This is a genomic window from Ruegeria sp. HKCCE3926 (assembly GCF_017872515.1).
Classification (GTDB): domain Bacteria; phylum Pseudomonadota; class Alphaproteobacteria; order Rhodobacterales; family Rhodobacteraceae; genus Ruegeria.
In genome coordinates this window covers 230,687-285,425 of record NZ_JAEDOU010000005.1, presented here as the reverse complement: position 1 = coordinate 285,425, position 54,739 = coordinate 230,687, and the positions used below count along the sequence as shown (strand labels likewise).

The window sequence follows — 54,739 nt, the reverse complement described above, 5'->3', positions numbered from 1 at the left end:
GATATGCGTAACCATGCCTACAGCGCGTGGGACGCTTGTCATGACTATCCCCATCTGGCGCAGGATATCGCCGAGGTCATCGAACGGATCGGCGGGACGGCGGACGTACTTGGGCATTCAATGGGCGGCAAGGCCGCGATGACACTTGCGCTGCAACACGGCGCGCTGGTGAACAAACTGGTGGTCGCAGATATTGCGCCGGTGAAATACACGCACAGCCAAATTCAGTTCATCGAGGCCATGCGTGCCGTGGACTTCTCGCGCATTGCACGCCGCTCGGATGCCGAGCAACAATTGGCCGAGCAAGGCGTTGAAAAAGCATTGCAGAGCTTCTTCACCCAATCGCTGGACATCAAGGGAAAGCGTTGGTTGCTGAACCTGGATGTGTTGGCGGACCAAATGCCAGATATCATGGGCTTTCCCGAGTTGGACACCCAGTGGCAAGGCTCCGCGCTGTTCCTGTCGGGGGGCGAGTCAGATTACGTCTTGCCGGAACATCGGGCCAAGATCCGCGCTCTGTTTCCCGGCGCGCGATTTGCCAAGATCCCCGGCGCCGGGCACTGGCTGCACGCCGAAAAACCGCGCGAGTTCGAAGCTGCCGTCAGGACCTTCCTGAACGCCTGATCAAGCGCCTTGATACAGCCGCCTGGCCACCATCCAGGATGCCGGAGCCGCGATTACGGCCCCAGCGGCCGCGGCGCCCACAATTGCGCTGACGGATACCATTCCAGCTGAAAGCACGGCAATTACGGCCGAACCAGACAGAGCAGTTGCAATCAGGGAATACAGCATAGCGGCAAGGCGAAACATGACCGGGTTTTCCTTTTGATGGCTTCCGGCCAAATATTTCACGATTCGAATGTGTTGCGCTTTGATTTGTGTCAGATGCAGACGGTTCCGAAACTAGGATTTGGCGATTTCACCGCCCCCATTCACCCAGTCCGTCAATCCACCAAGATTGTACACCCTCTGGTATCCCATATCCTTCAGGAGTTTTCCGGCCAAAGCCGCGCGCCCGCCTGATGCGCAGTACAACACGATGGGGCGATCCTTGCGCAGTGCAGGGTCATGTGATTGCAATGCATCGTCTGCTCGAAACTCCAGCATGCTCCGGGGTATATGATGCGCCCCAACGGCGCGGCCCGTGTGTTCCAGCTCATTCGCATCGCGTATGTCCAACAGCAGCGCCCCCTGTTCGGTCATCGCCTTTGCCTTGGCCGCATCGATACGCTCGACCACCGCGTTGGCCGCCTCCATCATCTCTTTCACCGTCACCGGCATGTGAGTTCTCCTTTACGTCACCGCGCAGAGGTTAACATGCGAATTTTGGAAGGTGTAGACATGGAAGGAAACGCGCGTGTTACTGCTCGCGAAACGCCCGCGACATGCTGTCTGATACCGGTTTGGCGATATAGGCCGCAAAGGTGCGCTCCTCGGTCTGGATCATGATTTCAGCGGGCATCCCCGGTGTCGGAACAAAGCCGCGCACGCGCTGCAACTCATCCGGGGTCAGTGAGACTCGTGCCAGATAGACTTCCTGCGGAACACCGGTCGAATCCTCAAGCAGCGCATCGGCCGAGATATAGAAGACCTCGCCATACAAAACAGGCGTTGTGCGTTGGTTCAATGCGATCAGGCGGACTGTGGCGGTCTGCCCCGTGACGACACTGTCAATCTCGGTACGCGGAATCTGTGCCTCGATGATCAGGGGCGCATCTGCGGGCAGGATCTCGGCTATCGGTTCCCCGGTCTCAATCACACCGCCCGGCGTGTGATAATGCAATCTCACCACCGTTCCGGTTACCGGCGCACGCACCACGGCCCGGTCAAGAACGCTGCGCGCCTGTCGGGATTTTTCACGCACGCTTTCCAGATCAGCTTCGATCACGCCCAGTTCATCCAGTGCGGCCTCACGATAGGCGGACCGCGTACGCGCGATCTGTTCGTCATATTTCAGCAGCATCTGGTTGATTTCAGCGGCTTCCGCCTGCAACCGGGCCTGCTGACCTTCGGCTTCGGCCTGCACACGACGGATGGTGTTCAGCTCTCCTTTGCGGACAAGGCCCTTTTCGAACAGTTGGCTCTTGGCCTCGAACTCCTCCTGCAAGATCTCGGCGCGCCGTGCCATGCTGTCCAGCTGCGCCTCAAATCCGCTTGATCGGATTTTCAGTGCTTCCATGTTGCGCTCCAGCAGGGCCAAGTCATTCAGCAGCGTCTTGCGCGACACATCGAAGCTGAGCTTTTGCCCATCCAGAATGGCCATTACTTCAGGATCGTCGGATGCTTTGACAAGCGCCTGCGAAAACACGAGGCGGTCGCGCTCCCCGTACTCGGCCAGCAACCGCTCGGTCATGGCCTGAAGGCGCAGCTTGCGAATATGCAATTCACGTTCATTGGCCTGGGCCGAGGTCTGGTCCAGGGTCATCAGAACCTGACCTGCCTGAACCGCCTGACCTTCCACAACCTTGATGTCTTCGATGATGCCGCCTTCAAGATGTTGGACAATCTTGTTGCGGCCCGTGGCCACAAAGCTGCCTTGCGCGATGACCGCTGCGGCCAGCGGGGCACTGAAGGACCATACCCCGAAACCGCCGAAGCACACGACAAGCAAGACCACCCCGATCACTATCAACCTGTTGATCGAGCGCGGAACCTCGGCATACCAGACTTCTGGTTCATTGGCTGAGTTGTTCACAGGTACGAGGTTATTCATGGTCAGCCCCCCTGCTGGCCTTCAATTCCAGTCTGCTTGCGCGGCCCGTTGATCTGCTGAAGAACCTGATCACGTTGACCAAACAGGGCCACACGCCCGTCCGTCAGCAGCATGATCTTGTCGACAACATTCAACAACGTTGGCTTCTGCGTAATGACGACAACGGTGATCTTGCTTTGACGCGCCTGTTCGATCGCACATGCCAGCGCCTTGTCGCCCGCGACGTCGAGATTTGAATTCGGTTCATCCAGCACAACCATTCTGGGGTTGCCGAAGAACGCCCGCGCCAGTGCGATACGCTGCTTCTGACCACCGGACAAAGGCGAGCCATCAGCGGCCACCACGGTCTCATATCCCTGCGGCAGCGTTGCAATCATGTTGTGAACATCGGCCAGAACGGCGGCATCGTGGATCTGTTCGTCAGTGGCATCCGCCCGCATCCGGCCGATATTGTCCTTGATCGTGCCCGGGAACAGCTGAACATCCTGCGGCAGGTAGCCGATGCTTTCGCCAAACTGGCGCGGGTCCCAGTTTCGGATGTCCATCAGGTCAAGCCTTACGCTGCCCGATGTGGGCAGAATGGATCCCACCAGAGTTTTCCCAAGCGTGGTTTTCCCGGCACCGGAATTACCGATGATGGCCAAAGTTTCACCGGGAACCAGCGAGAACGTGATGCCGTTCAGAACCACGCGTTTGGTTCCGCCCGGTACATAGAGCAGGCGTTCGACATCCAGCCTACCTTCGGGGCGTGGCAGACGCAGTTTTTCGTATTGCAGGGCCGAGGTCGACAACAGCGCCTTGATCCGGCCGTAAGCTCCGCGAGTCAGCAGATAGCTGTTCCACCCTTCAATCGAACCTTCGATTGGCGCAAAGGCACGTCCGGCAATGATCGAGGCCGCAATCACCATACCGCCTGTGATCTCTCCTTGCAGCGCCAGAAACGCGCCCCAACCCAGAATTCCGATCTGCGTCAAAAGGCGAACGGCGCGCGAGATTGAAGCAAAGATCACGTTGCGGTCCTGCGCCCGCACCTGCCAGGTCAGCGATTGGGCAGTGTCCCGCCCCCAGATCCGCACGGCTTCGGGGATCATTGCCAAGGCGTTGATGATCTGGCTGTTGCGAGACATCGAATCCAGATGCAGGTTCGCCATGGACTGTGCCTTGTTGGCCTCGGCAAACGGCTTGGCAGTCATTTTCTGGTTGATCAGCGCAATCGTCATCAGGATCAGCGCAGTAACCACCACGATCATGCCCAGTTGCGGATGCACCAGGAAAATCATCAGGATGAACAGCGGCGCAAACGGCACGTCCAGAAATGAAAGCAGCGTGCCCGAGACCAGAAAACCGCGAAGCTGTTGCAGATCGCCCAATGTCTGATACTCGCGCCCGTTTCCGTGCAGCGACGCATGGGCCGCCGCGCTCAGAACCGGTGCGCCCAGCCGGGCCGCCACTTCGACCCCGGTCCGCATGAGCATGAACCGCCGCACCGCATCAAAAGCAGACTGGAAGATCACCGCCCCTGCCACGATGGCCGTCAGCATGATCAGCGTATCCAGCGACCGGCTGGTCAGAACACGGTCACTGATCTGGAACAGATAGATCGGGATCGCCAGGATCAGGATGTTCGTGGCGCAGGTCAGGACCAGAACAAACGCAAGATTGCGCCGGATCGCCCGCATCGAAACGCGCAACGTGCGCTGGAAATCTTCGGGCGGGGTGCGTTTGTGGAAGGTTTGGGGTGGCCCGTTCCCATCACCGCCGCCGGAATTCGTTTGCAACAGTGGCTGGTTTGCCTTGGCCTCGATCGTGGTGCCTATGCCGTTCCCACCGGATGAGCGTGCAGAGGGGGTCTTGCGCGCAGTCGAGTCCCCGGCGGATGCCGGATCCGGGCCGTCGGCGTCGGCCACCCCATTGCCGCCACCCGCCGTTTCTTCATCCTGCGCGGGTTGCGGCTGCGCACGCTGATGGGGAGGATCAGCGCGCCGTCGTTCGCGTGAGTGTTTTTGGTCTTCGGATTGCTGTGGCGCTTCGGTTTCAACCGTCGAATCTGGATCTGACTCAGACACGCGCATCTCCTGCGTCAGGTGCAACCGGGCTTTGACCCGTTGTGTCGCTGGATCTGCCCCACCGTCTGCGCGCTGGCGCTTCGGGCCCAAACCGCCCTGCCTGTCCAGTGGACTGGATAAGAGTGGACGGCGCGACGAAAAAACAATCGACATATACAAACCTTCTGGTCACTCGATAAAAACTTGGGGAGTCAGGCCAGCATGGATTGCAGGCCGTCATCTGGTGTCGTTGTGTCAGTGGATTGTGCGTCCAGTGCCAGGGCGGCATCCGGTTGCGGCACAGACATGTCCGCCATGATTGCGGCGATCGCCTCGTTGGTCATATCTGTGATTTCTTGGTTGTCTGGCACGTCAATCAGGCTGGCCTGATGAAGCAGCAGGTCAGAATAAGATCCGTCAGCGGCCATAACCGTCGAATCCACACCCATTTTGGACAGATTGACAGAGTTCAACAGGGCGTTGCTGCCTGCGACGACATCGGTATCGGCGGCACTTGGACCGGACAGGTCAATTTGATCCTGATCCAGCATCATGGTGACCTGTTCAACAATGTTCACCTGCAACAAGTCTCCGTCGATCTTGAGCACGCGCAACTGTTCCATTCCTGCGAACAAGGGATCGTTGAGCAGCGCGTTCTCCAAGGCATCGATGTCCGTTTGATCAAGCGCCATGGCGTCGGACAGGTTCTGCTGCAGATCCTGATGTGTATCTGCGCCTATCGTTTTGACCGACGCGTCATTCATGATCACGTTTTCATCATCTCCGGCCATTGCGCCGGGCATACCGCCGTTGATGATATCGTCATCCATCAGGGCGTTGGTCTGGTACAACATGTCCACGGAAATCATATTCCCGTCGATCATGATCAGGTCGTAAAAGCTGCCCAGCTGCACGATGTCGGTGACATTGAACATTTCGTTGTCGCCCAGCGCGTACAAGGTCGATGCGGCCGAAATCTCGGTCTGTATGTTGTCTATATCCGTGGCGTCGATAGCTTGCTTGACGAAGTTGGCCACAACCAGATCACCGTGGACCCAATCCACAACGATGAACTCGGGCTGTCCGGTTGTTCCGGTGCCATTGTCCAGCCAGGGGGCCTCTCGGCCTTCGACTTCGATCTTCGAGGACTGAATCACATTGGTGCCGCTGCCCGTTCCCGGCGCCCCCACATCCCAATCTGACACAAGCGCGACCTGGCTGATGGCGGTCAGGCTGATCGCCTGCCCTCCGACGGCGATATAGGGGGCATCAACCCAACCTATAGATGCCGAGACAGCATTGATCGCAAGGTTCCCTCCGGTCACGACCAGGTGTCCGTCGTCAAAGTCTGGATCTTTCGACTGATCCCACTCGGCCGGAAGTATGGCCTCTGTCTCATCCTCTCCGGCTTCATCCGGCTGATGGAACGCAGGCAGGATGTCTGTCCATACCGGAGCTTCGTCAACGTACTTGCCGTTTACGATCACCCCCAACGCATCATCGCCATGAAACTGATGTACCGTGACCCCGTCTATATTCGCGTTTGCCGGGGCCAACATCTGTTCGGCCAGCGCCTCGAGCATTTCGGTCGACTTGTAATCCGCGAGCGAAAGCGTAGGGGCCGCCATGGCATGAAGCGACAGCGCCATGTCCATCATCTCTTCGCCCTGGGCGATCAGCGCTTCGGTATCGCGAAAGTCCCCTTCTCCCACCGTGTCGTTGTCGCGCATGACCACCTTTTGCACGGTGAATGTCAGTGCCGAACCCAATGGCACCGTATCCGGTCGCAGAATAATCAGTTCCGGTGCAGAAGACGGGCCGGATATGCTGTCTGGAACAAATCGCGTGGATTCCGCGCTGTCACCGTTAAGGATGATGACCGACTCATGCACCGGCCCGACAGGAGCTTTTGGCAACGGAAGTTCTGGTTGAGAGGGAAGAAAATTGAAAGGTAGGGCTTTGTATTCGCCCGCTGGGATATCCAGATCCGCTTTGATGTTGATCGAGGTAGGCTCGTCAAGCCCGTCTATTTCGGCTTTACGCCTCAGGGCGCTGAATTCCTCGTACTGATCCCTCAGGCGGGCTTGTTCTATCGTAAGCTCAAAAGTTCCAACAAAATGCGCTATCGTTTCCGTAATACCGTCAAGTGCCATGTCGGTTATCCTTTTTGCCCGCGGCGGCTCGTAATTTCCGCTTTGGGTTCAGTTGGGCCGGGGCCGCGTTTTGCGGCCCCGGCATTTTCGAAAGGTAGCAAGGCCCGAAAATGCGAGCCCCGCCTTTTGACTTAAACGTCCGTGTCGTCGCTGGCGTGGGACATGGTCATCGAACCACCCACCATGGTCGTATCGACCGTGTTGCCCAGGACGTTGGCGCCCATGATGATCGACTGGTTGAACGCAGACGTATCAACGACAGCTGCCGCCGATGCATAGGACTCGCCGGTCACGATGCCATCGCCACCATTGTTCGCGCCCCAGGCACCACCATTGCCGCCGGCACCACCGTCACCTGAATAGGCGCCGCCACCGTTACCACCGGTGATCATGCCACCCATGGTATCGCCTGACGTTGCAGTGCCCATCGAAGCTCCGCTGGTTCCGCCGTTCGCGGCGGATGCGCCACCGGCACCACCGTTGCCCGAGTCGGCCGCACCAGCTGCGTCGCCCGACCCAGTCGATGTGGCGTCATTGTCGGAACTGCCTTCGCCACCGTATCCGGCAATTGCTTCGGCCAAGCTGTCAGCCGCACCGTTTGTGTCGGCGTCTCCGAAGATGTCGGCAGCTCCGCCGTTGCCTGCGGTATTGGCCGCGTCGGCAGACCCGGCTCCGTTGCCGGTAGACGTCGATGTTGGCGTTGTGCTACCGCCCGCGCCGCCGTCGCCGTCGGCAGCCGATGTTCCGGTACCGGCCGCATCCGCTGCGCCATCTGCTGCGTTCGACCCGCCGTTACCGCCGCTGCCGTCGGTGTCCTGCGAGTTGCTGGCCGCGCCGTTCACGTCGCCGGGGCTCTGGTCGATATCCGGCCCGCTTGCCGACTGATCGCCAACACCCTGCGCATCGGAATCCGCATCAGCGGTCCCACCGGAGCCGTCGCCGCCCGAGCCGTCGCCACCTGAACCGTCGCCGGCCGTGCCGTCGCCACCGGTGCCGTCACCGCCGGTACCGTCGCCGCCTTCGCCTGCTTCGGCGTCAATCATGCCCAGCTCTTCCTGCAAAGCCATGATTGCAGCTTCGACCATCGCGCCGAATCCACCTTCGCCGTCGCCGCCGGTACCGTCGCCACCGGTGCCGTCACCGCCAGTGCCGTCACCGCCGGATCCGTCACCACCGGTTCCCGTTCCGCCAGAGCCGTCAGCCGAGCTGTCCGCGCCGCTGTCAGCAGAGCCGTCAGCAGTGTTGTCACCCGCAGTGGCGTCATTCGCATCGGTGTTGCTGTCGCTGGTGTTCGAAGCCGAACCATCTGCCGCAGCATTACCATCGCCACCATCCGCGCCGGACGCATCCGCAGCGTTGTCCGCCGTTCCGGTCCCGGTTCCTGTCGAGTCGGAATCGCTGTCGCCGCCGTTTGCGTTACCGGCTGCGTTCGAACCGGACAGACCCAGGCCCAGACCCAGACCAAACGAATCCGCGCTGCCGCCGGCTCCGCCGGTTCCGCTGCCATCGGCACTTGTGCTGCCATCATTGTCGGACGAAGCCGAACTATCCGCGGCACCGCCATCTCCACCGGCGCTGTCACCGTCGGATCCTGCGCCCGCCATACCAACACCATTGCTGGCATTGCTTGCGTCACCGGTCGATCCGCCCCGGCCGGCGCTGGAATCGGCATCTGCACTGCCGGTATCACCACCGTCAGCCCACGCGTGGCTGCCCAAGGTTGATGAATCGGCCGCTCCACCGTAACTGGTTCCACCGTCGCCCGATTTTCCACCGTTGGCATCCGAGCTGATACCTTCAGCCGCAGTTGCCGTGCCGCCATTGGCATCGCCGTTCTGGGTGAAGTCGGCGTTGTTGGATACGGTCGGTGAATCAAGCGTGTCGTCGTCGCTCAGGCTGGCGACCTGGCTGTTCACGGATGACATTGCCGTTCCGGCGTCGTCCATCGAGATATCCAGATTCATGTCATCGCCTGGATCATAGGTCAGATCGCGGCCAGCAGTGATCACGTCACCCACTGTCGCCGAGTCACCAAGATCCAGATCAACCTGATCATCGTCGCGCGGAATCCACTCACCGCCGCCGAAATCGATGTTGATTGAGTTGCTGTTGGAGTTGTCGTTGGTGTTGTCGCCGGCATTAAGCGTCTGGTCTTGATCCTGACCCTGGTCCTGATCCTGACCCTGGTCCTGATCCTGACCCTGGTCCTGACCTTGGTCTTGGCCCTGGCCCTGATCCTGGCCCTGCTCGTTGGCGTTTTCTACATTTTGGTCCTGCTGCTGTTGCTGCGCAGTTACATCGGCTTCGACAAGAGCCTCATCAACCTGAATTTCAACATCAACCGGAGCTTCCAGGTTTTCGACAACAATTTCGTCAACGGTCGTTACGTTTGTATTGTTTACATTACGTCTCATAACAAATTCCCATTTCTGGAACGCCTGACCGCCATTCATCTACAAAGCGGCAACGGGCGTGATTGAAACTAAAATACCCGCACAGCGTTCAAACACGCTGAATGCGGTCCACCGTCGTTTTCTTAAGGCCACCTCCTTTCCCGGCTAAGCCGAATACGCGACCGTTCACAATCGATGCTGAAATACGCAAGGAACGGGCGCGGCAGGGACAGACGCTTTCACAATTAAAGCCTGACCATGTTCGCAGTGACGCACGCTTGCGACTAGCTAACTGAAAGTTCTGGTGAGAATAACATATTGTTTTTATTGTTTATTTTGAGAATGCAGTGGAACTTTAGCCGAACTGGATCAAGAAGTTCTAAATTAAGAAAGCAATAAAAAATAATGCAATTGTTTCCGCTGGTTACACAATGCCACACCGAAAAACCTAAACAATAGTTCTATATCTAAGGCACTTGAACTATACCGTCTGGTTGTAGAAAATCACGTTTTCAGCTACAATAAACCTCACGTAATTCTTTGATTAGTTAACTACTTTTTCACCGGCAATTCCATTTCGATAAAGCCATTTCCGGTTAACCCCGTTTTGTGAGGGAATATAATGAGTGAGTCTTTGAACAATGAAACTGGCAATCAGAGTTTTTATTCAGAAGATTTTTCGATTGTCTTCCTCGGGAAAGAACTATTCTATTCAAATCAAACTCTAAGAAGCGTTCAAACTGAATTTGGCGTCCGCGCTTTTCGCTTCGAAACACTCGAGGCAATGCACACACATGTTCCGGACAGCGGCAAGATCGTCGTTGTGGATCAGATGTTGATCGAGGACCTTTTGACGCGCGCCGATGCATACACCAAAAGTGCAGGTTCCGGCTGTCTTGCTTTCGCCTATCGCAAAGAGGAATCCGCCCGACACCTGTTCGAAGGCTGGAACCGCGCGCAGTTTGGAGATGTCGGCTTTTTACCGATGAACGTGGCACCGGACGCGTGGCGCGCCATCCTCAGACTGCTGATGCACGAGGAACTTTATCTTCCCAGCTTTCTGGCTGACTGTGTTTCACCCCCCTGTCAGCGCGCGCCCGAGAGACCACGGCAACGGGAGGCCATTACATCCAACGGCGCAGATCGGCACGTACAGTATTCCAAGCTGACACGCCGCGAAAAACAGGTTTTGCAACTGGTTTCAGAAGGCAAAAGCAACAAATTGATTGCGGCCAAGCTGGGCATCACGGAACACACGGTCAAGCTGCACATGCATAACGTTGTCGGAAAGATTGGCGTCAGCAACCGGACGGCGGCTGCTCATTTCTATTTCGAGGTTGCGCCTCATGAGGCGCAGCAGACCGCCCTTGACTGATCCGTTCGAAGCCCGGTTCGACCGCCTGATCCTTTTGGTCGGCAGGCTGAACTATATGTGGACAAACACCGAGAGCCTGCTGATCCATCTGATCGCTGGCCTAACCGGAACGTCCAAGGACGTGGCCGTAATCATCTTTCTGACTTTGAACACCACCCGCGCGCGAATAGATCTGGTTGAAAGACTTGCAAAAATGGAAGGGCGTCCTGCCCAGGTCCGAGATCCGATCCTTGAACATACGCAAAGGCTGGCCAAACTTTCTGGCATCCGCAACAAGTACAACCATTGCATCTATTCCTTCGACCCTGAAAGCGGAAACCCGAAAACGATCCTTATGCGGATCGCTGACCGCAAAACCGACATAAAACTAGGCCGCGAAGATACCGTCGACGACAATGCCCTGCTCCAAATCGAAGCAGTCGTTGATCAGCTGTCAGCCGCGAACAGGGACATTTGGAAACTGATCCGACAATTGGGGTTTCCGGTTTAGGCTCGGTCGCACAGCAGAGTTGAGTGGGCCCCTCGCAGCACCCGCGCGTCCCCCACGGCGCCACCTGCCACGCACGCATAAGTCACCGAGATTTTTTGGTGCGGGCGGTGGGACTCGAACCCACACGGGCATACGCCCTTCAGATTTTAAGTCTGATATGTCTACCATTCCATCACGCCCGCACGGCGCAGCCCCTGGGGCCGTGCAATTTCCTTACAAGCACAGCGGGATGAGAACAATGCGCTTTGACGCAGATGGACCGGGATTTTTCGGTGGAAAGCTGTGTCTGCCATCGCCGTCGTTCTTCGGCTGGGTCCCTTCCCTGTTTCGAGGTCACGTGACAATCGCCTTTCCGACATCATCCCTTCCTCGGCAATCCATCTTCGCGCGGATTGCGCTGTGCGTTCACTTTGCGCATGACCTTGGTGTCGCGTCCATTTGCCACCGCTGAGAACCGTTCTTCGCCCAATCGCAAAGAAGACCTGGCCGGTTTTTCAGCGTCTTGGAATGATCCTTTGTTGGTGCTTCCATCGTTTACAAATAAAAATATTCATTTTAATGATTGCGTATGAGTGAAATTCCTTTGTCCCGACGCAGCTTCCTGTTCAATGCCACGTGTCTTGCGGCACTTGGAGCTCAAGCCAGGATCGTTCAGGCAGAGCTGCGGCTCGGTCCTTCAGCCCGAATTACGACCGTGTCAGACGGATACCTGTCATTGCCACCTGATGTTGTTTTCGGAGCCATGCCCAAAGAGGCGGTCGAGCAATTCCTGACCCGCAATCAAGCGGACGCGACCAAGTACGAGCCAGAGTGCAACGTCACGCTTTATCGGGATGACGAAAACACCGTGCTGTTCGATGCTGGAGCGGGGCCGGACTTCATGCCCACATCGGGCAAACTTATGGAAACTTTTGAAGCAATTGGCTTGTCGCCCGAAAGTGTCACGCATGTGGTTTTCACCCACGCGCACCCGGATCATATCTGGGGTGTTCTGGATGATTTCGACGACCTGCTTTTCCCTAATGCGACGCACCTCATTGGACGCAAAGAATGGGATTACTGGTGGAACCCCTCAACGGTGGACACGATAGGTGACGATCGCACCGCGTTCGCGGCCGGTGCCAAGCGGCGTTTGGAAGCAATTGAGGATCAGGTCGCGTTCTTCGAGGATGGGCAAGAGATACTTCCGGGCATTGCGGCACGGGCAAGCTTTGGGCACACGCCCGGTCACATGGCTTTTGAGCTTCGAAATGGGAATGAGGCCGTGATGGTCGTCGGCGACGCGCTGGGAAATCCGCACGTGGCCTTTGAACACCCCGATTGGCACAGTGGAACGGATCAGGATCCCCAGGTCGCCGCAGCTGCGCGTTGCTCACTTCTGGATCAGGTTTCCGAAGAGGAAATGAGAATAATCGGCTTCCACCTGCCGAACGGTGGAATTGGCCGCGTCGAAAAGACCGGTCCTGCCTACAGATTCATTGGAGAGGCGTCATGATACGATCACTCATGATTGCGGTTGCTTTCGTCACACCGGCCTGGGCAAGCGAGGATATTGCAGACCAGTATCCGCAAAGCGTTCTGTATTCCAAGCCGGTCGAATTCATCCCTGGCGTCTATTCCGCCATTGGCGCAACCGCTCCGCCGACCTACGAAAACTCTGGTCACAACAACAACCTGAGCTTCATCGTAACAGGTGAGGGCGTGGTCGTTGTCAACGGCGGAGCCGCCTATGTCCTTGCCCAAGCGCTTCACAAGGAAATTCAGGCGATTACGGATCAGCCGGTCACGCTTGTCTTCAACGAGAACGGTCAGGGGCACGCGATGCTTGGCAATGCCTACTGGTCGGAAATCGGGGTTCCAATCGTCGCCCATTCGGATGCAGCAGCTGAGTTCGAGGAATATGGCCCTCAGATTCTGGAGGGAATGAAACGATACAATCAGGACAAGGCAGAGGGCACGTTTCTGGCAGGCCCAACCGAGACATTCGATGATGAATACGTGATCGAGATGGGCGACTTCCGGATCGAGGCCAAATACCTCGGACCGGCCCACAGCCCCGGCGATATCTCGATCTGGTTGCCGAACCAAAGCCTTGTCATCGCAGGTGACATGGCATTCCACGAGCGCATGCTGCCGATCTTTCAGGATACCTATACCGCGGATTGGCTGGAAACCTGGGACAACGAGTTCGAGGCTTTGAATGCCACATATGTCATACCCGGGCACGGTCATCCCACGAATATGGATCAGGTGCGCCGTTATACGCGCGATTACCTGGTGTATCTGCGAACCAGGATTCAAGAACATATGGATGCGGGCGGCGATCTGACCGAAGCCTATTATGTCGATCAGTCCCCCTATGCCCATCTGGACGCGTTCGAGGAACTGGCAACCAAGAACGCCGGGCGCGTTTTCGAACAGATGGAGTTCGAGTAAGTCAGGAATGCTGCAATACCGGCAGCCGCATCAAAAACCTGTGCGTGCCTATCGCCCCAACCCACATGAAGAAAACTGCAAGCCAGGCTGTCAATGACAGGGCGGACCCGCCTGAAAGTCCCGCGCCCACGGCGCAACCTCCGGCCAGCATCGCCCCGAATCCCATGAGGACAGCTCCGACGAGGTACCGTTCCATCGGAGTGTCCGAGCCAAAACGCTCGATCCTCCACTCGCCGGAAATGATGGCAGATCCTGCTGCGCCTATGGCCACGCCCGGCACAAGACCGATACCGAAAGACAGCACCACATTTCGCTCTGCAACCAACGCCATCAGCGTGTCTGTGGCCGGGCCGGTAAACGTCACCGAAGACACGGGGACGACCTCAAAAGATGCCTGCGCGATGGAAAACGTCATGAACCAGCCAAGCGCCACTGCCCCGCCAACTCCGGCGGCTGTCACGATCTTTGCAGGCGCGACTTTCCTGTGAAGGGCAAACACGATCGACAAGACAAATCCAATTGCGGCGACGGCCGAATAGACCGATGGGGGGAACCCGATTATTTCTGCAAGATCGCGCTCTGCACCTCCTGAGATAGTCCACAGACCGGAAATCGCTTCACGGGCCGGGCTGAGAACGCCTGTGTAGGCGGCCTGAGCCACCAAGGTCAAAATCAACCCTGTCACAAGTGCTCGTAGATTGCCGCACGAGGCCAATACTAGCAGGCGAGATGCGCATCCGCGCGCAAGAACCATGCCGATGCCAAACATCGCCCCACCAATAACCGCACCGCTAAGGCTGCCGGTGGACGCGATGGCGCGTGCCTCGGAAAGGTCCAGCAATTCAAGCGAGACAAGCGCCTGTACAAGCGTCAGTGCCGCGGTAAAGGCGATCAGCCAAACCGCCAAGCGGGGGCCAAACTTACCTTCGGCGACTTCCACCGTCGATGCGCGCAAACAAAAATGGGACTTCTGAGCCGTCACGCCGAACAAGATACCGACCAGCACTCCGGCAAACGCCAGGGTGCCCGGGTCTCCTAGCAAATCGATGAGCCTCTCCATGGACAGAAACTCTCACTTCGTTGCGTGTGTGTCTTTGTCTTTGGTCAATTCGTCAGCGTCATTGCGCAGCCATTGGCCTGCGTGCCAATTGGCATTGCGTCCATAACTCACCCAATGCAGATACCAGCCGGTCCACGTCTTCACAGGTGTGCACCGGCGACGGCGTAATCCGCAGACGTTCCGTTCCTTTGGGGACAGTTGGATAGTTGATGGGCTGGATGTAGATCCCATAATCACGCATCAGCACATCCGAAATGAATCGACACTTGACCGGATCGCCGACCATGACCGGAATGATATGACTTGGGTTCGGTGTATGAGGAATACCCAGATCGTCCAGCCTGTCCCGGACTTCGCGCACGCGCTTTTTGTGCTGTTGCCGCTCTGCATTGCTTTGCTTCAGGTGCTTCACCGAAGCCGCAGCTCCTGCCGCCACGGCCGGAGGCAAAGCAGTGGTGAAAATAAATCCGCTGGCAAAGGACCTGACAAAGTCGACAAGCTCCTTCGACGCCGCAATGTACCCGCCGACCACGCCGAACGCCTTGCCCAAAGTCCCTTCAATCACGGTCAGGCGGTCCATCAGGCCCTCGCGCTCGGCGATGCCCCCGCCGCGCGGACCGTACAGCCCGACCGCGTGAACCTCATCCAGATAGGTCATCGCGCCATACCGGTCCGCCAGATCACAGATCCCGGCAATCGGTGCAATATCGCCGTCCATGGAATAGACGCTTTCAAACGCGATCAGCTTGGGCGCATTTGCAGGCAGGTCCGCAAGTTGCCTTTCAAGGTCTTCAAGATCGTTGTGCTTCCAGATCCGCTTTTGACAACGGCTGTGACGAATCCCCTCGATCATCGAGGCATGGTTCAATTCGTCAGACAGTACCGTGATTCCGGGGATGCCGGACGCCAAGGTTCCCAAGGCCGCCCAATTGGATACGTAGCCGGACGTGAACAGCAATGCTGCGTCCTTGCCGTGAAGGTCCGCAAGCTCCTGCTCCAGAAGCACATGTTCGTGCGTGGTCCCCGAGATATTCCGCGTCCCACCGGCACCTGCACCGCATCTGTCGATCGCCTCGTGCATGGCCGCAAGAACCTTGGGATGCTGTCCCATTCCAAGATAGTCGTTCGAGCACCAGACAGTGACTTGTTCGGGACCACCCCCTGCGTAACTGCGCGCCGTTGGAAACGCGCCGCATTGACGTTCGAGGTCTGCAAAAACCCGGTAGTTTCCTTCCTGTTTCAGTAGATCAAGTTGATCTCGAAAATACTGCCGGTAGTTCATTTCAATCCCCAACGGCCTCTTCAACGATTCCAGACAACAGGGTCTGGACCTTTTGCATTGGGCCGTCCGGATAGCTTCGGTATCCGACCTTCACCCCGTCATCGTCCTCGGCCACGAAAATCCCGTATGGGCAATAGCCGATATTCATCGGATCAGCTTCCATCACCTCACGCGAAATCTTTGCCGAGCAAAAAATAAAGATGTCCGCCGCCGCGAATATCTGTTTGTCGCTGCCGACATCATCGCCCGTTCGGTTCAACATTTCGCCAACGTGGCTCACATAGTCGATGACCAGCCCCTGCCCGACAATGACGGACTCGACCGCAAAGGTGGCATCATCAAAACTTCCGTCAAAGGGGGTCGTGATGATATCCTCGGCAAGCCCTTGACTGGCAGAGACTGCAAAGAACGCGGCCGTGATGATTGAGTGTTTCATGATCTTGATCCTCCTCCTGAGCCGCAGTTTCTCAGATTGAGCTTCGGGGGCTTTGACCCGTGTCAAACCCCCCGAGAACTTCTATCCAAACATGTCCGAGGTGATACCGGCGTACCAACCCAGCGACTCTTCGTAAGTTGCTTTTCTCAGATCGGCATCTTCGCCGGTCTGGCTGATGAAGCCGTCCACCTTGGCGATTTTTTCCGGCGTCGCCTCGTAGGTTGCGCCAACCTTCACGCCATCATCCGTGTCGATCAGCGACCAGCATGTGTTGGAGAACTTGGCCGGGAACACCTTGGATCCGGTCAACGCGCCCCGCACGGCATTCGCGCACACTTTCGCCTGACTGTTGGCCGAGAAACCCGATTTCGGCATGTCACCCTGCTGGCTGGCATCGCCCAGGACATAGATGTCCGGATCCGCCTTGGAGGACATGTCCGCGGCGTTCACCGGCGCCCAGTTGCCTTCGGTCACTCCGGCCATTTCGGCAATGCGTCCGGCTTTCATCGCCGGGATCACGTTGCAGACGTCGACTGTGGTCTCTTCTCCGTCGATGGTCACCGTCATCGCGTCCGGGTTTACCGAGACATTGCCGCCACCGAAGTCTTCACCAATCCAGTCGACCATGCCTTCGTAATGGTTTGCCCAGCCTTCCTGGAACAATGCCATCTTCGAAAACTTCGGCTTCGGATCCGCCACGATGATTTTCGCAGTGGGATTGTTTGCTTTCAGAACATGCGCAACCATCGAGACCCGTTCATAGGGTCCGGGCGGGCAGCGGTACGGGTTTGGTGGTGCAACCATCGCAAAAGTACCGCCTTCGGGCATCGCCATGATCTGAGCTTTCAGAAGTTCTGTCTGCGAGCCGGCCTTGTACGCATGCGGCATCTTGTTTTGCGCCGAGACGTCCCAGCCTTCAACAGCCCCGTCGACAAAATCGATACCCGGGCTGAGGATCAGCTTGTCATACGGAACCGAGCCACCCCCGGCCAATGATACAGTCTTGGCATCGCGGTCAACACCGATGGCCCAATCGTGGACCACGTTTATCCCATAGTCGGCGGCAAGCGTGCCATAGCTGTGCGCGATATCCGACAGTTCCTGGAACCCTCCAAGATACAGGTTCGAGAAGAAGCAGGTGTAGTAGGTCCGCGACGGCTCGATCAGCGTCACGTCGATCTCACCTTTGCTGTCCTTTGCAATATAGCGGGCAGCCGTAGCGCCGCCTGCACCGCCGCCGACAACAACGACCCGAGGCCTGCCCTGAGCCAGAACCATCGGTGCAGATAATCCGGCTGCCGCCACCCCGGCGGCTCCTAGAAATGTACGTCTATTGAGTGTCATCGCGTTTCCTCCCCTTGGGCACAATCACTCTGGGTTATTGAAATATGCGGCCAAGGCCGCGATCTCGTCATTGCTCAGCCTTCCGGCGATCATTTGCATAACCGGGTGTGGCCGCTTTTTGTCCTTGTATGCGTGCATGGCGACGACAAAATCCTCGTCGGGCCAATACACGATCGACGGGATACCCTCGTCACTTCCCTCGATCTGATGGCACGTCGTGCATTCGCTGCTGAGATATGCGCCGTATTCGGGGTCTCCCTGAATCGCCAGGATCGCTGGATCGACGGAATGGTCCGTGCCTTTCGCGGTTGGGTCCGCTTCGGGAATATCCCGAGGGTTGTCTGAAAACCCCCGCAAATAGGCAATCACATTGGCCCGGTCTTCCGGGTCTTTCAGACCGCGAAAGCTCATCCTTGTGCCCGACGCAAATGCACGTGGATCTTCAATATAGGCTGACAGAGTGTCAGCGTGCCATTCCAAACCCGAATTCCCCGCGCGCACCAGGCTTTTGGAATAATTGAAACCGTCAAGGCCCGCGGCCTTGCGCCCAAAGACACCATTCAGATGCGGGCCGATTTTGTTTTCCGCTCCTTCGCCAACCTGATGGCAGCCCTTGCATTTGGCGAACACTGTTTTCCCGGCCTCGGCATCACCAAGGTCTTCGGTTGCGTAGGTCGATGTGGCGAAAGCCGCCAAGACCGCCGTGCACGCCAGTATGTCCGGCCACCGCATGATCAGCTTCCAAACGATTTGAGGTAGACAATCACGGCCTCAACGTCGTCTGGCTTCGTGAGCCCCGCAAAAGACATTCGCGTGCCCTTCATGTAATCCTTGGGTTTCGTCAGGAAGGCCGCCATTTCCTCATCCGTCCAAACAAGGCCGGCCTCGGATGCGGCTTTCATCGCCTTGGAGTATTTGAACCCCTCGACCGATCCTGCATTGGCCCCGACAATTCCGTTCAACGCCGGCCCGGTGCCGTGCTTTGCACCTTCACCCACCTGATGGCAGGCTTTGCACTTCTTGAAGACTTTCGCTCCGGCGGCAACCAGTTCCGTTGCTTCGTCGGTCTTTTCGGCCTCTTGAACGGCTGGCTCCGCGGCGGCTTTTTCCTCGGGCTTGGGTGCCGCTGCCGGAATGAACGACGGGCCGTCCGCAGTGAATGTCGGCAACCCCTCAACGGTGGCATCATTCATCACCGAGTTCGACCCACCTTCGGGCGGCGTCTCGACCAGAAAAACGGAACGCATTGTGACAGCGGCCTCTGCCTTGCAGTTTTCCATGCAAGGCTCTTTGCGCGATTCGGCGTACTCGGTCTCGGGTCGCGTATCGACGACAAAACCGTCTTTGTTGTACATCTCGAATTCGGCGAAGTTTTCGTTGCTCAGTTCGAAATCGTCATCCACCAAATCATTTGAATACAGGATGTAGGCAACAATCGCATAGGTCTCATCCGCGGTCAAAGTGCCCGCCTCGCCAAATGGCATGGAACGGGAAATGTAATCCCAGGCAGTAGACAAATGCGGCCAGTAGGACCCGACGGTCTTCACGGGATCTTCGTTTGCAAGCGTATCGAACCCACCGGCAAGAACGGGCCAGTTGTCCACACCTTCCGCGAACTCTCCGTGACAGGAGGCGCAGCGGTCGGCAAACACTTCTTCCCCGGTCCAAACGTCGCCCGATCCGACAGGCAAGCCCCGCCCGTCCGGCAAAACGTCAACGTCCCAGGCCGCGATCTCTTCCTCCAGCGCAGGCCGTCCAAGCCCATAGATGCCCTCGCGGCTGGGCGCAGGAGCGGTCAGGTTCGCGCCATTCGCAACCCGTTCCGCTGCGGCGGCCTGGATTTCCTGGACTTTGAGCTCAAGCTGGGCTGCTCGTTCGGATTCTGACTTCGCTTTTTCCTGTGCGGCTGCTGCGTGGGCCTCAACCTGACCAATCCGGGTTTCCAAAATTTCGATCTTCGATTGGCCGAAGTTTCGGTTGGCGAACACCAACGCCCCCGCAAGCAGTAACGCTGTGCCGCCAAATACGGGCAGGAAAACATGGCTAAGAGACTTCGACATTCTCGGCGATCCCTTCTGCGCTTACGTACCACGTCTGGATACAGTTGTTGTGATAGACCGAGTTCTCGCCGCGCTTTTCGCGCAGCAGGTCTTTGGTTGGCTGTACATAGCCGGTCTCATCCATTGCTCGGGCCTGCAGGAGCATGGGCGCCCCGTCCCAATTCGTGTCGAGATAGAAACGTGTCAAAGCCTTGGTGTCGCCCTGCTTGCCAAGGCGTGCCGTCTCCCACGTGATGCCGCCGTCCTTGGATACATCGACACGGGTAATCTGTCCGTGGCCTGACCATGCAAGCCCTGAAATCACCAGCGGCCCGGGCCCATGTTTGATCGGCATTTGCGGGCTGGGCGAGGTTATGACGGATTTCGCATCCATCACCCAAGTCCATTTCTGGGCCGTGCCATCAGCATAAACATCGGTGTACTTTGATGTTTCTTCGCGGCTTTCGACCGCCCTGTCGACGACCTCGATCCTGCGCAGCCATTTGACCCACATGTTGCCTTCCCAGCCTGGCACGACCAGGCGCACGGGATAGCCATGTTCCATCCGCAGGGCCTCGCCATTTGCCTTGAAGGCCACCAACACATCATCCAGCGCTTTTTCCATCGGAATGGAGCGGCCATTGGACGACGCGTCCGCGCCCTCGACATAGACCCATTTGTCGGGCGAGATATCGGCGCCGGCCTCTTGCAACAGCGTGCGCAGCGGAACACCGGTGTATTCCATGTTGTGGATCATACCATGGGTGAATTGCACGCCGTTGAGCTGCGCACCCGCCCACTCCATCCCGGTGTTCGCTGCGCATTCGCAGAAATACACGTGGTTTTCGCGCGGGAAACGTTCGATGTCGTCATACGTAAAGACAAGCGGGCGATCGACCAGACCGTTTATCATCAGCCGATAGTCTTCCTTGCGCAGCTCGATTGCGCCCGAGTGGTGCCGTTCAAAGGCGCAGCCCTGGGGTGTGATTGTACCATCAAGCGCGTGGATCGGCGTGAAGTTGATCGACGAAATCGGAGAGGCGGTCAGCCACTCCACATTGCGGCGCACGACATGGGATTCATAGCTGATCGGCATGCCATAGGGTGTCTCGTCAACGCCTGCACCCGTGTACGATGCCCAATCCTGAAGCTCTGTTATCAGGGGGTCGGGCGTTTCTGCCACTGCCGCACCTGCAACTGACCCCGCGGCGACCGCGGCACTGCCTTTCAGGAAGGCCCGGCGGGACGGTTTGAACGCGTCATCCATATCTCTTAGGTCTCCATCTGTTTCTTAGACGCCGACGACATCGACGCTGGTATTCTCTTGCACCGTTACGGTTCCAAGGTTGCGAATGTGGTTTTCGACGACATCCCAGATCGGCGGACCCTCGGTGCCTTCGTTGACGCTGGCCCAGCCGGCCACGACATAGGTTTTCGACGGATCAATCGCTTCACCCGTCTTCAGCAGGGTCATCTCACTGATCCGCTGCCCTTGCGGCTTGGTCACATCGATGCGGTAGCCCAGCCCACCGACACGGACCATATCCCCGCCCTGCTGGTAGTAGGGATCGGGATTGAACAGGTTGTCGCCAACATCCTCAAGGATCACATGGATGAATTCACCCGTCATTTCCGTGCGATAGGCATTCGGATACGACATCGAAGTGACGTTCCAGATGTCCTCGCGCGTGATCTCCTGCCCAGGCAGGATCGACGGCCCCCAACGAACACCAGGGGACATGGCAATGTCTGCCTCCCGCTCCTTAAGCAGGGCATCACAGATCAGGTCATCCCAGGTTCCGTTGAAATTGCCGCGACGATAGAGCAACGAGTCCGTTTTGCCGATCACTTCACTGAGCGTCGCCTCATAGGGCGCGCGCTGCTCATCTATCAGGGCGGTGATCGCAGGATCCGGAGCGATAACATCAGAGAAGATCGGGATCAGCTTGTGCTTCAACCCCATCAACTGCCCATCCCGCACATCCAGATCCACGCGGCTGACGAACTTGCCGTTCGAGCCGGACGCGATGATATGCGTTTTGCCCACCAGAACCGGCTCGGGCAGCGCATCATGGGTGTGGCCACTGAGGATCACGTCGACCCCCTCCACCCGGCCTGCCATTTTCTTGTCCACGTCAAAGCCGTTATGGCTGAGGACGACGACGACATCGGCACCGGCATCGCGAACCTCGTCCACCACGGCCTGCATGTTTTCGTCCCGAATGCCGAAAGAGTATTCAGGGAACATCCAACCCGGGTTCGCGATTGGCATGTAAGGGAACGCCTGTCCGATCACGGCAACCTTTGCACCTCCCCGGTCAAAGAACTTGTAGGGCTTGAACAGTTCCGCAGGTTCATCCCATTCGGCATCAAAGATGTTCTGACCCAAGGCGGCAAAGGGCAGCCCTTCGACGATTTCGTTGACTCTGTCGCTGCCCAGCGTGAACTCCCAATGAAAGGTCATTGCATCAGGTTTCAGCGCGTTCATGACATTGACCATGTCCTGACCAGCCGTCTGGTAACAGGTGTAAGACCCGTGCCAGGTATCGCCGCCATCTAAAAGCAGGGCATCGGGCCGGTCCGCACGGATGGCATTAATCACCGTCGAAACCCGGTCCAAACCACCAACCCGACCGTAGGTCTTTGCCAAGGCTGAAAAGTCGTCGTAGGTCAGCGCATAGGCCGACGAGCTGCCATCTTCGATCCCGTAGGCCTTGCGGAACGCGGCCCCCGTGACATGCGGCATCTGCCCCTTTGCCTCACCGATACCCAGGTTTATCTCGGGTTCACGGAAGTATATCGGTTTGAGTTGTGCGTGAATGTCGGTGACATGGATCAGGCTGATATTGCCAAAGGTCTCAAACTCCAGCAGCTGATCCTGCGTCAGACTTTGCTGTGCGGAAAGCCTGGCCCAATTGCCAAACCCGGATGCCCCGTACAGAGCCGATGCCGCCATTGAAACCTGCAAGAAGTCACGTCGAGAAATCATCTTTCGGCTTTCCTGTTTCACATATAAATGTGTGAATGTTAAACTAACGGAAAAACCCGCGCTGGACACTTCCTACGCGGGCCTGTTGTTACTGGCGTACGGCCGGAGTTTCGACTGAAAGCCCGTTGCCACGCGAGGCAACATAAAGCTCCAGCGCACGAAATTCGTCTGAACCTTCGGCAAAGGTTTCCGCCCGCGTATCACGAATACAACCGCGGAAACGATTGTGTCGCGAAATCAGCTTGGCCTGTTTCAAACGATACGTCGGGAACCCATTGATCATTCCCTGGCTCAGGTGATCTGCCCGGATCATATTGCCCCAATTGTCTTCATGACAGTTGGCACAGCTCAGCTCTAACTGGCCATAGCGCGTATAGTACATTTCCTTGCCCTGTTCCCAATACGGGGCGGCGTCACCGTCAATGGCAACGTTCATGGGCATCCCGCGTGACTGTAGGCCGATCAAAGCGACCATGCCCTGCATATCGCCGCCGGACCATTTCCAGGCATCGGCCTCCATGTGCTCGGTCCGGCACGCGTTGATCAGATCTTCTATGACCACCAGCTTGCCGGTTTCGGCATCAACCTTCGGCATGGAAGCCTGCAATCCCTTGAAGCTTTCCACCCCGTCGTGGCAAGAGGCACAGCTTTTGCCGGCAGCCCCATCGACTGTCTCAAAAAGGTCGGCAGCCTGGTCGACGAAGATCATCGCCGGATTGTCGAAATCATCAATCTGAAGGGCCTGGGTTTCATCCGTACGGAAATGCCAACCGGAATAGATCGTGTCCAGGTTTTCCAGATGCGCCGGCGCTTCGGTGACCGAGGTCATGTCCAGCTCGTCATTGATCACAAGATTGTCTTCGTCAGGTCCGGCCAATGCTGCCACTGGGAAAACCAGAACTGCCGCGATCGCCGTTAATGCCTTTGTATTCATTACGTTCCTCCCTTGGTGGACCAGCGCCAAACGTCATGCCCGGCGCTGATCTGCCTTATTGGTCGTGCCGTCAGGCGATCTCGATCGATTTCTTCTCGTCGTAGACAGAGCCGTCGTCATCGTACCAGGTGAACACGAACTCACCTGCCTCGGGCACGGTTGCCTCAAACTGGAAATACGGGTTGGTTGAGATTGCCGGCTCCATCGTCACATCGACCACCATTTCGCCGTTAAACTCACAGGTGAAACGGTTGATGATCGATCGAGGTATGACGTTGCCTTCTTTGTCCTTGCGCTGACCGCTTTCCATCTTGTGGCTGATCAATGTCTTGATCGTGACGGTTTCGCCAACTGCGGCTTTCTTCGGAACCTTGACGCGGGGTTTCACACCGGATGCCATTGGTTAGTCTCCTGTTCTTCGAGGCGCGCGTGGCTGTCAGCCGCCGCAGCCGCCGATTGTCACTTTCACGGTCGCGGATGCCTTGGCAAAGCTGCCATCTGCCATCTTCGCCACGGCAATGACATCCTGCGTTCCGGCAAGGCGGATACGAGTTGAGGCAGCCTGTTCAGCAGCCAGCGGGCCAAAGTTGAACGTTGCGACGCCCGGTTCGGGGTTGCCTGCTGCAACGATCAGAATCGACGCCGCACCCGGGGCGCTTACTTCGATCGGTACGGTGTTTCCGTTTTCGGCGATTTCAGGTGCCGTCAGTGTAACACCGCCGTCAGCCACATCCGCCCCACCGGTAAACGCGGCAATCGCATCCTCAGCGGCCGCATTTGCACGAAACGGCATCATTGTCAGGAACGCGGCGCCCAGCCCAAGGGCCAGAGTTTCGCGGCGAGAGAGTTCCATTTTCAATCTCCTTTGAATCTTCGACAATCACGCTATCGAAGCGCGACTATTCCTCTTTCAGGGTTGCAAGAAACGCGACCACGTCTTCGATTTCCTGCGCTGTCAGGATCGACGTCAGGGGCTCGGTCGGGGCTTTGCCGGTATAGGCGTCGCCCGGGCGGATATAGCCGTCATCCTTGTAGAATGCCGGCATCACCGTGCCTTCGAACGTCATTTTCGCGTTTGCAACCAATCCGCGAAGCTCGGCCTCGGACCAACGATCACCGGCGCCATCCAACGCCGGGCCAACCTCGCCATGGAACGGGATATCGGCCAAAGCCGAGACCGAGTGGCACGCCACGCAATTGCCTTTTGACTTGTCGCCAACGATCAGCGCGCCATTTGCCGCGTCACCGGCCGCGCCGGTCAACGAGACCTCTACGGCACCGTATTCACCATAGGTTACGTTTTTCGGGTCGGTATCCGCGGCAAACGCGGCACCCCCTGTCATTGCGCAGACCAATGTTAAGAGTCTCAGCTTCATGATCCCTCCCATTTGCTAACACGCCGACGGCGCTTTGCGACCCAAAGCATTTGTGTACCGTAGTCGACGAGGGCGGTCTGTCGCAACATTAAATTCATTACAATGAATTTTTTTATTTATATCCCCGAACCTCAGTCTTGTGAAATATTGTTTCGCTCCTGAATGCGCCGTGCGTGGTAGCGCTGAAAATCTTCACCATTTTCAAGTTCGTACCGCTTTTCAAAGACCCAGGTGAACAGATCCAAAGTTGTTCCCTTCGAAAACGCCCCCGGCATGACTGCAACCGCTGCATCAATGGCGGTGGCGTCCTCGGGAACCTCTTCCGACAGAAATACAAGGGTCGGCGTAAACAGAATCCCCCATTTGCGCATCAACGCTCTTTGCTCGCTCTCTTCCCCGTCAAAGTCGGTGGCCGTGGTGCTTCCGTGCAGATCCAGTTGGACGACAAAGAAATTCTCTTCGATGTACGCCGCCAGGTCGGGCTGGGGGAAAACCTCTTCGTGCATTTTCTTGCAATAGATGCAGCCCTGTTGCTCGATTAACAAAACCAGGCGCTTGCCTTCATCTGACGCTTCTTCAAGATCCTCGCGAAGGTCTTTGAACGTGTCGCGCATCCACGGTGTTTTATGCAACCCGTCGTCGCCAAGCTCGGCGGCGGAAACCGCCACGCCCACTATGCATGCCATCAAAACTGACAATGTTCGCTTCATGTTTTCCTCCCGTATTATCCGATGGCCGCAAGCCAGGGCATATGGCCCAGCATCCATTGGGCCACGCGATTGATCGAGTTGGTTGCGATCAGAGCGCCGAACAGAAACAACAGACAGCCCATGGCCTTCTCGATCAGGGGTAAATGCTTTCTGAACCGCGCCATCCACTGCATGAAGGGGCACACCAAAAAGGCCGCCAGAACAAAGGGGGCAGTCATTCCCGCCCCGTAAACGAATAAAAGCATCGCACCGCGCCAAGCCGTCTCGGTTCCGGCCGCCGTAAACAGGATTGCAGCAAGCACGGGCCCGACACAGGGCGTCCAGCCAAAAGCAAATGCCAGTCCCAGAACATACGCACCAATCAGGCTCAGGTTAGATGTTTCACCGACATCCGCCCGAAACTGGCGATACAGGAATCCGATGCGAATCAGCCCCAGGAAATGCAAGCCCATCGCCATGATGATGGCCGCGGCAATCCATCGAAGGATATCGAAGTATTCGCGGATCATTTGACCGAATATCGAAGCCGTGGCTCCAAGCGCCATAAAAATCGTTATGATCCCTGCTGCAAAAGCGATTGCAGAAAGCGTTGTCCTGCGGCGAACGTTGCCGGAAATGACTGAACTGGCAGAAATCTGCTCCATCCCGACACCCGCCAGGTAACTGAGGTAAAACGGCACAATCGGCAGGATGCACGGGGACAGAAATGACAACAGCCCTGCGACCAAAGCCCCTGCAAAAGTGATGTCGAGCATGGTCAAACCCGTCCTGGCACGCTATCATTCATACATTCAAAGTAATAAAGATATAACGCTGCGGTCAATCGGAGCTTGAGATGCGCCACCTTTTCCTGCTTGTGCTTGCGGTCACGTTGCTTGTTTCGCCTTTGGCTTTACGGGCTGAAATGACGCTTCTGATGGCCGAAGAAGATGGGTGCATGTGGTGTGCCCGATGGGATTCCGAAATCTCGGGGATCTACCCGAAAACACAGGAAGGAAATGCCGCCCCGCTTCGGCGTGTCGACATCCATGAAACCCTGCCGGATGGGATCACCCTAAAACGACCTCTCCACTACACTCCGACCTTTGTTTTGTTGGACAACGGCCACGAAGTCGGCCGGATCGAAGGCTACCCCGGCGAAGACTTTTTCTGGGGGTTGTTGGGCGTGATGCTACGTGACGCAGGGGTACAGGTTGAGACCTCTGGCTAATCGGCGGCAAATTACATAAACTGTTTTGAATGCGTGAAGCTGAGAAAGCGAGGCGATCCTTTTGGACAAACCATCGAAACTGCCGGTGTTCACAAAGGACATGTGTGCAGAAGATCTGGACCGAATGATGGAGAATGCCCAGACGGCATCAAACTTCCTGAAGGCCATCAGCCACGAAGGGCGTCTGATGATCTTGTGCTATCTGTCATCGGGTGAAAAGTCCGTCACCCAGATGGAAGAGATGCTGTCGGCGAGACAGGCCGCCGTATCCCAACAATTATCCCGACTGCGCTTTGAAGGCTTGGTCAAAACACGACGCGAAGGTAAGACAATTTATTACAGATTGGCTGATGATCGTTCGACGCAAATACTGGAAGTCGTTTACGATCTTTTCTGCCGGGAGACGTAGAAGCCGGTCAAGACGCCGCCAGCTTTGGGAGGAGACTGGCAATGTTCGAAGCATTGGGAGACGCAAATGCCGTTGCTCTGATCGGTTTGATTGGGGGCATCGCTTTGGGGCTGGCTGCACGCATCGGTCGCTTTTGCACGTTGGGTGCAATCGAAGACTTCCTTTACGCAGGCGATGATCGGCGACTTCGCATGTGGGCGGTTGCGATTGGCGTCGCCATTGTTGGAAGCCATGCCGCCATGGCGTTCGGGTGGCTTGACCCGGTCGGAACACGCTACCTTGCCCAGACCTGGAACCCGATCGGTTCGATCGTGGGCGGCCTCATGTTCGGTTATGGAATGGCCATCAGCGGGAACTGCGGTTATGGGGCGCTGGCAAGGCTGGGAGGTGGCGACCTTCGATCCTTCGTCATCGTACTGATCATGGGCCTTTCGGCGTATGTCGTAATGTCCGGCCCCCTGGCATATCTGCGGGTTTGGCTGTTTCCAGTAGAAATGGATATCAGCGCGCCCCAAAGCGTCAGCTTTCTAGCTGAACGATTGACCTCAGTTCCGGCGTGGCTCGTCGGTTCTGCCGTCGGTGTTATTTTGGTGGTCTTCGCTTTGGCGAACCAGCAGTTCCGCCGTAAGCCAGCGCAGGTGTTCTGGGGATCTGTGGTTGGACTGACGATCGTCTCGGGCTGGCTTGGCACGAACTGGGTAGCGACCCACGGCTTTGACGGTGAGCCGGTGCAAACCCATACCTTCGCTGCACCCTTGGGTGACACGATATTCTACTTGATGACAGCGTCCGGAAACACTTTGTCTTTTGCCGTCGGATCAGTCTCGGGCGTTCTGATCGGCGCGTTTTTGGGGTCTTGGTCAAAGGGTCATTTTCGCTGGGAAGCCTGCGAAGATCCACGCGAATTGAAACGGCAGATGCTGGGCGCGGCGATCATGGGCCCCGGAGCGATCATCGCAGTCGGTTGCAGCGTCGGACAAGGCATATCTGCCTTTTCACTTCTGGCCTACAGCGCGCCCGTGACATTCGCCGCGATCTTTGCGGGCGCGGCGCTTGGATTGAGACAGCTCGTGTCCGGACTGTCCTTCATTACCGAGCGCTGAGTTCTTAACACCACCATGCCTTATGCCAAAAAGGTGTCGGTCGCGCTGATCAGCCCCACTTGAGTGGTCAGGCTTTGTAAGTTGGTGCATGACCGGCCTTTGGTTGACCGACAGGATGGTTTGCAGCGCTTTCACCCGCAATGCCGCAGGGTCGGTCGAGAAACCTCCACAGCCCAATCGCATGTGTCACTCCGCAAAAGGCGGAACAGGAATCTTCAACGATCTTCAATGCTAAAAGAACCCAGCCTTTGAGCCGCAAGCCTTCAGGCAATCACGAGGCAGGTCTTGCCTCGGACAAACTATCAAAAAAGGCAACAAGGTCTTCAGCAACCGCAGCTTCGGCTTTCTGACACATTGAAGATCTTCCAGCGAAAACGAGAATTCGTCGTCAGCAAAGACCCTGCAAACCCACAAGGCCACTGAGGCAGCAGACATCACCGCACAGCCAGCCAGGTCTGCGATATTTGAAATCTCCGCCCTGTCTGGCTGCACATGTTGCAGTCTCGGCAAGTGACACGCATTTCTTCGTAAAGCTTTTGTCAGCCTGAATGAATTAGCGCTTTTGCCAAGAACCGGCCTTAGTTCATGCCCAAGGCTTCTTTGTACATCTCGATGACAGCCTCTTGCTCGGCAATATCATCCTTGTCTCTTTTTCTGAGAGAAATGATGCTGCGAAGAGCCTTCACATCGTAGCCGCGCGATTTACTCTCTGCGTACACTTCCTTTATTTGATCCGCGATGTCTTTCTTTTCCAACTCCAGGCGCTCGATACGCTCAACAAATTGGCGCAGCTCCCCAGAGGTGACCTTGTAACTTGCTTCTGCTTCTTCCGACATGCTCATCCAATTCTTCCCAATTCTGGATCATCACCGCTAAGAGAATACAGTTCATACCACCTGTATTCGCCTCAAGCTGTGGTTGCTACACACAAAACAGTTTTCTGGAGGCAAAAGCAACGACGTGCCCGGGCCTCGGCCATGGCTTCTTTCCGCTGTTCCACCAGGTTGTTTTCACCGCATCCAGACCCTCAAACCGTTCGATGAACTGGCACGGCTCATCGGCAGTCACGCGACAGTTGGCGGCAGTCTGATCTTTGATGATGCCTTCCATACGCGTCCGTCCCAAGGGCTGAAATCTGATGCAGGAAGCCGGATACAATGCCGCCGCCCGGGTCGCAAGCACCCAATCCCACCCAATCCCCAAGCGCACTTGTACGGCGTGATCCGTTCCGGTAAGCGCTGGGGTAGTTCACGAAGAGATGTAGGGCACCATGTTCGAATTCATCATTTGGGGCGGCGCAGCCCTTTCTCTGACCGGCCTCGCCGGCCTGATCTGGTGCATTCTTCGCGTGATGAAAGCGCGCAAGGCGGGTCTGTCAGACGACGAACTGCGCGCGACCGTTCAGGCCGTTTTGCCCTGGAACCTGGCGTCTTTGTTCCTGTCCGTCCTTGGATTGATGCTGGTCATCCTCGGGATATCCTTTGGATGACCACTTGTTTCAAATCGGCAGGTTATCGAACTGCGCTTCCATGGCGTCTTCGCACAGGGCTGCATCCAGACGCCGCAGGCGGGACGGCACCTGCATCCCCTGCTGTCGCATACGGTCGACAACCTTGCTCACACTCGGTTGAAGCGCCAAACGCGTATCAAGGCTCGCATTTCTGAGCTCTTGTTCAAGCCGTTCTGCTTCGGAATAAAGACTTGTTGATGTCATAGTACCCTCCCAAGTGTCGCCAGTATCCCAGATATAGGTAACGGGAATAAGACCCGCTGATATTAACCTGAAATTGTGCAGGATATTGCCCAACACATTCGCGTTTTCGGCAATCCGGCGCGGATGGGCTAAAGTTTAAGCTGATTTAATCGTGAATGCCTTGACGCGCATCAAACACAGGTTCGATGTTGCGTCACATTCCATTTTACATATATGATAATGATAACCGATACGGAGGAAATCATGACACCCGCAGTGAAAGCGTTTTTTGACGATCAAACCTTCACGGTGTCCTATGTTGTTCATGAACCGCAAGGGCGTGCCTGCGCCATCATCGACAGTGTTCTGGATTTCGATCATGCTTCGGGGCGCACAGAGACAAAATCGGCTGACGCAATCATCGACTTTGTGCGCGCGCGCGATCTAAAGGTCGAATGGATTCTGGAAAGCCACGTTCACGCCGATCACCTGTCTGCGGCCCCCTACCTGCAACAGGAACTGGGCGGCAAAATTGGAATTGGCGCTCAGATCGTCACCGTGCAGGACACGTTCGGCAAAGTCTTCAATGAAGGAACCGAGTTCCAGCGCGATGGTAGCCAGTTCGACGCCTTGTTCTCGGAGGGGGACAGTTTTCACATTGGGCAGATGCGCGGCGATGTTCTCCATACCCCGGGCCATACCCCGGCCTGCCTGACCTATGTGATAGGCGACGCCGCCTTTGTGGGCGACACGCTGTTCATGCCGGATTTCGGCACGGCCCGCTGCGATTTTCCCGGAGGCTCCTCAGCCACATTGTTTGAATCGATCCAAAAAATCCTGTCGCTGCCGGACGAAACGCGCATCTTTGTCGGGCACGACTACAAAGCGCCGGGCCGCGATGAATACGCCTGGGAAACGACGGTAGGCGAACAGAAAGCGCTGAACGTCCATATCGGACAAGGACGCAGCATCGAAGAATTCGTGGAAATGCGTGACGCAAGGGACGCCACCCTTGCCATGCCGCGCCTGATCCTGCCCTCTTTGCAGGTCAACATGCGGGCGGGGCAGATGCCGCCTGCCGATGAGCAAGGCGATGTATTCCTGAAGCTGCCGGTGAACAAAATCTGACGCGAAACAAGTCACTCTAAAAAGGATTATCCCACATGAACATCGAGTGGATCTGGGGGCTGTGCGGTGGCCTGCTGATTGGCCTGGGCGGAGCAGTGTACCTGCTTGGAAATGGCAGGATCATGGGTGCAAGTGGCATTTTGGGTGGCCTTGTCGACGGTGAGGCCCGCGACACCAAAGCCGAACGCCTGGCCTTCATCGCCGGGTTGATCGGAATGCCGCTTCTGCTGCGGCCACTGATCGCCCCCGAGACCCAAACGCATCTCACCAGCAATCTGGGCCTTGTTGTTGTGGCCGGGCTTCTGGTCGGTGTGGGAACGCGTATCGCCAATGGCTGCACGTCGGGTCACGGTGTCTGTGGCATCTCGCGATTTTCTCTGCGCGGCATCGTGGCCACCGTATTCTATATTCTTGCCGGCGGAATGACCCTCGTTCTGCTGCGCCATGTTTGGGGATTGATCTGATGCGCCTTTTGATTGCTTTGCTCGCAGGATCGCTGTTCGGTGCTGGATTGTTGATTTCGGGCATGACGGACACGACCAAGGTTCAGGGATGGTTGGATGTTTTCGGAAACTGGGACCCGACCCTGGCCTTTGTGATGGGCGGCGCCATCCTGCCGATGCTTGTAGCCTGGAGGCTTACCTCTGGGCGCAAGGCCTTGACCGGAGGCGATTTTCCACCCCCTGCAAGGTCCGAGGTTGATCGCAGGCTCATCATCGGTTCCGTCCTGTTCGGAATGGGCTGGGGCTTGGCCGGGCTTTGCCCGGGACCGGCGATGGCCTCGCTGACCTATGGTGGTTTGGGTGGCTTGGTCTTCCTGATCGCGATGGTTGCAGGCATGTTCATCGCGCCAACGCTGGGGGCGCAACTGGACAGAGCCGCAAACGCGGCCTAAGGATTTGGCATGGAGATTCGACCGATCACGCCCCGCTATGCTGTCTCACCGCAGATCACGGTAGAAGACGTCCCGGAAATTGCCGAGGCAGGCTTCGTCAAGGTGATCTGCAACCGGCCCGATGTTGAGGTTCCCGCGATCATGCAATCCGACGCGATCGGTGAAGCCGTCCGTGCGGCAGGCATGGACTACGAGGTGTTGGAGCTGACCCACCAGACCATGACGCCCGAGATTGCAAAGCAGCAGCGTGACCTGGCAGAAAGCTGCGATGGCCCGGTTCTGGCTTATTGCGCCTCGGGCACTCGGTGTTCGGTGGTCTGGGCCCTTGGTCAATGCGACCGCATGAGCACAGACGACATTCTGGCCGCCACGACAAATGCCGGATATCAACTGGAAAACCTGCGCCCTGCACTAGAGCATTTTCGCAGCCAGGCAGACTAAACCCTATTCTGCGTCGGAATTCGTGTCGGCTGCGTCAAGGCCAGCCAGTTGCGAAATCTCTGCGACCATCCGTTCGGAATCGTTCAGTGACAGATCGTTGTCCGTAAGATCCAAACCCGCGTCCTCAATTTCCGGAGGCATGGCATCCAACGCGCCGGAAACCGGTTCGACCAGGTCATCGTGCGGCTGCATTCTCCCTCGGCTTTCGATGAACTCCTGCGCTTCGTCCCCCGACAAGGCGGGCAGGGTCGAATGTTCGTTCAACCGAACGGCGCGCAACCCGCCACATTGACCAAGGCGGCCAATACCCGTTGGCTTTCGGTCGATGGTCAATATCTCAGTTCTGTCCAGGCGCGCCCCGCGCAATGGCAAAACACATCCAGGTTGAATCTCTGACAGATCGGACAGTGGCAGCGACATCCGGCACAAAACGGCCTTCAGTTCCGCCCGAACAACACCCGATGCCTGCTCAAGCCGGGGACCGGCCGGATCCGTGACCTCCTCTGCCTTTTCCGGCGTGGCAAGATGCTCTGGAAGAAAGATCGAGATCTGTCCCTGCTGCGCCCCGCCGGCCAGATCAACCGTCAGATCGAAGACGCGGTATTCATCTTCTGTCATGGCCAACGACAAGCCGCGCGAATCTTTCGTACGTGCCGCGAACTCGTATCCCGTCAGGCAGACCTGCTCGGCCGCAGCGTCTATTGAGCCGGCAGTCAAGGTCAGAGCGGTTTCGATGAATGGCACCACCATGGCGGCGTCCGTATCCGTAAAGGCCCTTGGGGCCGGATCACCGGGCAGTATTTCACCGATGGTTTGGGTTTGCACAATGGCGGACACCACATGCGGGCTCAGGCAAATCCCTGCGCGCCCCTCCGGCCCGTCAAACACCAACATAAGCCAATCCTGAGCGAATGATTCCGCCATGTCATCCTGCGTGCGGCTGGCCTGTTTTGCCCCGATGACAGCCAGGGGAAGGTTCAATCGATCACTTGCTGCCCGCGCAAACCCCAAGCGCAGCGCCCGCAAAACCGAACGCGGGCGATCGCCCAGATCTTTTCGTCCAACAGACAGTTTGCGCGCCAAAGCAGCGCTGACGGTTTGTGACATGTCGCCCGATCACCAGTTGCTTCAATAACTGGCTATTGGTTTACCCTGCCGAGCGTTACGAAGTTCTTTATGGCCGTGTCATTGCGCGGCCTGCTGGAAAGCCAAAGGCAAGCTGACCCGGAACGCCGCACCGCCCTGCCCGGGCAAATATGTGATCTCACCGCCCAACCGTTGCATGATCTCACGGCAAATGGCCAAACCCAGACCTGCGCCCCCTGCCTTGTCGACCCCGACACGAGCAAATTTCTCGAACACCATCGAACGCGCGCCGGGTGGAATGCCGCTGCCGTTGTCGATGAAATCTATGATGACCCTGCCGCCGACGTCGTGGGCTGAAATGACCAATACCGGTTCTTCCGCGTCACAGTATTTCTGCGCGTTCGAGATCAGATTGATGAACACCTGCCCCAACCGGTCCAGATCCGTATGCAGGGACATTCGCTCGGCCGTAAGAGTCCGGCGAACCGTGATTTTCCGCTCTGCTCCGGCCAGCGCGCTGGACACCGCCCGGTCCAGAACCGAACGCAAACTGTCATCGCTGAGGTTCAGATTGACCTGCCCGTTTTCCAGCACGCTCAGGTCCAGCAGATCGTCGAGAAGCCGGGTCAGGCGCAAGGCCTCATCGTGAATGATTGCGGCATAACGGGTCTGTTCCTCACGGCTCAGCCCCTCTGTATCCCGCATGATTTCGGAAAATGCCCGGATCGAGGTCATCGGCGTGCGCAACTCGTGACTGACCTGGCTGAGGAAGCTGTCTTTTTGTTCGGAAATCTGCGTAAGCTTGGTGTTTGCTTCGCGCAATTGGCGCGCCGTACGGGACAACTCCGACGACTTCTCTTCCAACTTCCCCGAATACTCCAGAAGCTGCGCCGATTCATCCGCCACCGCCAGCAGATCTTCTACGGAAACTGAAGACCCTCCGACGATTTGGGCAATCATCGCATGCGCAGTGGCGGTGCCAACCGACCCGCTCAACTCTCGCTCCAGCCGGTTCAGGAAACCCGGGGTCGGTTCCGGCATATGCGACCGGCCGCCCTGTTTTTCAGCCTCTGCCTGAAAGAACTCCTGCGCTGGCGCGGTGCCCAGAATACGCTGTGTCATGATCATCAGGTCTTCGCTTTGCGCCACCGAGCCGGACCAGCCACCGGGTGAAACCGAGTGGTCGAAAACATTGACGAATTGCGCACCCTGCAAACGCTCCAGAGGGCTGGGAAAGCTCAGAAGGGACGCTATGCAAAAGGCAATGGTGTTCAGGGACAGGGACCACATCACGGTATGGACCATCGGATCGATCCCTTCGATCCCGAACAGGGCATGAGGACGCAACCAGGCAAGGCCGAACAGCCCATTCTGCATGACGGCCTCCGGCATCCACGGCGCGCCCATACCTGGCAACAAAAGCGTATATATCCAAAGTGCGAAACCGACGCTCAACCCGACCAGCGCCCCTGTCCGGGTTGCTCCGCGCCAGAACAATCCCCCGACCAAAGCAGGTAGAATCTGCGAGATTCCGGCAAAGGCAATCAATCCGATCGAGGCCAGCGCCGCACCACCACCGGACAACCGATAGTAAAAGTAACCCAACGCCATGATCACGGCGATGGACACGCGGCGCGCAACCAGAACAATGCTGCGCACATCGCCCGAAACCGAGCCCGTACCCTCATGCGTGTTTAACCAAATGGGCATGACCACATGGTTCGAAACCATCGTCGACAAGGCCATTGCGCTGACGATGACCATCGACGTTGCGGACGAAAACCCGCCGATAAAGGACAGCATGGCCAACCAGTCATTGCCCTGCGACAGCGGTACCGTCAGCACGAACAGATCGGGATTGGCCCCCTCTGGCAACAGATCCAGACCAACGACGGCAATTGGCACGACAAAAAGGCTCATCAAAAGCAGATAGAGCGGAAACGCCCAGGCGGCGGTTCGCAGATGGCTTTCGTCATCATTTTCGACCACCATAACCTGAAACATGCGCGGCAGGCAGATAAAGGCCGCGGCGGACAGGAATATGAAAGTCGTCCAGCGCCCGGCATCGACGTTCCACTCTCCGATTTCCGAGGCATCTATCCTATTCATCATCGGGCCAACGCCACCGGCAATGCCCCACACCACGAAAACGCCCACGGCGATAAGAGCAAACAATTTGACAACGGCCTCCACTGCAATGGCGGTGACCACACCGTGGTGGCGCTCGTTCACGTCCAGATTGCGCGTGCCGAAAAGAATTGCGAACACCGCAAGCCCCGCTGCCATCCAGAATACACTGGACCCTTCGCGGTACAGACCCGATGAATCGGCTTCGGCAAAAATCGAAAAGGACAAGGTGATTGATTGCAACTGGAGCGCGATGTAGGGTGTTCCGCCAAGCACGGCAAGAATGGTCACACACACGGCAAGCGTGTTCGACTTGCCATAGCGCGATGACAACAGGTCCGCGATAGAGGTCACCCGCTGACTGCGCCCGACCCTCACCAGTTTGCGCAGTCCCCACCACCAACTGACCATCACCAGGGTTGGGCCAAGGTAAATCGTTACAAACTCCAACCCGGACCGCGCGGCATTGCCCACCGCACCATAGAACGTCCATGCCGTGCAATAGATCGACAGCGACAAGGTATAGATCAGGGGCGAGCGCAGCCACTTGCCCCGCCCTGCCGCAGCCATTCGGTCAGCGGCGAAAGCCACGGCGAACAAGAAGATGACATAGCCAAGGCAGACCAGGATCAGCGTGTTAATGGTTGCCATCACTCAGCGTCCGCGTCTTGATCCTCGCGCACGCCCAAACGGCGGGCCGCAATTCCAAAAACCAACCCAACCACGATCAGAGCGCCCCAGCAGACAAAGATGTAATACATTGCTGAAGACAAGGGGACAGCCTCGCCCTTGCCGGGCTGATCGGGCCACAATAGCGGAAGCGCCAGCAGAGCCGCCCCCAAAAACGGCAGCAGCCGCGCCGCATCCGCCAGCCTACGTCGGCGATAGCTTTGACGTTCGAGAAAAAGCGAGGGGCGTGCGCCCTGTGGTGCGCCCTTTTTGCCCTCGCCAGACATCATATTCGCGTCGCCTGCGCGTGAAGATCGCGCACAGCCGTCAGAACTTCGGCATTGGAAAACGGTTTGGTCATGAAACGGCTGACACCAGCGTTTTCCGCCATTTCCCTGTCGCGCGATTGACCGCGCGCCGTCAGCATCAAAACCGGCAAACCTGCCAGCTCTTCCATCTCTCGGATGTCCCGCAGGATATCCATGCCACTCTTGCCCGGCAGCATGACGTCCAGAATGACCAGATCGGGCTGTGCCCTCTGAATCACCTGAACCGCATCCGTGCCATCGCCATGCGTGTCCACCTGCCATCCCTCGCGGGTCAGCAGAAACCGGATTGCTTCGGCAATGTTCGGCTCGTCCTCGATTAACAGAACCTTACGGCTCATATTTTCAGTTCCTCCCCAAGACCGTTCCTCCATCCTCAGATCGGTCCCCGCCAGATTAAGCCTTCTGTCGGGAAAGTGTCAAAAGCCTTCGCTCAAAATCGACGGTTCGCGGCGGGCCTCGCAAGCATTGCTGGGACAGACGCGGCAGTTTGGCCCGACTTGCGTGACCGGAGCGGCACCTGCCGCCTCGTTGCCCGAACGGACCAGCATAACCGAGCGATAAACGGGATCCTGATCATACCCCAATACCGCATAAGGCCAAGCATAGGCGAAGCATTCGAATTCAGCCGGGGTCCGCCCCATCTGGACAACCTGCTTGCGCACCGGAACAAGTGGGCGGCTCAAAGCCGTGAACAACGGCCACAGCGGGCAAACCTCACCATGCCGCGCCAAAGCAAAGCCCGGGATCGGCTTGATGAACAATATGCTGCCGGATGCATCGCACAGCACCATGCCAACCGGCTGCGGTAACACGTCATCGGGTATGAACGCCAATCGACGCAGAACGGTGGCGACGTCCACGGAAAAGCGATAAGCCAACGCAATGGGATCCGTGTCGCCTTTTTGCAGGCTCGATCGAAGCGCATCCAGCGGCAAAGCGATTGCATCATCGCGATACATCTTCAGAACTTCACGCGCCACAGTTCGGGCAGCCGACGTGTTGAGACTGCTCAGATCAACGGCATCCACGTCCTCGCCCTGTTCCAATTCCGGAAAACTGTACCTGCGGGATTCGAAGAACGCTTCGACCTCTTCAAGCGGAACACCGCGCGGATCAATTGACGAGTCGCTTTCGTCCAAAAAGGTTACAAGTGCCTTTGAACTCCCGGCCAGCCGCTCTGCATCCTGGTGCAGGTTTTTGTGAAACCGTTCCCGCCACTCTGCTTCGATGTCCTCTGTGTCTGCAAGAATTGCCGCTGTTGAACGAATCGCCGCCGCCGTTGACAGCACTTCGTGCATTGATGCCGCAAGATGCGGGTCATGAGTCAGCCGGTCCGACAAGATCTCGACATTCCGCTCAAGCGAAACAACCCGGCGGTGCATTTGCGCAAGAACCCCGGCCCATCCGGGAAAGCGCCCGGCAAATTCCTCCAGCCCGTCCACTTCGGCCTGCTGCCCGACGGCGTCATCCGCCGCTTCCCGCAAGGCCGACACGAGGGTTGCCTCGATCCCCTGTGTCAGGACAGAGGGTTCGACGGAAAGCGCTGACGCTATATCCACCAGCAATTTGCCACCGATCCGGCGGCGGTTATGTTCGATCAGGTTCAGGTAGGACGCGGATATCCCGGCAAGGCGGGCAAGTTCCGCTTGCCGAAGCCCGGCAATCTGCCGTCTTTCCCGAATACGGCTTCCCGTCAACATATCGCGCATGATCGTATTCTCCTGACAAGGCTTCAGCCACTTTTTTCAGAACATATCATGTGTTTCGCTAGTTTACCGAGATATTTTCAAACCATATTTACAACCTTAACAAAAGCGGCAGCCGCCAATGCGCATCAATGGCCACAATAAGCCGCATCTCCCCTTCAATTCCGCGTGGTTTCCCGGCACGATAAGCGGATGAGTGACCCCGCCTTTGAATATGCACCGATCGGGCTTGTTGAACTGGAAAACCGGATCATCAGACGCTGCAATCTGCAATTCGCCCGCACTTTCGGCGGGGAAGAGGCCGATTACCGCAACATGCCGCTGTTGCATCTCTATCCCTCGGTCGCGGATTGGGAGAGGATCGGGGAACGCAGCCTGCAAGTGATGCGAGACACCGGGTACTACACGGATGAACGCGTCATGCGGCGCCGCAATGGTGATCTGTTCTGGTGCCGCGCCCGTGGCCGCTCTTTGACGCCCGATGACCCTTTCCGCCATGGAATCTGGAGCTTTTCCGACATCTCGGAAGAACGTCCCCTTGTCGAATTGACCGTTCGAGAACGCGAAGTGGCGATCCTGTCCTGCCGTGGCCTGTCCGCCAAGGAAATCGGTGCTGAACTGGGCCTGAGTTACCGCACAATCGAAGCCTATCGCGCCCGTCTGCTTGAGAAATTCGGCGCCCGCAAACTGTCCGAGCTTGTCGCCAAATTGTCAGGGATGCCTCTGTAACCTGTCCGCCCCTTTAAATTATGCGGGATTCCCGCCTGTGATGGTGCGAGTCGGCGCTTTTCATGCACCGCCGCTTAGCCTATAACCCTGCGTAATTTGATCAGAGCCCGCAAGAAACAGACGGGCCAAAGGGGAACCGTCGAGGACACTCATGACAGACACCAAACACGAAGCGGATGTGGCATTCATCAAGGCTCTGGCCGAGTTGCTGCGTGACAATGACCTGACCGAATTGCAGGTCAAGCGCGAATATGGCGAGGAAGACAGCCTGAACGTGCGCGTAAGCCGCATGACACAGGCCGCAGCTGCACCAGTTCAGGTTGCCGTGCCTGCGGCAGCACCAGCTCCTGCCGCTGCGGCTGCGCCTGCCGTGGCCGAAGCCCCTGCCGCTCAGGAAGATCCGGCCAGCCACCCTGGTGCTGTGACCTCTCCCATGGTTGGAACCGTCTACATGCAGCCCGAGCCCGGCGCGCCCGCATTTATCTCGGTCGGCGCTTCCGTTTCCGAAGGCGACACGCTGCTGATCGTCGAAGCGATGAAGACCATGAACCACATCCACGCGCCCAAGTCGGGCACGATCAAGCGTGTTCTGGTCGGCGATGGCGACGCTGTGGAGTTTGGCACACCTCTGGTCATCATCGAGTAAGGCGGGCCCATGTTCGACAAGATCCTGATTGCCAACCGAGGCGAGATCGCCCTGCGCGTCATCCGCGCTGCCCGCGAGATGGGGATAAAGACGGTTGCCGTCCACTCCACCGCGGATAGCGACGCAATGCATGTGCGCATGGCGGACGAATCGGTCTGCATCGGCCCCCCGCCCAGCCCCCAGAGTTACCTGTCCGTGCCCGCGATCATATCGGCCTGTGAAATCACCGGTGCGCAGGCGATCCACCCTGGTTATGGCTTCCTGTCCGAGAATGCCGAGTTCGTGCAGATCGTCGAAGATCACGACATCACGTTCATCGGCCCCACCGCAGAACACATCCGCGTCATGGGCGACAAGATCACTGCCAAGGACACGATGAAGGCGCTGGGAGTGCCTTGCGTGCCGGGATCAGACGGCGGCGTGCCTGATCTTGCGACGGCCAAGAAGATCGGTGAGGAATTCGGCTATCCGGTCATCATCAAGGCTACCGCAGGCGGCGGCGGTCGCGGCATGAAAGTTGCGATGAACGCTGACGAAATGGAAAGCGCCTTCATGACTGCGCGGGCCGAGGGCAAGGCCGCCTTTGGCAATGACGAAGTCTATATCGAGAAATACCTGACCACGCCGCGCCACATCGAAATTCAGGTGTTTGGCGACGGGAAAGGCAAGGCTGTTCATCTGGGCGAACGGGATTGTTCGCTTCAGCGGCGCCACCAGAAGGTGTTCGAAGAGGCCCCAGGCCCCTGCATCACACCCGAAGAACGCGCCAGGATCGGCAAGATCTGCGCGGATGCGGTAGCGAAAATCAATTATATCGGCGCCGGCACCATCGAGTTCCTCTACGAAAATGGCGAGTTCTATTTCATCGAAATGAACACCCGCCTTCAGGTGGAACATCCGGTCACCGAAGGTATCTTTGGCGTCGATCTGGTGCGCGAACAAATCCTTGTCGCAGCGGGTGAACCGATGTCGTTCGGTCAGGACGATCTGGAAATCAACGGCCACGCCATCGAGGTTCGGATCAACGCTGAAAAGCTGCCGAAATTTTCACCCTGCCCCGGCAAGATCACGGCCTATCACGCGCCGGGGGGCCTTGGTGTTCGAATGGACTCGGCTCTCTATGACGGGTATTCGATTCCACCCTATTATGACTCTCTGATCGCCAAGCTGATCGTGCAGGGTCGTGACCGGGCCGAAGCGCTGGCCCGACTGGAACGCGCACTGGGGGAATTGATTGTCGACGGTATCGATACCACGGTCCCTCTGTTCCACGCACTGCTGCAGGAACCCGATCTGCACAGCGGCGACTACAACATCCACTGGCTGGAGCGCTGGCTTGCGGAGAACATGGAACAATAGTCACCAAGGACCGGAGGGCGCCTGCCCTCCGGTTGCCTCATACCTGACATGAGCCTGTCCCCAGAACTTTTGTTGCATGGCTATTCCATCGGTATCTTTCCGATGGCCGAGCATCGCGATGACCCCGACCTGTTTTGGGTCGATCCCAAGTTTCGCGGCGTCTTTCCATTGGACAGTTTCCACATTTCTCGAAGCCTGGCGCGCCGTATCCGAAACTGCGGGTTCGATTTCTCGATCGACCAGGACTTTTCCGGCGTCGTCGACGGGTGCGCCGACAGGGCAGATACCTGGATCAACGCCGAACTTCATGACCTGTACCGCCAGCTGCACCAAACAGGGTATGCGCATTCACTGGAAGTCTGGGAAAACAACACGCTGGTGGGCGGCGTCTATGGCGTGACCCTAGGCGCAGCATTCTTCGGCGAAAGCATGTTTTCAAGACGCAAAGACGCCTCGAAGATCGCCCTCGCCTATCTTGTGGACCGCCTGAGGCAAACCGGGTTCCGTCTGTTTGACACGCAGTTTCTGACCGCGCACCTGGCCTCTTTGGGCGCAATCGAAATTCCGCGCGGCGCCTACAAGAAAGAGCTGGAAAAGGCCTTGAACCACAGCGCCGATTTCTCGGTGCCGCTGAATCAATCGGCGGCGGGTGTGATACACCGTATGACCCAAACGTCATAACGCGCGTGATCCAGCGCATTCAATGCAGGGGAGGTTGCGATCATCCAACCGTCAAACAGCTGATCGGCCTTCCCACTCTCCCAGATGGTCAGATAGGCGAATGCGTCACCCGTTGGATTGTCAACGGGAAAACGGCAATCTCCCAAGGCAACATCCAGCCCAAAAATCGCTGCCGTCGCGCCGGTCTGCAATTCAACATCGACAGTCTGGCCGTTCACCTTGTCCAGGCCCCGCAGCATTGCCCCGGGCCCAGATTGAACTTTCTGCTGCGCGGCCGCACCTGTGGCGGCCAGCAACAAGGCAAGAATCGTGGCGCGCATCATTCGCTGCCGTCTCCGGCTACGAACTTGACCAGCAGCGAAATCAGGCTGACCGCGCCCTGCGTATCCTCGATCTCGTCGCCGGGATCAAAGTAGAATGGTGACCCACCTGGCATCACCTCGACGAAATTGCCCCCCAGCAAACCTTCTGAGGAAATGACAATGGCACTGTCGTCCGGCACCAGAATGCCGTCTGCAATCGTGAAAGTCGTGTCAGCGCGGTAGGTATCCGGGTTCAGGGTGACGCCCGTCACGGTCCCGATCTTGACGCCCGCAAGGCGCACATCCGTACCGACACCCACCCCCTCCAGAGATCTGAAAGACGCGCCCAGTTCATATCCAGCGGCACCTTGCGACAAGCCCGTCGATTGGCTGGCATAGACACCAAATGCAAAGGCACCGGCCAATACGACGCCGCCGACAAGAACTTCGGTCCAGTTATGGGTCGACATTATCGCCTCGTTTATTCCGGGCTCCAGGCCTCATAGTCCTTACGTTCAACCGGTTCCGCGCGACGCAGAGATCCGGCAGGAGCATAGGCCAGCGCGGTGCCGGTCAGGTTTTCCTGATGTGGTTTTTCCCAGGATTTATGCGGCAGCGGTTTATCTGTCGGAGGCTCGTCCCAAGTGCGATGCAACCAACCATGCCATTCAGGATCAACCCGGCTGGCTTCGGCCTCGCCATTGAAGATAACCCAACGCTTGCTGTCATCAGCATTGCGGTAAAACACGTTGCCTTCATTGTCTTCGCCCACTTTCACGCCCTTGCGTGCAGTGTAGATCTGAGTGTTCAAAGTTGACCCATTCCACCAGGTCACGGCTCGCAAAAGACTGTTCAGGATTCCCATCGGGTGCCTCCGGCATTTCGTCGAAGAAAGGTATGGACCAAAGGCCCGCCAAGGTCCAGTGCCCCTGATACCACCTGCGTCACTCCGGCAAAAAGGCGGTCACTTCGATCTCAATCCTGTATTTCGGATCAATCAAACCGCATTCGATCATCGTCGCAGCCGGTGGATTGGCGCCAAAAGTCTCGGCCAGGATCGGCCAGCACGGCTCAAACTCGTTGCGGTCCGCCAACATGTAGGTGACCCGAACCACATCGTCAAAGCCTGCGCCTGCCTCAGTCAGCGCCTTGCCGATGATGTCCAGCGCAGACCGGCATTGCGCCACCACGTCCTCGCCCTGCCCGACGGTCCCGGCGACATGAACCCAGCCGCCCGCAACCACTGCGCGGCAGTACCCGACCTTGGCTTCGAACTCACCACCCGAAGAAATGCGCTGCACTGCCATAATCCGTCACCTTTGATGTTCGAAAACTTGCTTAAGCTTCCGCCGCCTGACCACGCATGACTTCGCGTGCGAGCGACGGATCCACAGCTTCATCTGGCTAAAAATATCCCGGGGGGATGCCCGAAGGGCAGCGGGGGCAGAGCCCCCTGAACCGGTTCAAGTGAAGTTCCACCGTCGCGGTAAAAGCCCGGCCTCAGCCCGCCGAGGCCGATTCCTTGGCCGCATCGGCATAGATGAACAGCGGCTGCGCGTCGGACATCACCGCCTCTTCGTTCACCACAACCTCGCTGACATTTTTCATGCCCGGCAGTTCGAACATGGTGTCCAGCAGAATATCCTCGAGAATAGACCGCAGGCCGCGCGCGCCGGTTTTGCGCTCGATGGCCTTTTTGGCAATTGCCTTCAAGGCATCATCCGTAAAGGCCAGTTCAACATCTTCCAGTTCGAACAAACGCTGGTATTGCTTGACCAATGCGTTCTTGGGTTTGGTCAGGATGGTCACCAGCGCGTCTTCATCCAGATCCTCAAGCGTCGCCAGAACCGGCAGCCGACCGACGAATTCCGGGATCAGTCCGAATTTCAGCAGATCCTCGGGTTCCAGATCCTTGAATATCTCACCCACACCGCGGTCGTCATTGTCGCGCACATCGGCACCAAAGCCCATGGCCGAGCCTTTGCCACGTTGCGCAATGATCTTGTCCAGACCCGCAAATGCGCCGCCACAGATGAACAGAATGTTCGTCGTGTCCACTTGCAGGAATTCCTGCTGAGGATGCTTGCGGCCACCCTGTGGGGGGACGCTGGCCACTGTCCCTTCCATCAGTTTCAGCAATGCCTGCTGCACGCCCTCACCCGACACGTCACGCGTGATCGAGGGGTTTTCGGATTTGCGGGTAATCTTGTCGACCTCATCGATATAGACGATGCCGCGCTGCGCGCGTTCGACATTGTACTCACTCGCCTGCAACAACTTGAGAATGATGTTTTCGACATCCTCACCCACATAGCCGGCTTCGGTCAGGGTCGTCGCGTCAGCCATGGTAAACGGCACGTCCAGAATACGCGCCAGCGTTTGCGCCAGCAGCGTCTTACCGCAACCGGTCGGGCCGATCAGCAGGATATTCGACTTTGCCAGCTCGATATCACTGCCCGCTTTCTGAGCGTGGTTCAAACGCTTGTAATGGTTGTGAACGGCCACCGACAGAACCCGCTTTGCCGTGGCCTGACCAATTACATAATCGTCCAGTACTTCGCAGATATCCTTGGGCGTCGGAACACCGTCAGATGACTTCAGCCCGCTGGCCTTGGTCTCTTCGCGGATGATGTCCATGCACAGCTCAACACATTCATCACAGATGAAAACCGTGGGGCCTGCGATCAGCTTACGGACCTCATGCTGGCTTTTGCCGCAGAAGCTGCAGTAGAGCGTGTTTTTCCCATCGCCGCCTGAATTCGTCGCCATGATCTACCTTTCGGGCTTCGTCCCTGCGCCCCTTTTCGGGGGCGCTTACACCTGTGTGTGCAGCTTAGGCCAGCACTCTGGCGGCTACAATCTCAAAATGACCCCCGCGCCGGTGACGCGGGGTATCGGCCTCAGGCCTCTTCCGTGTCCATTTTCGCTCGATTTTCAACGATCTCATCGATGTGACCCCATTCCTTGGCCTCTTCCGGGCTCATGAAATTGTCACGATCCAGCGCTTTTTCGACCGCCTTTTTCGTCTGCCCCGTATGACGTACGTAGATGTCATACAGGCGATCCTTCAGCTTTTGGGTTTCGGCCGCGTGAATCATGATGTCACTGGCCTGGCCCTGGTACCCGCCACTGGGCTGGTGCACCATGATGCGGCTGTTGGGCAGTGAAAAGCGCATTCCCTTCTCGCCCCCGGCGAGCAGGACCGAGCCCATCGAGGCCGCCTGACCGATCACCAATGTGGAACATTTCGGCTTGATATATTGCATTGTGTCGTAAATCGACAGACCGCTGGTTACCACTCCGCCGGGCGAGTTGATGTAGATCGAGATTTCCTTGTTGGGGTTTTCAGCTTCGAGGTGCAGCAATTGCGCCACAACAAGATGGCTCATCCCATCATGAATCGGTCCGTTGATGAATATGATCCGCTCTTTCAGCAGGCGAGAGAAAATATCATAGGCGCGCTCGCCCCGGCTGGTCTGCTCAACGACCATGGGAACAAGTGTATTCATGTAGGTTTCTACGGGATCGAACATTCGTAACCTGCCTGTTTAGCTATGGATCGGGACAATATCCCAACAAGTGTTACCTGAGTCTTAGTGTCGGCTAAGGGGGGCTGCAAGGGGGGCAAGTGAGAACGCTGACCGAATGTGGATCATCATCAATCGTCAAGGCGAACCATCTGTTGTTTCCGACAACGATCAGCAGATCGCCTTAAAGTGAATCATCTGCCCCCTCGCGTTGCGGGAACGTTCAATCCGAATTCCCCTTTCATACATCACGCTATTTTGATTCATACATATAGAAATGAATGTACGAAACATGTACTGAAGGGTCTCACACTCACGTCTCTTTACGTAACGGAAACAACGCCCGGCCAACGGGTTTGCAAGGAACTCAATCGATGGCACTTCCTCAGCTGTCCCAGGACATGTCAAAAGAAGATTTTGACCGCATGGTCACCAACGCGACACGCGCCTCTAATTTTCTCAAAGCGATAAGCCACGAAGGCAGATTGATGATCCTCTGCCATCTGGTGTCCGGTGAAAAATCCGTCACCGAACTGGAAGAATTGCTGTCCGCCAGGCAAGCCGCTGTATCACAGCAACTTTCCCGTCTGCGACTTGAAGGGTTGGTGATACCTCGCAGGGAAGGTAAAGCCATCTACTATCGTCTGGCGGATGATCGTCCCCGCCGCATGCTCGAAGTCGTTTACGAGCTCTTCTGCAGCGACGGCCCGACCTAGGAACTGGCTCCGGTTGAAAAAAGGTGCTACCGAAAAACAATCGAGCACCAAGGAGACGAACATGATCCGCGTAATTCTGATGGGCCTGAGCCTGTTTGCACTGACTGCCTGCGAAACCGCCAAAGGCGCCGGCAAGGATATCGAAAAAGCCGGAGATGCCATCCAAGGCGCAGCAACCGACGTGCAGGAAAGCCTGTAATACACTTTATTTTGCGCCGCGCGCGGGCCTTCTCTCAATATGTAGTTGAAAGACATGGCATGCCGCGGTAGCTTTCCCTTACAGGTGCATAGACGCGGTATTGCATCATCTGACGCTAAATCGGGGCTCTTTCGCACACGCAGAAGAGCCCCGGTCCCTTTCGGCAGGGGTGAGTGGTAGCCTGTATGAAACCGAAATCCGGCAAAGGAAAAGGCGCCAGGTGCGCAGACGCGGTCTTTGCATGCGTCCTTTCGGACACTCCTGACGCCTTACCGGGTCGATGCGCTCCGAAGAGCACCCGATCCAGTTGCTACAGCCCCCTGAGAGACTGCAGCGGCTGCATTGTCCCCGAAGAGACATCACAGCGTGCATCGGCCCTCTGAGAAGGTAACCATCCGACTTGGGCATGAAGCCCTCACTCGGCTGATCACCCACCGGTAAGCCATTGCAGTTCAACGCAAATCCTAAGATCCAGTCTCTCTGCCAAGACCCCCGGGCCTTTGCGTCCCACCTTCGGCTCCGAAGAACCTGTGTGGTGTTCAGACTGTTGCAGCATGCCTTGTATCTGACAAGAAAATAGCACTGCAGCATGAAAATTAGACGGGGATAAATTGTTGGTATCTGCCGGGAAATCTTTGTGGATAATCCGAGAAGTTTCGACTCCACGCATGTTTGTCCCGAGACATTTTCAGGCCTGAACCTGAGCCCGGCTTTTGGCCCAATGCTGCGGGCGCAAAGGCCACCGCACGCGCCATTAGTTGAGAATTGCGGGGTTTGTACAACTCTCGGACCACCAATCTTTCGAATCGTACATACGGAGATTCGCCGATGCGTTGCACCATTTCCCATGCGCGCGCCCATTTGGGCGCTTTGGTCACCCGCGCACAGGACCCGCGCGAAGTGATCATACTGACCCGGCACGGCAAACCGCTGGCCGCTCTGGTCTCGGTCGCAGAAGCGAAGCGGATCTGGCATTTGCAGGATGATGACGAGATCGGGTGGAAACACCCGCTGTCGGGCATTCGCGGAATGTGGTCGCGGGGACGCAACATCCCCGGAATGGAACCGGGACCGGACGGCAGCTATGTCACCGCGCGCGAAGCCGCGCTGAAGGTTCGCGAGATCCAGATGACCCGCGCCGAGGAACGCCGCATTCTTGCGCGGGGTGGTCTGGTTCCTATCGCAGGCGGTGAACTGACCGCCCGGCCCGTCTCCGCGCTGTGGAGACGATTGTTCCGTTTTTGAGAAGCGGTCCGACCCGCACGTGGCAACCTACTAACCTCCGCCGCAGTCAAAATTGCAGCAGCGATACTTACCCCCTACAGTCGTCCGGGCCGGACACGCTTCAGTTCACCTGACGTTCCAGAACGGTGCTGTAGGTCGTTCCGTTCCGCAGGCTACGGAAATCGGCAAAGATCTTGCCATCTTCGTACCGCGCATCGATCAACGCATTCGCGCCGATCAGCAGAGGTGAGGTTTCGACGATGCCGATGCTGCCCGTCCCATCGAGGCTGATGGTGCCGGTGGCCTCGTATTCATTCCAGTCGGTATCGCCATCGCGACGCCATTTGCTGTGCCCCCAGAAAACGTTGCCGTCCTGAAGCTGCACATCCAGCATCCATTCGGCCTGATTGAACCGAGGCTGATCGCCTTTGTAGTAATGGCTGGGCTGAACGGTCGTGTAAGACCCCAGCCAGGTGCCGCGCAGGTCGGGCGTGGTATCGGCCAGCACGGCCGTTCCAAGGGCGAGGGTCGTGGCCAAAGCGGCTGCTCCGGCAGTCATGTATCTGGTCATGGGCTCTCTCCTTCTGTCTGGTCAACAGATTGGGAGCGCCCGGGCGGGTTGCAACTTACTTAAGGGAAACTTCATGATTGGTTCAGCGGGGGCTTAGAATGGAGTTTCAGGCCCAGGCCAGAGCTGTCCCGACAATGACCAGCGCGATGCCAATCCCCTCGCGATAGGAAAAGTTCTCGCCAAACAGGAAATACGAGGCGATGGCGATCAGCACGACCTCGGCCCCCAGAATGCCGGTATAGATGATGCCCAACCGTTCGTTGCGAAGCGCGGCAAGTTCCAGCGTCGCGGCGGCCAGCAGCGTGGCAACAATCAGAAGGGTCAGGCCAACACCGGGAATTTTCCACCAGAACTTCATCGAGATCATGGCAACGGAATAAAGACCCGCCGACCCGAGGGCGATGAGAGGGATGAGCGATGTGGACATAAGGGCCTCCTGCCGAGGTTGCCGTCGCGTCAACTTTAGCAGGTGGGCGAAGTTGAAGCTGTGAGGTTGATCACAGACTTCGGTCAGAACACGATTGCGATGAGTTCGGACAGCCCAATCAGACCCAGCAACACATTCGACGTCAGGATCAGCCCTTTCAGGTTACGCGCCTTCAATCCTTGGGCAAAGCTGGTCTGCGCAAACTCCTCGGTCATGTCGCCGCGCAGGTTTTCAACATCTTCCAGCGCGGTCTTGCCCGCCAGAACACCATAGGTGGTGATCACAAGCACCAGCACGATCAGCGGCAGAGCAACTCCTTCGGCCCCAAACCCAATGACCGCGGCGATGGCGACATAGGCAAAGATCGAGGTGCGCATGATGTCGTAATAATGGTCAAGACGGCGCATCGAAATCTCGGAACGCAATTGCGGGTCCATAACACTTCCCCCTTTGAAAAATCTGTTTGGAATGCGGGGAGTCTAGCACTTTTGGCTGGATTTCAGAAATTGGGGGGGTCGGGTAGAACCGAGGGCCGCGCCGACCCGAGGGGATGAGCGGCGTCTCGGAATTCGTCCAGTGGACGAATTTAGCCGCGAACGGGCGGAGCCCCGGGGGCGCAAACGCGCCGCCCGGTTTTTCGAAGGTGAACCCTGTGGTTGACGCAGGAAGGTCATCCCAAAGGCGGGCATTCGTGCTTATACGTTACTGACGGAACTCACTTTAGGCCCACAAAACGAGAATACTTGTTTTCGCTTCAAAGGTTTACTTTCCATCGCTTCACCAGTTTAACGAAAACCTCGCGTGTAATGGAACTAAAGGGTTTCGAGGAAAAGTACTGTGTCTTCCAACTTCCATCCTTCAGATTATGACGATCTCTTGTCCTCAGCACAGTGGAACGAAAACTTGCGCGACCTCAATCAGTATGTCGCACATTCGCTTGAACAAGTGGGTGAACCACCTGCGCTGAATGGCAATCTGTTCTACGAACACCGCGCGCAGGATTTTCAAACACTGCCATTTATTGAAAGGTTCGAACCCAAACGAAGAAATTTCTTTGAATTGGCCCGACGCTCGACACGTCTGTTTGAAATAGGCGTGAATGCAGGCCACAGCATGTTGTTGGCGCTCATGGCCAACCCTGAACTCAAGTGCGTCGGCGTGGATATTTGCCAGAGATTGAACCGCCGTTGGGCCCGCGTGGACATATATGTGCCTGCCGCATTCAACTGGCTAAGGTACAAGTTTCCCGACCGGGTTGAGCTGATAAAAGGAAACTCTCTGATCGAAGCTCCGGCATACGCCCTGAGACATCCTGATGCGAAAATCGATTTTCTGCACTTGGACGGAGCCAAGGACACGCACCTCAGAGAGGTTTTGGCGCTTCACGCTCTCTTGCCTTCTGGCGCCTTCATCGTGCATGACGATTCCAACATCAGGCCGGTTCGAATTGCAGACAGGCAGTTGAGGCGCCTGAACTTTTCCAAGCCAATTGATTACAGCGAATTCGGCCTGACGGACTGCGAATCCCACTTGGTTCGAGCCGCGACCTGACCTGGTGGCATCAAGCTCGAACCCAAAAAGCAAGCCTGTCAGTGACTGTTCAAAACGGACAGCCTCAGCTGTCCATCTTCAGCGCAGAAATAAACGCCTCCTGCGGGATATCAACCTTCCCGAACTGGCGCATCTTCTTCTTACCCGCTTTCTGCTTGTCCAGCAGTTTGCGTTTCCGCGTGGCGTCGCCTCCGTAGCATTTGGCGGTCACGTCCTTGCGCAGGGCCGAGAGAGTTTCGCGGGCGATGACCTTGCCTCCGATGGCGGCCTGGATCGGGATTTTGAACATGTGGCGCGGGATCAGGTCCTTGAGCTTTTCGCACATCGCCCGGCCCCGCATCTCGGCCCGGTCGCGGTGAACCATGGTCGACAGCGCATCGACCGGTTCGTCATTCACCAGCACCGACATCTTGACCAGATTGTCCTCGGTATAGCCGGTCATCTGATAGTCGAACGAGGCATAGCCCTTGGTCACCGATTTCAGGCGGTCGTAGAAGTCAAAGACGACCTCGTTCAGCGGCAGGTCATAGACAACCATGGCGCGGGAGCCGGCATAGGTCAGGTCCATCTGGATGCCGCGGCGGTCCTGACACAGTTTCAGCACGTCACCCAGGTATTCATCCGGCACAAGGATGGTCGCCTTGATGCGCGGCTCCTCGATATGGTCGACCTTCGAGGGGTCGGGCATGTCGGCGGGGTTGTGCAGCTCGATCATCTCGCCGTCTTTCATGTAGACGTGATAGATCACCGACGGCGCGGTGGTGATGAGCTCGATATCGTATTCGCGTTCGATGCGGTCGCGGATGACCTCAAGATGCAGCAGGCCCAGGAAACCGCAGCGGAAGCCAAAGCCAAGCGCGGCCGAAGTTTCCATTTCAAAGCTGAAGCTGGCATCGTTGAGCGCCAGTTTGTCGATTGCATCGCGCAGGTCTTCGAATTCGGCGCTGTCCACTGGGAACAGACCGCAGAACACCACCGGCTGCGCGGGTTTGAAGCCCGGCAGTGCGACTTCGGTCCCGTTGCGGTCATTGGTGATGGTGTCACCTACGCGGGTGTCGCGGACCTGTTTGATGGATGCGGTCAGGAATCCGATCTCGCCGGGGCCAAGCGAGTCGACCATCTGCATCTCGGGGCGGAAGACGCCGACACGGTCGACATGGTGCAGGGTGTTGTTTGACATGAACTTGACCCGCATCCCCTTTTTCAACGTGCCGTCCATGATGCGGACCAGAACGATGACGCCCAGATAGGCGTCGTACCACGAATCCACCAGCATCGCCTTGAGAGGCGCGTCCAGATTGCCCTTCGGTGCGGGCAGGTGCTGTACGATTGCTTCCAGAGTTTCGTGGATGCCCTGCCCCGTTTTGGCGGAAACCTGAATGGCGTCGGTTGCGTCGATGCCGATCACATCTTCGATCTGTTCGGCCACGCGGTCACAGTCGGACGCGGGCAGGTCGATCTTGTTGAGCACCGGCACGATCTCATGATCAGCGTCGATGGCCTGATAGACATTCGCCAGCGTCTGCGCCTCGACCCCTTGGGTCGAGTCGACCACCAGCAGAGAGCCCTCGACCGCGCGCATGGACCGCGAAACTTCGTAGGCGAAATCAACATGACCGGGCGTGTCGATCAGGTTCAGCACGTATTGCTCGCCATTGTCGGCGGTATAGTCGATGCGAACCGTGTTGGCCTTGATGGTGATGCCACGTTCGCGCTCGATATCCATGCTGTCGAGCAGCTGTTCCTTCATGTCGCGATCCTTCACCGTTCCGGTCTCTTGGATGAGCCGGTCAGCAAGGGTGGATTTGCCATGGTCGATATGCGCGACGATGGAGAAATTGCGGATATGAGCGAGGTCTGTCATGGGTTGGGGATATGTAGAGGAATCGTGGATTGGTCAATAGAAACGCGACAGAGTTTCGGTGCCTTGTCCGCTAAACCACGTTGTTGCAGATTGAAACGATCAAACTGATGGGGAGTACGTGTGATCGATTACGGCTATGGGCAAGAGTTGCATGAAAAACTGCCAACCCTGCCGCCCGCTGCGATCAAGACAGTTGCGGCACGGGTGGCACTACAATGGCTCCCATACATCTTCGGGTTCTTTGAGCAAGGCAGCGATAGAACAGACTTTCAACAGTTTCTACTGTTATGTCTAAGAGCATGTGTTGTTTCCGGGCTCGAAGGGACGAGACCTAGTGCGGAGGTCAATGCTCTCAATGCACATTTAAACTCCAGATACATTTCAGCCGCCGACACCGGAAGAATACTCAACATCCTTCCTAAAAGCGCCAGTATCGCTTCTAACGCCATCCGTATTGCCACCAACGAAGTCGACATTATTATCTCAAGTCTTCCTACTCACCTCACTGCCTATCACGGCGAAGGTCTAAAAGAGCGAACAGCCGATACTGCCGCACTCACCGTCGCACCTGAGGATACCGAACAAGTATTCGCCACCAAGCTTTGGCATGGTGAGGTACCTGAAACACACGCTGGCTTGTCGCAACAATTCTTCGACAACGCTACGGGGACTCCTTGGGAATTTTGGGCAGAGTGGTACAAGGGAATGCTGAATGGCAACCCTCTGGACTGGGAGTTACAGCGTAGGGTCGCTTTGATTGATAATTCTATCTGGCTACAAGGGCCGGAAGCTATTGCAACAGAAACCTCACGCATTGAACTGCCTCAGCAGATAGTGGGGAGTTCTTTGGATCAAACCGCTAGTCAAGTTTCACGATCATCGACCTTGGTGTCATCTATCAGGGCCAATCGCGATGCCATTGCCGTTTCAGCGGTTAGCTTGATTGAACAGATCGAATACTTCCGTGAACGGGTAAGAGGCTTAAATACCCTCGAACCAAGATTGCGCGAAGAAGTTGTTGAGTTCGCGGATTACCTCGAAAGCACTCTCTCGGAATTGGTAAATGCTCTGCCGATTACAGAGGATGAATTAAATGAAGACAGCGCAGGGCGAATTGCACTGTGGTTACGCAACTACAAAGATGTCTTGTTTATCAAACTGGCGCACTACTCATCTCCAGAAAACGTCGCAGAAGCAACAGTCCCAACCAGCATTGTTTTAGGGTCCACTGCAATTGGAGCCATGCTTGGTCTACCACTTGTCGGCGCTACCGTAGGCGGGTTGATAACCAATCAATTGAAACCTGCTCAGGCCGCTAAAGAATTACTGAAGCGCACAGAAGTCGAAGAAATCGGTAATAAGTGAACCCGATTGGAGACCAAATCCGCTACCCAAAACCCAGACATTCACTTTTTCGCAACGTATGATTGATCCGCGCGCCCATTTGATTCATACTCCGCCGCAGACCGAGAGGGGCGCAAGACACCTCCGGGCAGGCAAAAACGAGGCTCGAGTATGAAACAGTTCCTCTTAATCGCATTTTGTGCGGCATCGCTGACGGCGGTGGCTCCGGTTGCGGATGCGGCGCAGATCAAGCGGGCGTGTCTGGCGTCGGACCGGTCGGCGGCGACGCGGGATCGGTGCAGTTGCATCCAGCGCGTGGCGGATCAGGCGCTTACCCGCAGCGATCAGAAAACCGTGGCCAAATGGTTCACCGACCCCCATCAGGCGCAGGAGTTGAAGATGTCGCAGACCGCGCGCGACGATGCGCTGTGGGACCGGTATCAGAACTTTGGCCAGATGGCGCAGGCGATCTGCAGCTAAGCCCCTCTGAAACCTTGACCTGATCCACGCTGCGCCCCAGAAAGGCGCAGCGAAAGGTGTATCTTATGGTGATGAAAGGGCTGACCCTGCGGGGCCTTGAGGTGTTCGAGGCTTTGGCGCGGACGGGATCGGTGGCACAGGCCGCCGAGATCACGGGGCTCAGCCAGCCATCCGTTTCCCAACAGTTGCGCAATCTGGAAAAGGCTCTGGGCACCGAACTGGTCGATCACGGGCGCCGACCGATGCGCCTGACGCAGGCCGGGCGCAGTTTTCTGGTGCGGGCCGAGGCGGTTCTGGCCGAGCTGCAAATGGCACAAAGCGAATTGTCGGTCATGGATCTGGGGCATCTGACCACGCTCTCCATCGGATTGATCGACGACTTCGACAATGACCTGACCCCACGGCTGGCCACGCTGCTGGCGGACAGTCTGACCCGATCGAATTTCAAACTGATCACCTTGTCGAGCCTCGATCTGTTCGAGGCCTTGGCCGAACAACGCCTGCATATGGCCGTCACCGCCCATAGCGGAGAAGTGCTGGAAGGGGTG

The 54,739-nt window shown here is 57.2% G+C and carries 62 protein-coding genes and 1 tRNA gene (2 of these 63 cut by a window edge); 24 read left to right on the top strand and 39 right to left on the bottom strand.

From position 1 onward, the window contains the following. Positions 1-624 carry the 3' portion of an alpha/beta fold hydrolase gene (locus I9184_RS14965; protein WP_209835026.1) on the top strand. Its footprint begins 135 nt before the window's first position, so the window shows 624 of its 759 coding nt (coding positions 136-759); its start codon lies off the left edge, out of view; it ends in the stop codon at positions 622-624. Here the strand turns inward: I9184_RS14965 and I9184_RS14960 are convergent, their stop codons facing one another. The 6 genes from I9184_RS14960 to I9184_RS14935 form a co-directional block, all read right to left on the bottom strand. Continuing rightward, entirely contained in the window at positions 625-810 is a 186-nt protein-coding gene (locus tag I9184_RS14960; protein WP_152457401.1) for a hypothetical protein, read from the bottom strand. 93 nt (positions 811-903) lie between these two features. Further along, positions 904-1,281 (bottom strand): rhodanese-like domain-containing protein, encoded by a 378-nt coding sequence (locus tag I9184_RS14955; protein ID WP_209835025.1) that lies wholly within the window; start codon positions 1,279-1,281, stop codon positions 904-906. A 79-nt stretch (positions 1,282-1,360) separates the two neighbouring features. Further along, positions 1,361-2,713, bottom strand: a complete 1,353-nt coding sequence (locus tag I9184_RS14950) for an HlyD family type I secretion periplasmic adaptor subunit (RefSeq protein WP_209835024.1) — start codon at positions 2,711-2,713, stop codon at positions 1,361-1,363. Between the two features lie 2 nt (positions 2,714-2,715). Further along, positions 2,716-4,932 (bottom strand): type I secretion system permease/ATPase, encoded by a 2,217-nt coding sequence (locus I9184_RS14945; RefSeq protein ID WP_209835023.1) that lies wholly within the window; start codon positions 4,930-4,932, stop codon positions 2,716-2,718. A 38-nt stretch (positions 4,933-4,970) separates the two neighbouring features. Beyond that, positions 4,971-6,911 carry a type I secretion protein gene (locus I9184_RS14940; RefSeq protein ID WP_209835022.1) on the bottom strand — a complete coding sequence of 647 codons (1,941 nt, stop codon included), beginning with the start codon at positions 6,909-6,911 and terminating at the stop codon, positions 4,971-4,973. 131 nt (positions 6,912-7,042) lie between these two features. Next, on the bottom strand, positions 7,043-9,325 hold the full coding sequence (locus I9184_RS14935) for a hypothetical protein (RefSeq protein ID WP_209835021.1): 2,283 nt from the start codon (positions 9,323-9,325) through the stop codon (positions 7,043-7,045). Positions 9,326-10,088: 763 nt separating this feature from the next. On the opposite strand from I9184_RS14935, the gene I9184_RS14930 reads away from it, so the two are divergent. Further along, the gene (locus I9184_RS14930; protein ID WP_171638123.1) at positions 10,089-10,679 is read left to right on the top strand and encodes a response regulator transcription factor; all 591 of its coding nucleotides are present in this window, start codon (positions 10,089-10,091) and stop codon (positions 10,677-10,679) included. Further along, positions 10,672-11,169, top strand: a complete 498-nt coding sequence (locus tag I9184_RS14925) for a hypothetical protein (RefSeq protein WP_245218139.1) — start codon at positions 10,672-10,674, stop codon at positions 11,167-11,169. Before I9184_RS14930 ends, I9184_RS14925 begins: the two co-directional genes overlap by 8 nt. A 96-nt stretch (positions 11,170-11,265) precedes the next feature. On the opposite strand, the gene I9184_RS14920 is transcribed toward I9184_RS14925, so the two are convergent. After that, positions 11,266-11,351, bottom strand: a tRNA-Leu gene (locus tag I9184_RS14920). Between the two features lie 386 nt (positions 11,352-11,737). On the opposite strand from I9184_RS14920, the gene I9184_RS14915 reads away from it, so the two are divergent. Next, a complete protein-coding gene (locus I9184_RS14915; RefSeq protein ID WP_209835020.1) occupies positions 11,738-12,664 on the top strand; it encodes an MBL fold metallo-hydrolase in 927 nt (308 codons plus the stop codon). Continuing rightward, on the top strand, positions 12,661-13,605 hold the full coding sequence (locus I9184_RS14910; protein WP_209835019.1) for an MBL fold metallo-hydrolase: 945 nt from the start codon (positions 12,661-12,663) through the stop codon (positions 13,603-13,605). The genes I9184_RS14915 and I9184_RS14910 overlap by 4 nt, the downstream gene beginning before the upstream one ends. A 1-nt stretch (position 13,606) precedes the next feature. On the opposite strand, the gene I9184_RS14905 is transcribed toward I9184_RS14910, so the two are convergent. The 14 genes from I9184_RS14905 to I9184_RS14840 all read right to left on the bottom strand — a co-directional run bounded on the left by I9184_RS14905 (position 13,607) and on the right by I9184_RS14840 (position 26,530). Next, the gene (locus tag I9184_RS14905) at positions 13,607-14,665 is read right to left on the bottom strand and encodes a YeeE/YedE family protein (protein ID WP_209835018.1); all 1,059 of its coding nucleotides are present in this window, start codon (positions 14,663-14,665) and stop codon (positions 13,607-13,609) included. Positions 14,666-14,723: 58 nt separating this feature from the next. Then, a complete protein-coding gene (gene hemA / locus I9184_RS14900; protein ID WP_209835017.1) occupies positions 14,724-15,947 on the bottom strand; it encodes a 5-aminolevulinate synthase in 1,224 nt (407 codons plus the stop codon). A gap of 1 nt (position 15,948) precedes the next feature. Continuing rightward, on the bottom strand, positions 15,949-16,383 hold the full coding sequence (locus I9184_RS14895; protein ID WP_209835016.1) for a DUF302 domain-containing protein: 435 nt from the start codon (positions 16,381-16,383) through the stop codon (positions 15,949-15,951). Between the two features lie 81 nt (positions 16,384-16,464). After that, a complete protein-coding gene (locus I9184_RS14890) occupies positions 16,465-17,727 on the bottom strand; it encodes an NAD(P)/FAD-dependent oxidoreductase (protein ID WP_171638135.1) in 1,263 nt (420 codons plus the stop codon). 24 nt (positions 17,728-17,751) lie between these two features. Further along, positions 17,752-18,459: a c-type cytochrome gene (locus I9184_RS14885; RefSeq protein ID WP_171724371.1), complete on the bottom strand. Its 708-nt coding sequence runs from the start codon at positions 18,457-18,459 to the stop codon at positions 17,752-17,754. A gap of 2 nt (positions 18,460-18,461) precedes the next feature. Further along, positions 18,462-19,787, bottom strand: coding sequence for a c-type cytochrome (locus I9184_RS14880; RefSeq protein ID WP_209835015.1), 1,326 nt, complete (start codon positions 19,785-19,787; stop codon positions 18,462-18,464). Then, entirely contained in the window at positions 19,771-21,033 is a 1,263-nt protein-coding gene (soxC, locus tag I9184_RS14875; protein WP_171638141.1) for a sulfite dehydrogenase, read from the bottom strand. The genes I9184_RS14880 and soxC overlap by 17 nt, the downstream gene beginning before the upstream one ends. Before the next feature lie 24 nt (positions 21,034-21,057). Further along, entirely contained in the window at positions 21,058-22,755 is a 1,698-nt protein-coding gene (soxB, locus tag I9184_RS14870) for a thiosulfohydrolase SoxB (protein WP_171638143.1), read from the bottom strand. A gap of 88 nt (positions 22,756-22,843) precedes the next feature. Then, complete coding sequence (gene soxA, locus I9184_RS14865) at positions 22,844-23,689, bottom strand: sulfur oxidation c-type cytochrome SoxA (protein ID WP_209835014.1); 846 nt, start codon at positions 23,687-23,689, stop codon at positions 22,844-22,846. 70 nt (positions 23,690-23,759) lie between these two features. Next, positions 23,760-24,089, bottom strand: coding sequence for a thiosulfate oxidation carrier complex protein SoxZ (gene soxZ / locus I9184_RS14860; protein ID WP_171724376.1), 330 nt, complete (start codon positions 24,087-24,089; stop codon positions 23,760-23,762). Positions 24,090-24,125: 36 nt separating this feature from the next. Continuing rightward, the gene (gene soxY, locus I9184_RS14855) at positions 24,126-24,542 is read right to left on the bottom strand and encodes a thiosulfate oxidation carrier protein SoxY (RefSeq protein WP_152457370.1); all 417 of its coding nucleotides are present in this window, start codon (positions 24,540-24,542) and stop codon (positions 24,126-24,128) included. 46 nt (positions 24,543-24,588) lie between these two features. After that, complete coding sequence (gene soxX / locus I9184_RS14850; protein ID WP_171638149.1) at positions 24,589-25,065, bottom strand: sulfur oxidation c-type cytochrome SoxX; 477 nt, start codon at positions 25,063-25,065, stop codon at positions 24,589-24,591. Positions 25,066-25,196: 131 nt separating this feature from the next. Further along, positions 25,197-25,775, bottom strand: coding sequence for a thioredoxin family protein (locus I9184_RS14845; RefSeq protein ID WP_171724377.1), 579 nt, complete (start codon positions 25,773-25,775; stop codon positions 25,197-25,199). A 14-nt stretch (positions 25,776-25,789) separates the two neighbouring features. Then, positions 25,790-26,530, bottom strand: a complete 741-nt coding sequence (locus I9184_RS14840) for a cytochrome c biogenesis protein CcdA (RefSeq protein WP_209835013.1) — start codon at positions 26,528-26,530, stop codon at positions 25,790-25,792. 80 nt (positions 26,531-26,610) lie between these two features. On the opposite strand from I9184_RS14840, the gene I9184_RS14835 reads away from it, so the two are divergent. The 3 genes from I9184_RS14835 to I9184_RS14825 all read left to right on the top strand — a co-directional run bounded on the left by I9184_RS14835 (position 26,611) and on the right by I9184_RS14825 (position 28,497). Further along, on the top strand, positions 26,611-26,985 hold the full coding sequence (locus tag I9184_RS14835) for a hypothetical protein (protein WP_171638155.1): 375 nt from the start codon (positions 26,611-26,613) through the stop codon (positions 26,983-26,985). Between the two features lie 100 nt (positions 26,986-27,085). Next, on the top strand, positions 27,086-27,394 hold the full coding sequence (locus I9184_RS14830) for a metalloregulator ArsR/SmtB family transcription factor (RefSeq protein ID WP_152459831.1): 309 nt from the start codon (positions 27,086-27,088) through the stop codon (positions 27,392-27,394). Positions 27,395-27,435: 41 nt separating this feature from the next. Beyond that, positions 27,436-28,497, top strand: a complete 1,062-nt coding sequence (locus I9184_RS14825; protein ID WP_209835012.1) for a YeeE/YedE family protein — start codon at positions 27,436-27,438, stop codon at positions 28,495-28,497. Positions 28,498-29,075: 578 nt separating this feature from the next. Here the strand turns inward: I9184_RS14825 and I9184_RS14820 are convergent. After that, positions 29,076-29,339 carry a DUF2312 domain-containing protein gene (locus I9184_RS14820; RefSeq protein WP_152457363.1) on the bottom strand — a complete coding sequence of 88 codons (264 nt, stop codon included), beginning with the start codon at positions 29,337-29,339 and terminating at the stop codon, positions 29,076-29,078. 79 nt (positions 29,340-29,418) lie between these two features. Continuing rightward, entirely contained in the window at positions 29,419-29,607 is a 189-nt protein-coding gene (locus I9184_RS14815; protein WP_171638158.1) for a hypothetical protein, read from the bottom strand. 160 nt (positions 29,608-29,767) lie between these two features. Between I9184_RS14815 and I9184_RS14810 the strand changes: the two genes are divergently transcribed. Beyond that, positions 29,768-29,986, top strand: coding sequence for a hypothetical protein (locus I9184_RS14810; RefSeq protein WP_209835011.1), 219 nt, complete (start codon positions 29,768-29,770; stop codon positions 29,984-29,986). A gap of 9 nt (positions 29,987-29,995) precedes the next feature. Here the strand turns inward: I9184_RS14810 and I9184_RS14805 are convergent, their stop codons facing one another. Further along, positions 29,996-30,211 (bottom strand): hypothetical protein, encoded by a 216-nt coding sequence (locus I9184_RS14805; RefSeq protein ID WP_171638160.1) that lies wholly within the window; start codon positions 30,209-30,211, stop codon positions 29,996-29,998. Positions 30,212-30,454: 243 nt separating this feature from the next. Here I9184_RS14805 and I9184_RS14800 point away from each other — a divergent pair, with 243 nt between their 5' ends. The 4 genes from I9184_RS14800 to I9184_RS14785 are packed head-to-tail and all read left to right on the top strand — an operon-like array spanning position 30,455 to position 32,654. Further along, a complete protein-coding gene (locus I9184_RS14800) occupies positions 30,455-31,318 on the top strand; it encodes an MBL fold metallo-hydrolase (protein ID WP_171638162.1) in 864 nt (287 codons plus the stop codon). Between the two features lie 35 nt (positions 31,319-31,353). After that, on the top strand, positions 31,354-31,782 hold the full coding sequence (locus I9184_RS14795) for a YeeE/YedE thiosulfate transporter family protein (protein ID WP_209835010.1): 429 nt from the start codon (positions 31,354-31,356) through the stop codon (positions 31,780-31,782). Then, a complete protein-coding gene (locus I9184_RS14790; protein WP_171724382.1) occupies positions 31,782-32,213 on the top strand; it encodes a DUF6691 family protein in 432 nt (143 codons plus the stop codon). Before I9184_RS14795 ends, I9184_RS14790 begins: the two co-directional genes overlap by 1 nt. Before the next feature lie 9 nt (positions 32,214-32,222). Beyond that, entirely contained in the window at positions 32,223-32,654 is a 432-nt protein-coding gene (locus I9184_RS14785; protein ID WP_171638166.1) for a TIGR01244 family sulfur transferase, read from the top strand. A gap of 3 nt (positions 32,655-32,657) precedes the next feature. On the opposite strand, the gene I9184_RS14780 is transcribed toward I9184_RS14785, so the two are convergent. The 5 genes from I9184_RS14780 to I9184_RS14760 all read right to left on the bottom strand — a co-directional run bounded on the left by I9184_RS14780 (position 32,658) and on the right by I9184_RS14760 (position 38,574). Then, positions 32,658-33,761 (bottom strand): flagellar motor switch protein FliM, encoded by a 1,104-nt coding sequence (locus I9184_RS14780; protein WP_209835009.1) that lies wholly within the window; start codon positions 33,759-33,761, stop codon positions 32,658-32,660. Positions 33,762-33,839: 78 nt separating this feature from the next. Further along, positions 33,840-36,518: a sensor histidine kinase gene (locus tag I9184_RS14775; protein WP_209835008.1), complete on the bottom strand. Its 2,679-nt coding sequence runs from the start codon at positions 36,516-36,518 to the stop codon at positions 33,840-33,842. Further along, complete coding sequence (locus I9184_RS14770) at positions 36,518-36,826, bottom strand: hypothetical protein (RefSeq protein WP_245218138.1); 309 nt, start codon at positions 36,824-36,826, stop codon at positions 36,518-36,520. Before I9184_RS14770 ends, I9184_RS14775 begins: the two co-directional genes overlap by 1 nt. Then, a complete protein-coding gene (locus tag I9184_RS14765) occupies positions 36,823-37,203 on the bottom strand; it encodes a response regulator (RefSeq protein ID WP_152457354.1) in 381 nt (126 codons plus the stop codon). Before I9184_RS14765 ends, I9184_RS14770 begins: the two co-directional genes overlap by 4 nt. Positions 37,204-37,281: 78 nt before the next feature. Next, positions 37,282-38,574: a helix-turn-helix transcriptional regulator gene (locus I9184_RS14760; RefSeq protein ID WP_209835007.1), complete on the bottom strand. Its 1,293-nt coding sequence runs from the start codon at positions 38,572-38,574 to the stop codon at positions 37,282-37,284. Positions 38,575-38,763: 189 nt separating this feature from the next. Between I9184_RS14760 and I9184_RS14755 the strand changes: the two genes are divergently transcribed. From I9184_RS14755 to aat, 4 genes are all read left to right on the top strand, one after another. Beyond that, positions 38,764-39,300: a helix-turn-helix transcriptional regulator gene (locus I9184_RS14755; RefSeq protein WP_152457352.1), complete on the top strand. Its 537-nt coding sequence runs from the start codon at positions 38,764-38,766 to the stop codon at positions 39,298-39,300. 151 nt (positions 39,301-39,451) lie between these two features. After that, complete coding sequence (gene accB, locus I9184_RS14750; RefSeq protein ID WP_171638174.1) at positions 39,452-39,946, top strand: acetyl-CoA carboxylase biotin carboxyl carrier protein; 495 nt, start codon at positions 39,452-39,454, stop codon at positions 39,944-39,946. A 9-nt stretch (positions 39,947-39,955) separates the two neighbouring features. Continuing rightward, the gene (accC, locus tag I9184_RS14745) at positions 39,956-41,305 is read left to right on the top strand and encodes an acetyl-CoA carboxylase biotin carboxylase subunit (RefSeq protein WP_171638176.1); all 1,350 of its coding nucleotides are present in this window, start codon (positions 39,956-39,958) and stop codon (positions 41,303-41,305) included. 48 nt (positions 41,306-41,353) lie between these two features. Next, the gene (aat, locus tag I9184_RS14740; RefSeq protein WP_245218137.1) at positions 41,354-41,986 is read left to right on the top strand and encodes a leucyl/phenylalanyl-tRNA--protein transferase; all 633 of its coding nucleotides are present in this window, start codon (positions 41,354-41,356) and stop codon (positions 41,984-41,986) included. Here aat and I9184_RS14735 read toward each other — a convergent pair. From I9184_RS14735 to I9184_RS14710, 6 genes are all read right to left on the bottom strand, one after another. Continuing rightward, entirely contained in the window at positions 41,941-42,309 is a 369-nt protein-coding gene (locus I9184_RS14735; RefSeq protein WP_209547016.1) for a DUF2155 domain-containing protein, read from the bottom strand. The two genes, aat and I9184_RS14735, sit on opposite strands and share 46 nt — an antisense overlap. Further along, positions 42,306-42,758: an outer membrane lipid asymmetry maintenance protein MlaD gene (gene mlaD, locus I9184_RS14730; RefSeq protein WP_209835006.1), complete on the bottom strand. Its 453-nt coding sequence runs from the start codon at positions 42,756-42,758 to the stop codon at positions 42,306-42,308. Before mlaD ends, I9184_RS14735 begins: the two co-directional genes overlap by 4 nt. An 11-nt stretch (positions 42,759-42,769) precedes the next feature. Then, positions 42,770-43,153 (bottom strand): NADH:ubiquinone oxidoreductase subunit NDUFA12, encoded by a 384-nt coding sequence (locus I9184_RS14725; RefSeq protein WP_152457346.1) that lies wholly within the window; start codon positions 43,151-43,153, stop codon positions 42,770-42,772. Between the two features lie 79 nt (positions 43,154-43,232). Beyond that, positions 43,233-43,595, bottom strand: coding sequence for a RidA family protein (locus I9184_RS14720; protein ID WP_209835005.1), 363 nt, complete (start codon positions 43,593-43,595; stop codon positions 43,233-43,235). Positions 43,596-43,788: 193 nt separating this feature from the next. Continuing rightward, positions 43,789-45,057 carry an ATP-dependent Clp protease ATP-binding subunit ClpX gene (gene clpX / locus I9184_RS14715; RefSeq protein WP_152457344.1) on the bottom strand — a complete coding sequence of 423 codons (1,269 nt, stop codon included), beginning with the start codon at positions 45,055-45,057 and terminating at the stop codon, positions 43,789-43,791. Positions 45,058-45,188: 131 nt separating this feature from the next. Beyond that, entirely contained in the window at positions 45,189-45,821 is a 633-nt protein-coding gene (locus tag I9184_RS14710) for an ATP-dependent Clp protease proteolytic subunit (protein ID WP_117869644.1), read from the bottom strand. Between the two features lie 368 nt (positions 45,822-46,189). Here I9184_RS14710 and I9184_RS14705 point away from each other — a divergent pair, with 368 nt between their 5' ends. From I9184_RS14705 to I9184_RS14695, 3 genes are all read left to right on the top strand, one after another. Beyond that, on the top strand, positions 46,190-46,531 hold the full coding sequence (locus I9184_RS14705; RefSeq protein ID WP_171724387.1) for a metalloregulator ArsR/SmtB family transcription factor: 342 nt from the start codon (positions 46,190-46,192) through the stop codon (positions 46,529-46,531). A gap of 61 nt (positions 46,532-46,592) precedes the next feature. Next, positions 46,593-46,730 (top strand): entericidin A/B family lipoprotein, encoded by a 138-nt coding sequence (locus I9184_RS14700; protein WP_152457342.1) that lies wholly within the window; start codon positions 46,593-46,595, stop codon positions 46,728-46,730. Between the two features lie 828 nt (positions 46,731-47,558). Next, entirely contained in the window at positions 47,559-47,975 is a 417-nt protein-coding gene (locus I9184_RS14695) for a type II toxin-antitoxin system Phd/YefM family antitoxin (RefSeq protein WP_209835004.1), read from the top strand. Positions 47,976-48,075: 100 nt separating this feature from the next. Here the strand turns inward: I9184_RS14695 and I9184_RS14690 are convergent, their stop codons facing one another. The 3 genes from I9184_RS14690 to I9184_RS14680 form a co-directional block, all read right to left on the bottom strand. After that, on the bottom strand, positions 48,076-48,525 hold the full coding sequence (locus I9184_RS14690) for a hypothetical protein (RefSeq protein WP_209835003.1): 450 nt from the start codon (positions 48,523-48,525) through the stop codon (positions 48,076-48,078). A 106-nt stretch (positions 48,526-48,631) separates the two neighbouring features. Continuing rightward, positions 48,632-48,952: a hypothetical protein gene (locus tag I9184_RS14685; RefSeq protein ID WP_170345061.1), complete on the bottom strand. Its 321-nt coding sequence runs from the start codon at positions 48,950-48,952 to the stop codon at positions 48,632-48,634. An 83-nt stretch (positions 48,953-49,035) separates the two neighbouring features. Further along, a complete protein-coding gene (locus tag I9184_RS14680; protein WP_171726738.1) occupies positions 49,036-49,389 on the bottom strand; it encodes a hypothetical protein in 354 nt (117 codons plus the stop codon). Between the two features lie 400 nt (positions 49,390-49,789). Here I9184_RS14680 and I9184_RS20955 point away from each other — a divergent pair, with 400 nt between their 5' ends. After that, a complete protein-coding gene (locus tag I9184_RS20955; RefSeq protein ID WP_209835002.1) occupies positions 49,790-50,503 on the top strand; it encodes a class I SAM-dependent methyltransferase in 714 nt (237 codons plus the stop codon). 64 nt (positions 50,504-50,567) lie between these two features. Here the strand turns inward: I9184_RS20955 and lepA are convergent, their stop codons facing one another. Beyond that, positions 50,568-52,367, bottom strand: a complete 1,800-nt coding sequence (gene lepA / locus I9184_RS14670; protein WP_209835001.1) for a translation elongation factor 4 — start codon at positions 52,365-52,367, stop codon at positions 50,568-50,570. 120 nt (positions 52,368-52,487) lie between these two features. Here lepA and I9184_RS14665 point away from each other — a divergent pair, with 120 nt between their 5' ends. From I9184_RS14665 to I9184_RS14655, 3 genes are all read left to right on the top strand, one after another. Further along, positions 52,488-53,732, top strand: coding sequence for a hypothetical protein (locus I9184_RS14665; protein WP_209835000.1), 1,245 nt, complete (start codon positions 52,488-52,490; stop codon positions 53,730-53,732). Positions 53,733-53,882: 150 nt separating this feature from the next. Further along, the gene (locus I9184_RS14660; RefSeq protein ID WP_171229650.1) at positions 53,883-54,191 is read left to right on the top strand and encodes a hypothetical protein; all 309 of its coding nucleotides are present in this window, start codon (positions 53,883-53,885) and stop codon (positions 54,189-54,191) included. 65 nt (positions 54,192-54,256) lie between these two features. Beyond that, positions 54,257-54,739, top strand: partial view of a LysR family transcriptional regulator gene (locus I9184_RS14655; protein WP_171205681.1) — the 5' portion only. The gene runs 471 nt beyond the window's last position; only the first 483 of its 954 coding nucleotides appear in the window; its start codon is at positions 54,257-54,259; its stop codon lies off the right edge, out of view.

Excerpts from the sequence above, each read along its gene's own strand:
- I9184_RS14785 (WP_171638166.1), top strand. The coding sequence starts at position 32,223 with ATGGAGATTCGACCGATCACGCCCCGCTATGCTGTCTCACCGCAGATC.
- I9184_RS14765 (WP_152457354.1), bottom strand. The coding sequence starts at position 37,203 with ATGAGCCGTAAGGTTCTGTTAATCGAGGACGAGCCGAACATTGCCGAA.
- I9184_RS14760 (WP_209835007.1), bottom strand. The coding sequence starts at position 38,574 with ATGCGCGATATGTTGACGGGAAGCCGTATTCGGGAAAGACGGCAGATT.
- I9184_RS14895 (WP_209835016.1), bottom strand. The coding sequence starts at position 16,383 with ATGAAACACTCAATCATCACGGCCGCGTTCTTTGCAGTCTCTGCCAGT.
- I9184_RS14820 (WP_152457363.1), bottom strand. The coding sequence starts at position 29,339 with ATGAGCATGTCGGAAGAAGCAGAAGCAAGTTACAAGGTCACCTCTGGG.
- I9184_RS14935 (WP_209835021.1), bottom strand. The coding sequence starts at position 9,325 with ATGAGACGTAATGTAAACAATACAAACGTAACGACCGTTGACGAAATT.
- I9184_RS14710 (WP_117869644.1), bottom strand. The coding sequence starts at position 45,821 with ATGTTCGATCCCGTAGAAACCTACATGAATACACTTGTTCCCATGGTC.
- I9184_RS14955 (WP_209835025.1), bottom strand. The coding sequence starts at position 1,281 with ATGCCGGTGACGGTGAAAGAGATGATGGAGGCGGCCAACGCGGTGGTC.
- I9184_RS14755 (WP_152457352.1), top strand. The coding sequence starts at position 38,764 with ATGAGTGACCCCGCCTTTGAATATGCACCGATCGGGCTTGTTGAACTG.
- I9184_RS14880 (WP_209835015.1), bottom strand. The coding sequence starts at position 19,787 with ATGTCGAAGTCTCTTAGCCATGTTTTCCTGCCCGTATTTGGCGGCACA.
- I9184_RS14815 (WP_171638158.1), bottom strand. The coding sequence starts at position 29,607 with ATGGAAGGCATCATCAAAGATCAGACTGCCGCCAACTGTCGCGTGACT.
- I9184_RS14945 (WP_209835023.1), bottom strand. The coding sequence starts at position 4,932 with ATGTCGATTGTTTTTTCGTCGCGCCGTCCACTCTTATCCAGTCCACTG.
- hemA (WP_209835017.1), bottom strand. The coding sequence starts at position 15,947 with ATGAACTACCGGCAGTATTTTCGAGATCAACTTGATCTACTGAAACAG.
- I9184_RS14950 (WP_209835024.1), bottom strand. The coding sequence starts at position 2,713 with ATGAATAACCTCGTACCTGTGAACAACTCAGCCAATGAACCAGAAGTC.
- I9184_RS14805 (WP_171638160.1), bottom strand. The coding sequence starts at position 30,211 with ATGACATCAACAAGTCTTTATTCCGAAGCAGAACGGCTTGAACAAGAG.
- I9184_RS14700 (WP_152457342.1), top strand. The coding sequence starts at position 46,593 with ATGATCCGCGTAATTCTGATGGGCCTGAGCCTGTTTGCACTGACTGCC.
- accC (WP_171638176.1), top strand. The coding sequence starts at position 39,956 with ATGTTCGACAAGATCCTGATTGCCAACCGAGGCGAGATCGCCCTGCGC.
- I9184_RS14835 (WP_171638155.1), top strand. The coding sequence starts at position 26,611 with ATGCGCCACCTTTTCCTGCTTGTGCTTGCGGTCACGTTGCTTGTTTCG.
- accB (WP_171638174.1), top strand. The coding sequence starts at position 39,452 with ATGACAGACACCAAACACGAAGCGGATGTGGCATTCATCAAGGCTCTG.
- aat (WP_245218137.1), top strand. The coding sequence starts at position 41,354 with ATGAGCCTGTCCCCAGAACTTTTGTTGCATGGCTATTCCATCGGTATC.
- lepA (WP_209835001.1), bottom strand. The coding sequence starts at position 52,367 with ATGACAGACCTCGCTCATATCCGCAATTTCTCCATCGTCGCGCATATC.
- I9184_RS14940 (WP_209835022.1), bottom strand. The coding sequence starts at position 6,911 with ATGGCACTTGACGGTATTACGGAAACGATAGCGCATTTTGTTGGAACT.
- I9184_RS14720 (WP_209835005.1), bottom strand. The coding sequence starts at position 43,595 with ATGGCAGTGCAGCGCATTTCTTCGGGTGGTGAGTTCGAAGCCAAGGTC.
- I9184_RS14790 (WP_171724382.1), top strand. The coding sequence starts at position 31,782 with ATGCGCCTTTTGATTGCTTTGCTCGCAGGATCGCTGTTCGGTGCTGGA.
- I9184_RS14890 (WP_171638135.1), bottom strand. The coding sequence starts at position 17,727 with ATGACACTCAATAGACGTACATTTCTAGGAGCCGCCGGGGTGGCGGCA.
- I9184_RS14680 (WP_171726738.1), bottom strand. The coding sequence starts at position 49,389 with ATGGACCCGCAATTGCGTTCCGAGATTTCGATGCGCCGTCTTGACCAT.
- soxY (WP_152457370.1), bottom strand. The coding sequence starts at position 24,542 with ATGGAACTCTCTCGCCGCGAAACTCTGGCCCTTGGGCTGGGCGCCGCG.
- I9184_RS14695 (WP_209835004.1), top strand. The coding sequence starts at position 47,559 with ATGCGTTGCACCATTTCCCATGCGCGCGCCCATTTGGGCGCTTTGGTC.
- I9184_RS14735 (WP_209547016.1), bottom strand. The coding sequence starts at position 42,309 with ATGATGCGCGCCACGATTCTTGCCTTGTTGCTGGCCGCCACAGGTGCG.
- I9184_RS14690 (WP_209835003.1), bottom strand. The coding sequence starts at position 48,525 with ATGACCAGATACATGACTGCCGGAGCAGCCGCTTTGGCCACGACCCTC.
- I9184_RS14840 (WP_209835013.1), bottom strand. The coding sequence starts at position 26,530 with ATGCTCGACATCACTTTTGCAGGGGCTTTGGTCGCAGGGCTGTTGTCA.
- soxZ (WP_171724376.1), bottom strand. The coding sequence starts at position 24,089 with ATGGCATCCGGTGTGAAACCCCGCGTCAAGGTTCCGAAGAAAGCCGCA.
- I9184_RS14960 (WP_152457401.1), bottom strand. The coding sequence starts at position 810 with ATGTTTCGCCTTGCCGCTATGCTGTATTCCCTGATTGCAACTGCTCTG.
- soxA (WP_209835014.1), bottom strand. The coding sequence starts at position 23,689 with ATGAATACAAAGGCATTAACGGCGATCGCGGCAGTTCTGGTTTTCCCA.
- I9184_RS14845 (WP_171724377.1), bottom strand. The coding sequence starts at position 25,775 with ATGAAGCGAACATTGTCAGTTTTGATGGCATGCATAGTGGGCGTGGCG.
- I9184_RS14780 (WP_209835009.1), bottom strand. The coding sequence starts at position 33,761 with ATGTCACAAACCGTCAGCGCTGCTTTGGCGCGCAAACTGTCTGTTGGA.
- I9184_RS14810 (WP_209835011.1), top strand. The coding sequence starts at position 29,768 with ATGTTCGAATTCATCATTTGGGGCGGCGCAGCCCTTTCTCTGACCGGC.
- I9184_RS14725 (WP_152457346.1), bottom strand. The coding sequence starts at position 43,153 with ATGGGAATCCTGAACAGTCTTTTGCGAGCCGTGACCTGGTGGAATGGG.
- I9184_RS14915 (WP_209835020.1), top strand. The coding sequence starts at position 11,738 with ATGAGTGAAATTCCTTTGTCCCGACGCAGCTTCCTGTTCAATGCCACG.
- I9184_RS14775 (WP_209835008.1), bottom strand. The coding sequence starts at position 36,518 with ATGGCAACCATTAACACGCTGATCCTGGTCTGCCTTGGCTATGTCATC.
- I9184_RS14770 (WP_245218138.1), bottom strand. The coding sequence starts at position 36,826 with ATGATGTCTGGCGAGGGCAAAAAGGGCGCACCACAGGGCGCACGCCCC.
- I9184_RS14930 (WP_171638123.1), top strand. The coding sequence starts at position 10,089 with ATGCACACACATGTTCCGGACAGCGGCAAGATCGTCGTTGTGGATCAG.
- soxX (WP_171638149.1), bottom strand. The coding sequence starts at position 25,065 with ATGAAGCTGAGACTCTTAACATTGGTCTGCGCAATGACAGGGGGTGCC.
- I9184_RS14795 (WP_209835010.1), top strand. The coding sequence starts at position 31,354 with ATGAACATCGAGTGGATCTGGGGGCTGTGCGGTGGCCTGCTGATTGGC.
- soxC (WP_171638141.1), bottom strand. The coding sequence starts at position 21,033 with ATGGATGACGCGTTCAAACCGTCCCGCCGGGCCTTCCTGAAAGGCAGT.
- I9184_RS14825 (WP_209835012.1), top strand. The coding sequence starts at position 27,436 with ATGTTCGAAGCATTGGGAGACGCAAATGCCGTTGCTCTGATCGGTTTG.
- I9184_RS14910 (WP_209835019.1), top strand. The coding sequence starts at position 12,661 with ATGATACGATCACTCATGATTGCGGTTGCTTTCGTCACACCGGCCTGG.
- mlaD (WP_209835006.1), bottom strand. The coding sequence starts at position 42,758 with ATGTCGACCCATAACTGGACCGAAGTTCTTGTCGGCGGCGTCGTATTG.
- I9184_RS14660 (WP_171229650.1), top strand. The coding sequence starts at position 53,883 with ATGAAACAGTTCCTCTTAATCGCATTTTGTGCGGCATCGCTGACGGCG.
- I9184_RS14905 (WP_209835018.1), bottom strand. The coding sequence starts at position 14,665 with ATGGAGAGGCTCATCGATTTGCTAGGAGACCCGGGCACCCTGGCGTTT.
- I9184_RS14800 (WP_171638162.1), top strand. The coding sequence starts at position 30,455 with ATGACACCCGCAGTGAAAGCGTTTTTTGACGATCAAACCTTCACGGTG.
- I9184_RS14830 (WP_152459831.1), top strand. The coding sequence starts at position 27,086 with ATGTGTGCAGAAGATCTGGACCGAATGATGGAGAATGCCCAGACGGCA.
- soxB (WP_171638143.1), bottom strand. The coding sequence starts at position 22,755 with ATGATTTCTCGACGTGACTTCTTGCAGGTTTCAATGGCGGCATCGGCT.
- I9184_RS14705 (WP_171724387.1), top strand. The coding sequence starts at position 46,190 with ATGGCACTTCCTCAGCTGTCCCAGGACATGTCAAAAGAAGATTTTGAC.
- I9184_RS14685 (WP_170345061.1), bottom strand. The coding sequence starts at position 48,952 with ATGTCCACATCGCTCATCCCTCTCATCGCCCTCGGGTCGGCGGGTCTT.
- I9184_RS14885 (WP_171724371.1), bottom strand. The coding sequence starts at position 18,459 with ATGCGGTGGCCGGACATACTGGCGTGCACGGCGGTCTTGGCGGCTTTC.
- clpX (WP_152457344.1), bottom strand. The coding sequence starts at position 45,057 with ATGGCGACGAATTCAGGCGGCGATGGGAAAAACACGCTCTACTGCAGC.